The sequence below is a fragment of the uncultured Roseibium sp. genome (assembly GCF_963675095.2).
Taxonomy (GTDB): domain Bacteria; phylum Pseudomonadota; class Alphaproteobacteria; order Rhizobiales; family Stappiaceae; genus Roseibium.
Genome location: NZ_CAXXSJ010000019.1, coordinates 1 through 41,845, shown reverse-complemented (window position 1 = coordinate 41,845; position 41,845 = coordinate 1). Strand labels below are relative to the sequence as shown.

Sequence of the window (41,845 nt, the reverse complement as noted above, 5' to 3'; positions counted from 1 at the left end):
CACGTCTTATCCGGCAACGCATCTGGGAGCGACTGAAAGACGTCGCCAAGGCCGACACGCGCCTTCACCTGGAGTTTTCCGAAGTCATTCCGGATTTCGAAGCTTCCGATCAGGCGACCGACCGCATCGCCACGCAGGACGCTTTTCGGAACAGCAAGCTGGCCTTCGTCACGCCGGACAACTCCATGACCGGGCTGCGCCGGAAGATGATCGAGGTCGGCATTCCCTTCGTGATGTCGACCTACAACATCCGCCGCGGATTTCTGTACCTGGAACCGGGCGTGGTGCCGGAGGGGGCTGCGCTTTACGCCTCCTGGCTCGACGGCATGGAGCATTTCGCAAGACCGGTCAGCCTGGAAGAGATTGCCGCGCTCGGACGGTTCGACTTCGCAGCTACCGGCGCCTCGGCCGTCACCACCGACGGCATCCGCTTCGGCAAGGGCCACCTCTATTTCGACCTGGAATGGGGCATGTTCACCGATCTCGGGCTGATGGAGGAAACCACGCCTGTGGCTGCCATCGTTCACGACGTTCAGGTGGTCGACGAGAAGATCATGGTCAGCGAGACCGATATCGCCATCGACATGATCGCGACCCCGACAAGGCTCGTCCATGTCGAGCGCCAGTCCCGCCGCCCGCGCGGCATCCGCTGGGACCTGATCTCGAAAGACCTGATTTCCGAAATCCCCCCGCTGCAGGAGCTTGCCCGCATGCGGGGCATTGCATGACGCCTACCCGAACCACGGAGACTTCCAGATGAATATTGCCCTCGATAGACGCCGCTTCCTGTCCCTGATGGCCGCCACCACGGCCCTGCCCGCCATGAGCCGGTTTGCCGGCGCCGCGACCCCGTTCAATTTCCAGGCTTCCTGGATCAACGATGCCGAATTCACCGGCTATTTCATTGCCGCGGACAAGGGCTACTATTCGGACGCAGGCCTGGACCTGACCTATTTCTCCGGCGGCCCGGACGTCATTCCCGAAAGCACGCTGATCGCCGGCAAGGTGGACCTGACCCTGACCACGCCGGACACCACCATCAAGGCGATATCCGAACAGGGCGCACCCTTCAAGATCATCGGCGCGCAATACCAGAAGAACCCGATCGGCATCGTTTCGCTCGCCTCCAACCCGATCAAGACGCCTGAGGACCTGATCGGCAAGACCCTTGCCGTGCCGCCGGTCAACGTGATTTCCGTGGAAGCCATGCTGAAGATTTCCGGCGTCGACCGGTCGAAGGTCAACATCGTGCCTTACGCCTACGATCCGACGCCGCTGATCAAGGGCGAGATCGATGCCTCGCTCGACTTCACCACGAACGTTCCCTACACGATCGAGCAGGCCGGCGCCGAAGCAACCTCCTTCCTGCTTTACGATTTCGGCTTCACCATCTTCAACGACACGGTTGTCGTCACCGAGGAAACCCTGAAGACAAAACGCAAGGACCTCGTCGCCTTCCTCAAGGCCTCGCGCATGGGCTGGGACGAGAACTTCAAGGACACCACCGTCTATCCGCCGATGTTCGCCGACAGCTGGTTCAAGGGCACCGGCCGCTCGATCGACAACGAGATCTATTTCAACGGCGCGCAGAAGCCGCTGATGGAAGCCCCCGGCGGCATTTTCTCCATGAGCGAGGAAGCGATCGAGGCCAACATCAAGGCGCTCGCCGAGGTCGGAATTGCCGCCAAGCGGGAGTATTTCGACACCACCGTGCTGGAAGAGATCGGATGAGCGCGCAAGCGTCCATTGCCATTACTCACGTGTCGCGGTCCTTTGCGGGCCGCGGCGCTGTCGTCCAGGCGCTGGACGACGTTTCCCTCGACTGTCCCGCCGGATCGTTCACGGCCCTGATCGGGCCTTCGGGCTGCGGCAAATCCACCATGCTCAGGATCGCCCTCGGTCTCGACACGCCCAACGAAGGCGAAGTCCAGATCGGCGGCATGAAGCCATTCCAGGCGGCGAAGAGCGGCATGACCGGCGTCGCCTTCCAGGACGCCGCCCTGATGCCCTGGCGGACGGTGGAAGACAACATCATGCTGCCGCTCGACGTCCTGAACCGCAACCGGACAGAATTTCAGGAAAAGGTCACGCATCTCATCGAGCTGGTCGGTCTTGCCGGGTTTGAAAAGGCCCTCCCCGGCGAATTGTCCGGCGGCATGCGCCAGCGCGCCGCGATCGCCCGCTCGCTGGTCACGACACCGCAGGTCCTGTTTCTGGACGAGCCCTTCGGCGCGCTCGACCAGATCCTGCGCCGCCAGATGAACATCGAGCTGCAGCGCATCTGGATGGAAAGCCGGGCGACGACGCTGCTCGTGACCCACGGCATCGACGAGGCCATTTTCCTGGCCGACCGGGTCGTGGTCATGCAGAGCCGACCGGGCCGCATCGGGAAGATCATCGAGATTCCCTTTGACCGTCCACGCAGGCCGGAGCTTTTCTCCCTTCCCGAGTTTCACCAGCTGGAAAGGGAAATCGCGGAGGCCCTTGATGGCCACTGACGCCATGACCGGCCGCTCCACAAAAGCCGCACCAAATGCAACCGGCACCCGGTTCGCGCATCTCGCGACCCTGCGCAACTGGCTGATCCTGTTCGCCCTGTGGGAGATCATCGGACGCCTGAAACTGGTGGCCGACGGCGCCCTGCCCGCCCCTTCCAGCGTGCTTTCCCGCCTGTGGACCGACCGGGCGGACTATCCGGCCCATATTCTGGCGACGGTCGAGGCCGCCGGCGCCGGCTTTCTGATCGGCAACCTGCTGGCCGTTGCCGCCGGTGTCCTCTTCGCCCTTTATCCGGTCACGGCCCGGCTGGCGCGCGGCATCAATGTCGCTATCTTCGCCCTGCCGCCAATCGCCATTTCCCCGATCCTCGTCATCACCTTTTCCGGCATGGAGCCGCGCATCATCCTGGCGGCGGTCGGCTGTTATTTCGTCACCATGAGTGCCACCGTCACCGGGATCACCCAGACCGACGGCCGGGCGATCGACATCGTCAAGGCCTATGGCGGCGGGCGCTGGCAGATCCTGCGCTATGCCCAGTTCCGAAGCGCACTGCCGTCCATTCTCGCAGGCCTCAGGATCGCCGCGCCAAATGCGGTGCTCGGCGCCATCCTGGCCGAATTCGGCGGCGGCGGGCGCTATGGCCTGGGGGTTTACCTGATCGGCTCGCTCGGCCGCGGCGAACCGGACCGGCTGTGGGGCATCGGCCTTTCAGCCACCCTGATTGCCGGACTGGCCTATGCGCTCTTTTCCGTGCTCGCGGCACGTCTGACCGGCGCATCCAAGGCCGTCACCGTTCCGGCCAGTCCGCCGGCGGCGGTAAAGGACGCCAACCGGCTGCATGAGGCAGGTCTCGTCCTGGCCTCCGTCGCCCTGCCCTTCCTGCTGTGGTGGTTGCTGCTTTATGCCATGGGCACGCCGGCCATGATCGCCAAGACGCCGGCGGCCCTGTTCGACTACCTGTTCCTTGCGCCCAACAGCGCGGCAAGCCAGGCGAAGCTTCTCGCCGCCCTCGCCCAGACGCTGCCGATGACGATTGCCGGCATGGCGCTCGGCCTTGCTTTCGCCTTCGCGCTTGCCCTCGGGTCCGTGCTCTTTCCTGCGATCATACGCGGTTTCATGCCGGTTGCCCTGGTGACCCAGACCATGCCGCTGGTGGCGCTGACACCGCTGCTTGTGCTGATGCTCGGCCGCGGTCCGTCGGTGATCCTGTGGATCACGGTCTCGGTGACCTTCTTCCCCGCCTTCGTGACCATGGCGCAGGGGCTTTCCCTGGTGCCGCGCGCGGCCCTCGAGGTGCCCAAGGCCTATGGCGCCGGTCCTTTGAAGCAGCTGCGTTTCGTCTCGATACCGGCCTCGCTGCCCTATCTCTTTGCCGCGACACGGCTTGCCGTTCCGCGTGCGCTGCTCGGCGTCATGATCGCCGAATGGCTCGCCACCGGCACCGGGCTCGGCAACCTGTTGAACCAGTCACGCGGCTATCTGGACTACGGCATGATCTGGGCCGTCGCCGTCGTCTCCGTGCTGGTGTCCGTCCTCTTCTATCAATGCGTCATCGTCATCGAGCGGCGCGTCCTTTCCAGACGCGGCATGGCGCCCGCGCAATAAGCCAATCAGGGAGTTTCACCATGGATATTGTGGACCACAAGATCTCGGTTCGCGAACGCGTCTGGAGCGAGTTGCGCAAGGTCGCCGTGCCGGACAGCCGGTTTCACTTCGACTTCGGCGAATTCATCGCCGATTTCCAGGGCGGCGAAGCGGCCGTAGAACGGCTGGTCGACCACCCCTATTACCGCGATTCCAGTTACATCTTCATCACACCGGACAATTGCCTCGACCGCCTGCGCCTGCGCGCGCTGCAGGACGGCAAGACCGTGCTGATGACGACCTATTCCATCAAGCGCGGCTTCTGGCTGCTCGACCCGGCGGAAATCGACCCGGAGCTTTATCTCTATGCCTCCACGCTGGACGGCATGGAGCATGTGGGCAAACCGCTGACGCTCAAGGACATCGCCGCCATGCCGACGGTCGACTACATGGTCACCGGGACCGGGGCCATCAACACCAAGGGCATCCGCTTCGGCAAGGGCCATGGCTTCTTCGACGCAGAATGGGGCATGCTCTACCAGCTCGGCCGGGTCACCACCGATACCCCGTCGGCCGCGGTGGTGCATGACTGCCAGGTTCTGGAGGAAGACCTCACCCCGGATGTCTACGACACGGTCGTCGACGTCATCTTCACGCCCACCCGCACCCTGACCGTGGACTCCCCGCACAAACCCACCTGCGGCATCATCTGGGACCGGCTCGACCCGCACATGTACGAAACCATCCCGCCGCTGCAGGAACTGAAGGGGATGGGGCTGTAGGGGGCGATCGGCCACATCCACGGTACGAAGCGGCGAGCTGCCCTAACCGGTCCCACCGTCACGGCTAAACGGGGTGTTGGAATCCCAGAGATAAATCGTTCTGCCGGAAGACGTGGTCTTTTTGGTGGGCGAGAGCGTTTCGCCCACCAAAGGCGCCCGGCCGCTGGCCTGCGCCGTCGCGGTGACCCGCTCGCCGGTGTCCAGTTGCAGGAAAACCCAAATAACAGGAGACCCGGTTTCATCCAGGTTTCTTGACCACGAGAGCACCGTGCCTTCAGCCGCAGAATAATTTGCAGGACCAAATCCGCTGCGAAGCGAAAGAAGACCAATCCCGACCGCGATAAATCCTACAAGGACGACAGCGACGGGGCTGATCTGCGGGATCTTTTTGTGGAGATTGAGGTCGGTCAGTCGCCAGTTTCGAGACATGGCAAAAGACTATCCGCATAGGACAGAAGACACAATCAGGGAGTGTGCATTCAGGCTCCCCGCTCTCCAGCAACGCTCTATCCGAACCCCTTGATCCGCCTCGCCGTTTCCGGGTCCAGAAAGCCCTTCACCGTCGCTTCCGTTTCCAGCGCCATGGCCATTTCCAGGCTTGCGCCGCCGGGGCGGGTGAGGATGCGGCGGAGGTCCTGGACCGGGCCCTTTGGGAGGGCGGCGAGGCGTTTGGCGAGGGTGGTGGATTTTTCCAGGAGGTCTTCTTCAGGCACAACCTCCCGGATCATGCCCCACTCGTGGGCCTGCCTGGCATCGAAGCGCTCGCCGAACAGGATCATGTCGCGGGCGCGCTGGAGGCCGACGAGGCGGGGCAGGAGTTCGGTGACGCCGCCGGTGACGAAGAGGCCCCAGGAGATTTCAGGGAAGAAGAAGCGGGTGCCCTCAGCGGCAATGGCGAAGTCGCAGTTGATCACCCATTCCAGGCCGCCGCCGACGGCCCAGCCGCGGATGGCGCCGACCACGGGCGTGTTGCCAAGGAGCATGGCGCGGGTGACGTCCTGGATGCGTTCCACGTAGGCGGTCGTGCCTGCGTCGTCGGAAACCTGGTCTTCGAAGTCCTTCAGGTCGTCGCCGGAGCAGAACGCCCTTCCCTCGCCGGTCAGGACGATAGCGCCGACCTTGTCGTCCTTGTCGGTTTCGTTCAGCGCCTCCACCAGATCGTCCAGCAGCTCCGGCACGATGGCGTTGAGGCGCTCGGGCCGGTTGAGGGAAATCTTGCGGACGCCGTCGCCCAGGTCTTCGGTGAGAACGGTTCCGGTCATGCTTTGTCTGTCCTTATGATTCTTCTGGTTTTTCCATCGGTGCGCGGCAGGGTGTTGAAGGGCACGATGGTGACCTTCGCGGTGATGCCGATGTCGCGCTTGAGGCGGGTTTCCACCTCTGCGGCCAGGCCTTCGTCGCTCGCGGCTCCTGCGGCAAACTCGGCTTCCACCGGCAGGACGTCATAGGGGCCCGGACCGGGCAGCACGATGCGGTATTCGCCGGAGAGATCCTCGAACTGGTTGATGGTCGCCGCCACCTGGGTCGGGAAGGCGTTGATGCCGCGGATGACGACCATGTCGTCGGCCCGGCCGACCACGCGGAAACGCGGCGCGGTGCGGCCGCAGGGCGCCTTGCCCGTTCCGGTCAGCTCGATGATGTCGCCGGTGCGGAAGCGGACCAGCGGCTGGCAGTGGCGGCGCATGTGGGTCAGGACCAGTTCGCCCCGCTCGCCCTCCTGCCAGGGCAGGACGGCGGCCGTTTCCGGGTCGATCAGTTCGGGGTGGAGAACGTCGAGTGCCACGAAGTGCAGGTCGTTGCTCTCGTCCGTCTGGCCGGCGAAATTGCAGAAGACATCGGTGACGCCGTAATTGGCGTTGCGGACCTTGAAACCCCAGGTCTCCTCCATACGGCGGCGGAAATCGGCATTATCGAGCCCGGCCTCCCCGCCGAACAGCCCGAGCCTCAGGCCGAGGTCTCGTGGTTTCAGGCCGGGGAACTCCTCTTCGATCACCCGCTCCAGCACCGCCGGATAGGAGGGCGTGCAGGAGATCGCCGTTATGCCCAGTTCCTGGATGGTGCGGATCAAAAGTCGCGTATCGCCGACGCCGAAGGGCACGACCGCGGCCCCTGTCGCCTCCAGCGTCATGTGGTCGGTCAGCCCGCCCATCCACATGCGGTAGTTCAGGCAATGGACGACGCGATGTCCGGGGACAAGGCCGCTTGCGGCCTGCGCCCTGCCCCCGACGACGGCCGTCTCATGGGCGTCCTGCGTCGACAGGACCAGGTTCATGGCCGTTCCGGTCGTGCCGGAGGTCCGATGCACACGGGCGATGTCTGCCGGCTCTGCTGCCAGATAATCGCCGAAGGGCGGATGGTCGCGCTGGCTGGTGCGCAGCATCTCCTTGTCGACCAGCGGCAGGTCCGGCAGGGCCTCCAGCTTTTCCGGCGGACGATGGGTTCCCCACGCCCGGCGATGGAGATCGGACCGGGCGATGACATAGGCCCTTTGGGTCTCCCACAGGCGCTGCCGGTGGGCGGCCAATTCGGAAAGGTCTGCGAAATCGGCGCGGTGGTAGAGCATCACCGTCTCCAAAAATGATACTGATATCATTTTCATTTCCATAGTATCGGATTTGTGTCAATATCTTCCGACACAAGGAGACTAAGACGCTTGATCCGAGAACAGGCGTTGGACTCTCTGCTTGTCATCCCGGTTTGACGCTATAGCGGCAAGACCGGGATCTAGTACCCCGTGTGGTTGGCGATTGGAAAAGATTGGAAACTCAAGAGTTTACTGGATCCCAGCCTTCGCTGGGATTGTTTGTTTTGAGCGATGTTATGATGGGATTGGTCTCCCGGAGCGGAATTCCGGGAGACCAGTGACAGGCGACCGTGCTGGGATCGGGCTTTCACCCGTAGTCATCAAGGTTCCCTGTCGCTTCCTTTTCCCGCTTGGAGAGTTGATTGGGCCTCTGGCCTGAACCACGCCCGCAAACAATCCGAAGCATGCAGAGGATACCATCGTCATGGCGGTTTTGCAGCAAGCTCCTGTGCGTGTTGTTGGCTTCGATGTTGCCAAGGACACGATCACCGTGTTCGACAGTGCAGCCGGCAAGGTGAACACGGTCGACAACAACCGAAGCTCCTTGCGTAAACTGATTGCCCGCCTCGAGCCCGACAGCCTGGCGGTCTGTGAGCCGACCGGAGGTCACGAGGCCTGGCTTATCGACGCGCTGACGGCTGCCGGCATTGCCTGTCACCGGGCCGATACATTGAAAGTCAAAGCCTTTTCGCGCTCCTACGGCACGCTTGCCAAGACCGATGCCATCGATGCCAGGGCGCTGGCTCGCTACGGCCAGGAGCGGTGGGCATCGCTGCCCCTGTTCGCTCCCGTCCAGGCTGAGCAGAAAAGACTGACCGCCTTGGTGGCCAGGCGTCAGGATCTCATCGACCTCAAGGTGGCGGAGACCAACCGTCTCAAAGCCCCAGGAGAGGACGTGATCCAGGCCTCCTGCAGGGTCTTGTTGCGAAGCCTTGCCCGAGCTCTGGAACGTATCGATCAAGAGATCGACGCACTGATCGACTGCTGTCAGTCCCTCAAGCGGAGGGTCCAAATCTGTCTATCTTTGCCCGGTGTCGGGCCGCGCACGGCCGTGGCCCTGGCCGCAACCATGCCGGAGTTGGGAACCCTCACCCGCAGGCAGGCCGCCTCCCTGGCCGGTGTGGCCCCGCACCCAAGAGACAGCGGAACGCTCAAAGGCTACAGGAAAATGCGCGGCGGGCGGGCGAATGTCCGAACCGCCCTGTTCATGGCAGCCCTGGCCGCTAGCCGCGCTAAGGGACCTTTACGTCAGTTCTATCAACGCCTGGTCGAAAACGGTAAGAAACCGATCGTCGCCATATCCGCCGTCATGCGAAAGATCATCGTCATCCTAAATGCAAAACTCAGAGACGGACTCGCAAAACAGAGTTGATGACACCAAATTTGAGGAAAATCGGATTACCCAATCGCACACAGCTCATCCGGGCGGTTGTGGAGAAGAAGGAGGCACAGACACCATGCAGGCCAGGACTGCCAAAAACCCGCTGTCGGCCGAAAACGACCTTCGTTTTTCGGCCGTTCTGATGATCCGGGCACGGGAGGCAAAGCGGAAGACCGAGCGGACACGGAGCCGGCTGCTTGCCAGTCTCGCCGATCATCTGGCTGACGGCATCGACCGGCGCGAGCTGAAAGTCGCCGCCGTGACCGCTGCTGCGGATGTGGCCCATGGCACCTTTTACCGCTATTTCGACGATATCCGCGCGGCGACGGATGCCCTGATCGAGGAGTTTGCCCTTTATCTCAGGGCGACGCTCTCCACCCAGCGCGGAGGGGAACCGGGATCACGGGAACGGGTGTGGGGAACCAGCCTCGTCTATGCGCGGCTCTTCGCCTACAATGCCGCGCTGATGAAATGCCTGTTCGACATGGGCAGTGAGAGCACGGCCTTCGCGCGTTCCTATCAGGAATTGAACCGGTCCTGGTACGAGCGGACGGCCATGGCGATCGCGCGCCACATGTCAGACAACGGAGAAGCGACCAAGCCGGAAGAGGCCCTGCCCGTCGCCTATGCGCTCGGCGGTATGGTCGACGAGTTCCTGACCCAGATCCACCTGCGCAAGGCTCCGGCGCTGGCGCATTTCGCGGGCGATCCCGAAGCGGTCGCGGACTTCCTGACCGATCTCTGGCTGAAAGGCGCCTACGGGACCGTCAGTCCTTCTTGAAGATGACGCTGGCGAGCCAGCCGGTAAAAATCGCCAGGAAGACGGCCAGCAGGCCGTAGGCAATCGGCATCTTCTGCGCCAGATTGAAGGTCACCTGCTCGAAGCCTGTCTTCGCGACGTGCAATTGGGCTTCCGTTTTCGACAGCAGGCTTCCCTGATGCAGCAGGAAACTTTTGACCTTGTAGGTTCCCACTGGAATGTTTGCCGGCAGGGGGACATTGGTCCGGAACATGGTGCTGGTCAGGAACTCGATCTCTCCGGGTCGTTCGGAGAAGAGCCCCTGCTGCTGGCGTAGACGCAAGAAGGCCTGGCGGAAATCGTCGCGCTCCGAGAGAGGCACGGAAGATCTGCGGGCAATCGCGAGGTTCAGGTGATTGAGCCCGATCCGGTGTTTGTCCAGCAGCTCCCGCGATCCGAGCTCGCTCACCTTCACCGTGCTGACCAGCGCATAAAACGAAGGCACGTCTTCAAAGGTCTCGTAGTAGCGGTTGACCCAGACACCCAGGAAGCGACCCTTGCGCCGCGTGGTGACTTCCTGCGGCGGCCCCTCGACGATGATGACCAGATCGTAGTCCCCGCTCCGGCTGATACTGTTCACATCGCGCGCCACCTGCCCGAAAATGACGATGTCCGTCCCGGTAAAATTGGACTGGATGGACACCAGGTCCGAGGAGAGCGCGGTGACCAGTTCCTCCGCATGAAGCGCCTTACCGGAACCAAAGCCGGCAAGGAAGGCCGCGACCATGAGGGCAAGATAGCGGATCATGACCCTGCCCCCGTTATGATCGCGATGGAGTAGAGGTCTTTCGGCGTCAGCAGCAGATCGATGGCGAAGCGCAGTCCTACGCCGAGCACCAGCAGGGCCAGTAGCAGGCGCAGTTGGTCGCCGCGCAGGTTCTGCCCCATGCGGGCTCCGAACTGGGCGCCGATCACGCCGCCGATCATCAGTGTCAGGGCCAACACAATGTCCACGGTCTGGGTGCTGACGGCGTGCAGGACCGTGGCCGACGACATGGTGAACAGGATCTGGAACAGGGACGTGCCGATAACCACCGAGGTCGGCACGCGCAAGAGGTAGATCAGCGCCGGCACCATCATGAAGCCGCCGCCGATGCCGAGAACCGTACCCAGGAAGCCGATAATGCCGCCGAGGCCCAGAACCGGGATCACGCTGACATAGAGCTTGGACTGGCGGAACCGCATCTTGAACGGCAGGCCGTGGATCCAGTTGTGCTGGCCCGGACGGCGCGCCGTGACCTTCGCCCCGGTCTTGCGCCGGCGGATGGCGCGGATCGATTCAAACAGCATCAGGCCGCCGATGGTGCCCAGGAAGGTCACATAGGACAGCGAGATCACGAGATCGAGCTGGCCGAGGGACTGCAGCAGGTCGAACAGCATGACGCCGAGGGACGATCCGGTGACACCGCCGATCAGAAGCATGATCGCCAGTTTGAAATCGATGGCCTTGCGCCGCCAATAGCTGATGACCGCGGAGGCGGAGGAGGCGACGACCTGGGTCGTGACAGTTGCGACCGACACGGCCGGGGGGATGCCGGAAAAGATCAGCAACGGCGTCAGCAGAAACCCGCCGCCGATCCCGAACAGGCCCGACAGGAAACCCACGGCGCCGCCCATGCCGAATATGACAAAGATATTGACCGGTATTTCGGCGATGGGCAGATAAAGTTGCACGATAGGCTGCCGGAGTTCATCGCAGCGCAACGGCTTGCGCTACTGGTGATTTCACACCCGGTTTAAGACCGTCCCCTGAAGATCTGTCAACCGGTGAAACTTGTTCATCGCCGATTTGACTTAACTAAATCGACTGGCTGTCCAGTTCCTTGATCAAATCCGCGTCAATGACCCCGGTTTCCTTGAGCCCGAGGCTTCGCTGGAAGGCCTTTACCGCACTGCGGGTTCTCGGCCCCATCTCGCCATCGGGCGTGCCCGTATCGAAGCCGAGCTGGTTGAGCTGGGTCTGCGCCTTACGCACCATCGCGGTGTAATCAATACGATCCGAACCGCCGACCGATGCGTTGGTCGCCCCGATGCCTGCATCCGCCCATTCCGGATCGGTCACGACCTTGTTGGCCGCAGGCTCCGGCGTCTTGAGCTTGAAGTTCTCGACCGCCAGCCGGGCTTTCGCCAGGCCTTCCTGATCTAGGGAATTGGCGACACCGTCGCGTTTCTTGGCCGCATCCTGATCGCCCTGCTCGGCTGCAATCGCGAACCACTTGTAGCTCTGGGTCAGATCCTTCTCCACCCCGAGACCACGGGCATAGAGGATCCCGAGATTGAACAAGCTGTCCTTGATCCCGTAAATGGCGGCGCTCTCGAACCACTTTGCGGCCTGGGTAAAGTCCGGCGCGCCGTCGGCGCCTTCCGCATAAAGCACGGCGAGATTGTGCATGGCCTTGGCGTTGCCGGCTTCCGCCGCCTTCAGATACCAGTCCTTCGCCTTCTGGAGGTCCTTCGTAACGCCGCGGCCTTTCTCGTAAAGGCTCGCCAGACGATACTGGGCCGGAGCCAGCCCCTGAACGGCTGCCTTCTGATACCATTTCGCCGCTTCGGCCAGATCAGCGGGGATGCCGTCGCCCTCGGTGTATTTCACACCGACCAGGAATTCGGCTGCCGCGTTTCCGCTTGCCGCCGCGCTGCGCAGGGCCATGGGGCCGACCGCTTCCGGGGGCAGGCTGGCCACCAGGCTCGCCTGATGGGTCTCGGCCTTGGTGCCGGCCTTACCCGGTTCGAACGTCGTTTCCGGCTGGACCTTTTCGCCGCCGAAGCTGCTGTTCACACCTGCCGGCGGCGCAAAGGCCAGTTCCTGTCCGCCTTCGGCGGGGGTCGTCGTCGGGGCGGCTGCGAGCGCGGAGGCCGCCTGTGTCGGTGTTTGCGGCGCATCGGTCGCAGCCCGGACAGGCGCGGGCTTGTCGTCTGCGGGACCGTCAGCCATCGCTTCCATATTATCCGCACCGGACTTCGGCATCCCAGCCGCTCCAGCAGCCGCGTCGGCCCCGGCCATGCGTGGCGGCGCCTCGACATTCTTGTCCGGCATTCCGGCGGTTTTCGCGGACGCGGGTGTCGGTGCGTCGGCCTCTTGAGACTTGACCCCGGGTGTCTTGACCTCAGGCGCCTTGGCTGCCGTCACCTGCGGTGCGGGCGCTTCGGTCGTCGCGGCAACCTGTTTGTCGCCGGCCCCGGGAGCCATCGCCATCTTGAACACCTGCAGGGTGCCGATTGCCAGAACAACGGCGGCGGCTGCAAACAGCAGGGCGCGGCGTCGGCCGCCGCTGGACGGCTGCGGTTCTTCCGGCGCCGGACGATCACCCGGCAATACGTGTCCCGGATCGTCGCTCGGCTGAGCGGATTTGGCGGTTTCTTCCGCTTTCTCGGCAACAGCTGCAACTTCTTCCGCGGGATCCTGCTTCTTCCGGCCGCGCTTGAGGGCGCCTTTCAGCCAACCGACCCGCGCCTCGCTGCGATCCTCGTCCTTCTCCACGGACGGCGCAGCCATCGCGCTTTCCGCCTTCAGCTGCGCGGCTTCTTCCGATGCCGCATGAGCGGCCCGGCGGGCTGCGGCGATGAAATCCGCCTTGCGGTCGCGGACGCGGTCTGACGGACGCTCTTTGGAGGCATCCACGGTGGTGCGAGTGCTCGTGTCTTCGGCAGCAGCACGGCCGGCCTTTGAGGCCAGGAACGAGCCAGGCGACCGGCCGGTTGCATCCCCGGAGCGTTCCAGGCTTTCCAGGCGCTCGGTCAGGGAGCTGAGGACAGCCTGAACCCCGTCGAAGGTGTTGCGGGTACGCTCGTCGGAGCCTTCAGCGGCATCCAGAAGCCGCTTCAGATCGCCTTGGAGACCCTCGATCGCATCGTCATAATCGGCAGACCGGGCCGCGGGCGCGCCGGTGACGGCTTCGCGGGCCGCCTTTTGCGCGATGTCGACGACATCGCGCCGGGTTTCCTGAAGACCGCTTTCGATCCGTGCCAGCGCGGTAGCCACATCCGACATGTCGCTGTTGCGGTTCGACGAGGTTTCCAGCTGTTCGGCAAGGGCCGCAACCTTCGCACCCAGCTGTTCCAGACGGCTCTCGTCGAGAGCGGTGCTGCCCTGCTGGATCGCCTGCGCCAGATCGTTGATGCGTTGTTCCAAGGCTTCGGAGGAAGCGGGGGCGGCAACGCTCTCCCGCATCGCGCCGATTTCCGCGCGCAATTTGTCCAGATCCGAGGTCGTAACGGTTTCCCTCGGCTGTTCCAGCTGCTCGGACAGAATGTTCAGCCGCGCCTGCAATTGCGACAGGACTTGCGTGTCGATACTGCTGCCGCCGGACGCGGACGCATCAAGCACCGGGGCCGGATTGCTGGCCTTTTGCTCGATCGCCTCGATCTTGCCGGTGATGGTATCGAGCCGGTCGGCAATGGCGGAATAGGCGCCGTCATCCGCCGGTGCCGGACCGGCCTGTTCCATCCGCTCCAGGCGACCGACGATTTCATCGAGCCGGTTGTCGACCCGGTCGATGTCGATGCTGGCATCGCTCATAGCCCGGTCGTCGGAGATCATGCCGACGATTTCCTCAAGCCGGCCCTGCAGGCGGCTCAGGGTTTCAGGTGCCGGCATGCGCTCTTCCATGGCGCTCAGGCGATTGTCCAGCCCCATTTGTTCGCGCGCGAGCTGCTCCAGGTCGTCCAGGCGATTGGAGACGAAGCGCATGCGGTCGTCGATGCCTTCGACCAGGCCCTTGATGTCGATCTGCTCGATGAACTGGCGAACTTCCAGCAACTCGGTGCGCAGGGGGTTCGATATCCGCATGGTTCTTGCGCTGAAGCAGCACTTCCATGCGTTCGGAAATGTCGCCGATCCGGTCCTGAAGTACGAGGATATGTTCGCTGCGCGGCAGGGCGGCGAAAGCATCCTCGATTTCGTTCAGCCGGGAAGCCAGAGTGCGCAGGGCGCGCGGGTCTACCGTCGCGCGGGACAATTCGTCAAGGCGCTGCAGAATATGGGCATAGCCATGCTCGAGCGTCTGCAGGGAACCTTCCACGTTCGTCCGGGACACCATGGCCTTCAGATCGGCAATTTCCTTGCGGATGTCCTTCGCCAGAAGGTCGTCGTCACGGTCGACGCGCAGACGCTCCACCATGTCGGCCAGACGGCGCAGTTCGGCATTCTGCTTGCCGACCCGCTCATGGGTGCCGCGGGAATAGCCGCCGAGCGCATCCTTCAGGGAGCCCAGTTCCTCACGGACCCGGCCATAGGCCTCTTCCTGCGGCTGGCGCAGGGCTTCGATCCGGCGGCCGAGGTCCCGGTAGATATGGATCGCCGGATCAGGAGACCGGCGGCGGGACCGTCTGCGTGGCTGGCGGCGCGGACGCTCGTCATAGTCTTCCGGTTCCATGTCATCGAAATCGTCCGGCTCATAGGCAGCCTGACGGGCGCCCTGATAACGCTCCTCGATATCGCGCTCGTAACCGTCGTCATAGCCGTCTTCATGGTCGGCATCGCCGGCCAGACCCTGAACCTGCCGATCCAGGCGTTCCAGCGCTCCCAGCACATCGTCCAGACGGTGGACCGGTTGGGCAGTCTGATGTGCACTCGGGCGCGCCTTGGTGCGGGGCGCTTCGGCCCGGCGGCTGCGGCGAGGTTCCGGCCGCTCTTCCGGCCGTTCACGCCGGTGTTCCAGGCCCGCGGATTTTTCGCGCCCGCCGCGCTCACGCGTGTTCAGCAGCCGGTCGAGCTCGTCCGCGACCGCTTCCAGTTCGTCCTCACCGTCGGAATAGTCCATACGACCCGACCCGAGCGCGGTTGCGGTTCTGGTCAGTCGCTCGATCCTGTCAAGCTCCGCACGGCGGGATCGTCTCGAGGCGGAACCTTCGAAGTCATCGTCTAGCGGTCGCCCGCGCCGATCCTGTGTTTCGAAACGTTCATGCCCGCGGCGTCCTGCATCGCGGTTTTTCCAACCCGGCATGTCTTGACCCTGAACTGACGGTCTTCTGACCGCTGAAAAAGACGCGCTGCGTTGCGCCGAAACAAGGTACAAGAGGCATTGCAGCAATTGGTGAATCTTTGTCCTGTCAGGGTAAACAGGGCGTTAATCAGAATAGCCAAATGCGAAAACTGTCACAGTCCCCCTCCGCAAAATGCAGTAAAAGCCTGACCTCACGTGAGTTCGGCCGTTAACGTAACCAAACGGTTATCGGCCTGCCCACTGGACGGTTACGTGTGCGTAAGCTAAACATAACCGTAACGGAAGCAGCCGCCTTTCAGCCACATCGCGGAGCGAGACCGGCCCTGCGCGGCTTCCGAAGCGATCATTCTCAGACATTACGCGATCAATACGGCCGGTCAGGCCGCAATAAGAAACAACATGAACACAGGCGAATACCCGATGAGCGAAGCCCTCTCCATCCTGAGCGACAATGAACTGGTCGATGTCGTCGCTGCACGAGACGAAAGCACCAAGAAGACCCAATTCACAATCGGCGACCTCGCCAAGGAATTCGGCACCACCCTACGCACCTTGCGGTTTTACGAGGACAAGGGCCTGCTTAATCCGAAACGCGACGGCATGAACCGGATCTACAACCGGCGCGACCGGGCGCGGCTGAAGCTGGTCCTGATGGGCAAGCGGGTTGGTTTCTCGCTGACCGAAATCCGCGACATGCTCGATCTCTACGACCTGCGTGACGGCCAGGGTGACGCAACTGCGTGTCGCGCTTTCGCGTTTCAACGAGCAGATCGCCATTCTGGAAGTTCAGCGCAAGGACATCGAACAGGCGATCGAGGAAACTGTCGCGGACGGTCGAAATCGTCTCCGGCATGCTGAAGCAGAAGGAAGCCGAAGGCGAGGAATAAGCCTCCCCCTTCCCGTTTTTACGCCGCGAGCTGGCAGCCGTCCGGCAGAATGTCTGCCAGGGTTTCGCACAACACCGATGCCAGATATTCCGCGGTCGGGCTCAAGGTCTTTCCGCCGCGGTGAAGCATCAACCCGAGTGACGGCAACTCGGGGGAGATTGTGCGCGGCACGGCGCCAGAATTCTGGTCCCCTTCGGCAGGCCAACCGGTGTGCGCACGGAGATCCCGAGCCCAGCGGGAAACAGCGGCGCCAAGACCGGCAAGACCCGGGCTCACGAAACGCCATACGCCCATGACCTGCCCCTGCCGGTCCAGGCCGGTCGCAGGCGACCGACCTGAACAGGCACGGTGCATCGAGGGCGGCCAATGCGACGGGCCCGTCGCGATCCGTGCGCCAGTCCGCATCCAGGTCCGCCGCCCCCAGCCAGCACAGGGGCACCTCGGCAATGCGCCGGGCAAAGGGCACCGTCTCTCCGCCGTCCCAGGCAATGGCCAGATCGAGATCGCCCGACGTCACCCTTTCGATCAACTCGCTGTTGCGGGCGATGCGTCCTTCGATGCTGACCCTGGGATGGGAGCGGGCAAACCGTCCCAGTACTTGCGGCAGCAGGGCGTCACCGAAGTCCTCCTGCAGCCCCAGACGCACCCAGCCATCCAGATCCACGCCTTTTACCGCAGCAACCGCTTCGTCGTTCAGATCCAGGATCCGGCGTCCATAAGACAGAAGCTGTTCGCCACTTGCCGTTGGCACCAGCCCCCTCCCCGACTTACGCACGAGGGACACGCCGGCCTGCTCCTCGAGCTTCTTGAGTTGCGCGCTTATCGCAGAAGTGGAGCGGCCGAGACGGTCGGCCGCGCGCGCGAACGACCCCAGCTCCATGCCGGTGACGAAGCTGCGCAGGGCATCCATGTCGAGATTGGTGACGCGCATTCAACCATCCATATTTTCAGGATTAAATGTCAATTATTTCCTGATTTTCCGGATAATACTGCTGCTCTAGGGTGTTCGTGTCAATCGACGACCGCGTTATCCGGAGAGGAACCCATGAGCGCTGAATTTGAAATGAACGATGCCTGTCCACTCGAAATGATGATCGTTCCGGAGGCCGGACAATGATGGCGATGCAATACAGCTTTGTGCTGCCGGCCGACTATGACATGGAGATCATCACCCGGCGTATCCGCGACAAGGGTCATTTGCTCAACGGGTTTCCCCACCTGCGTTTCAAGGCTTACCTCTTCGCCGACCGCAAGGACGGCGACATCGGAGCCCAAGACAATCTCTATGCTCCGTTCTATCTCTGGGACGCGCCGGAAGGGGCCGATCAGTTTCTGACCGGACCCGGTTTCGAAGCCGTGTCGCGGGATTTCGGCCGGCCGAGCGTAGAGACCTGGATCGGCTGGCATGCGGAACTGGACAGGGACCTCTCCCAGGCGCGCTATGCCAGCCGGGAGATCCGGCCGATTGCCCCTGACTGCGACCTGCAGGCCTTGCGCGCCCGGTCGGCCGAGGGCGCACGAAACGCGCTCAAGGACAATGACGCCATAGCCTGCCTGACCGCTTTCGATCCGACGAGCTGGAATACCTTGCGGTTCTGCCTTTGGCAGTCACCACCAGAGCGCGGTTCCGAAGATACCCAACTCTACCGGGTCGGCTACGTCGCCCTGCCCTAGCAAAGGGCAATGCGCCCCGCCGATCCTTTCACCAAATTGAAACCGGGGAGAAATCTCCGGTTTTCCATTTCCGGCAGCAGTTCCTGTTCTATTATTCAAAAAAAGAGAACAGGTTGCCGTTGGGACAGCGCTTGTTTAGCCATCCATAACCGCGTATCTGTCTCGCAAGGTTTACGTTTACGCAAACGTAATGCGGCAAATCTGCGGAGATGCTCAGGGAGGATTACATGCCGAGTTACAGTGCCCCCGTCGATGACACGCTCTTCCTGCTCAATGACGTCCTCGGCTTCGAACGTCACAGCAACCTTCCCGGGTTTGAAGACGCCACGCCGGATCTGGTCGAAGCAATCCTGCGGGAAGGCGCGAAATTCTGCGAGGACATCCTTCAGCCGCTGAACCGCACGGGCGATCTGGAAGGCTGCAAACGAGCCGACGACGGTATCATTACGACCCCGGGCGGGTTCAAGGACGCATATTCGGCCTTTTGCGAAGCCGGCTGGGGCAGCCTTTCGGCCTCCGCCGATTTTGGCGGACAGGGCCTGCCGCATACGCTCGCGGTGATCATGAACGAGTACCTGTCCTCCGCCAACATGGCCTTTGCCATGTACCCCGGCCTGACGGCCGGCGCCATCGCCGCCCTTACCCTGCATGGCACCGAAGAGCAGAAAGCGAAATATCTTCCCAACATGATCGCCGGGACCTGGACCGGTACCATGAACCTGACCGAGCCCCATTGCGGCACGGATCTTGGCCTGATCCGGACCAAGGCTGTTCCCCAGGCGGACGGCAGCTACCGGATTACCGGCACCAAGATCTTCATTTCGGCCGGCGATCATGATTTGTCGGAAAACATCATCCATCTGGTGCTCGCCCGCATCGAAGGCGCGCCGGAAGGCACCAAGGGGATTTCCCTGTTCGTGGTGCCGAAGAAGCTGATCGGCGAAGACAGAACACCGGGAGCGGCCAATGGCGTTTCCTGCGGCGCGCTGGAACACAAGATGGGCATTCATGGCAATGCCACTTGCGTCATGAACTACGACGAGGCGACCGGCTGGCTCGCGGGCGAGGAAAACAAGGGTCTGCGCGCCATGTTCACCATGATGAACGAAGCGCGCCTCGGTGTGGCGGTCCAGGGCCTGGCCCAATCGGAAGTCGCCTACCAGAATGCCGTCACCTATACCAAGGAGCGCCTGCAGGGCCGCGCCCTGTCGGGACCCAAGGATCCGGACAAGGCCGCCGATCCGATCATCGTTCATCCGGACGTGCGCCGGGTGCTGATGGGGATCCGCTCCTTCAACGAAGCCGCCCGCGCGCTGGTGTTGTGGACCGCGCTCAACGGCGACATTTCCCATCGGTCCGAAGACGAGAAGGCCCGGCAGTCCGCCGACGACATGATGGGCCTGATGACGCCGGTGCTGAAGGGCGTTCTGACCGACACGGGTTTTGCCAACGCGGTCAATGCCCAGCAGATGTTCGGCGGTCACGGCTATATCGCCGAATGGGGCATGGAACAGTTCGTGCGCGATGCCCGCATCGCCATGATCTACGAAGGCGCGAACGGCATCCAGGCGCTCGATCTGGTCGGCCGCAAGCTGCCCGCCAACGGCGGCCGCGCGGTGATGGCTTTCTTCAACGAGGTCGGCACCTTCCTGCAGGAGAACGGAGAAAATGCGGAGCTTGCCGCCTTTACCGGTCCACTGAAAGCCGGCCTGGAAGACCTGCAGAAGGCGACCATGTGGTTCATGAACAACGCCTTGACCAAACCCGACAACGCCGGCGCCGGGTCGACCGACTACATGCATCTCTTCGGCCTCATGGCGCTTGGCTACATGTGGGCCAGGATCGCGAAGACGGTTCAGGAGAAGCTCAAGGAAGGCTCAGACCCCAAGGAAGACTGGCTTAGAGCCAAACTGACCTTCGGGACGTTCTTCATGGAGAGGCTGATGCCGGAGACGGCGGCGCATCTCGCCCGGATTTCGACCGGCGCCGACACGATGATGGCGCTTCCGGCGGAGGCCTTCTAGTTTCAATCGCGGGCAGGAGGAGAAGGTTGCCCGTGAAAAAGAAAAACGAGAATTTTGGGAGAAGCATATATGGGTGTTCTGGACGTTCCGGCACCGTCCTATCAGGATGAGGAAATCAATCTTCTGGACGAAGCGTTCGCACGCTTTCTGGAACAGGAAATCGCGCCGGACTACGAGGACTTCGTTGCCGCGGGCAGCGTCAGCCGGGAAGCATGGAAGAAGACCGGAGACGGCGGCTTCCTGTGCCCGGCCATCCCCGAGGCCTATGGCGGCCCGGGCGGCACATTCGCCCATGAGGCTGCGATCATCCACCGCCTGGGGGTCGATGGTTTCGATCATTTCGGCATCGCGCTGCACTCGGCGATCGTCGCACCTTATATCCTGCACTACGGCTCGGAAGACCAGAAGAAGCGCTGGCTGCCCGGTCTCGTCTCGGGCGACCTCGTTGGCGCCATTGCCATGACCGAACCGGGTGCCGGGTCGGACCTTCAGGGCGTGAAGACGACGGCGAAAAAGGACGGCAATCATTACGTCATCAACGGCAGCAAGACCTTCATCACCAACGGCCAGCTTGCCAACCTGATCATCGTCGTCGCCAAGACCGATCCCGCACAAGGGGCCAAGGGCATCTCCCTGTTCGTGGTTGAGACCGACCAGGTCGAGGGCTTCAAGCGCGGCCGCAACCTGGACAAGCTGGGGCTCAAGGGCAACGACACGTCGGAGCTCTTTTTCGAGGACGTACGCGTTCCCGCCGACGCGCTGATCGGGGCGGAGGAAGGCCGGGGCTTCTACCAGCTGATGGAGCAACTGCCGCAGGAGCGGCTGCTGGTCGCCTGTCAGGCGATGGCGGCGATCGAACGGGCGCTCGCGGTCACGATCGATTACGTGAAGGAGCGCAAGGCCTTCGGCAAATCCATCCTGGACTTCCAGAACACCCAGTTCAAGCTGGCGGAGGTCAAGACTGAAGCCACCATCGGGCGGGTGTTCGTCAACGATTGCATTCAGCGCCACATCGAAGGCAAGCTCGACAGCGTCACCGCCTCCATGGCCAAGTACTGGACAACCGATCTTCAATGCAAAGTGATGGACGAGTGCCTCCAGCTTCATGGCGGATACGGTTACATGAATGAATATCCGATCGCCCGGCTCTACGCGGATGCCCGCGTGCAGCGCATCTACGCCGGGACGAATGAAATCATGAAGGTGCTGATCGCCCGCAGCCTCTAACCCGAGAGTTTTCCATGGCCGAATACGTACTGCATTGCTTCGCCCAATCCGGCAACGCCTACAAGGCAGCCCTGATGCTGGAACTGTCCGGCGCCGACTGGGAGCCGAAGTGGAACGACTTTTTCAATGGCGGATCGCGGGCACCGGAGTTCCGGGAAAGCTATAACGAAATGGGCGAGATCCCGGTCCTGGAGCACGAAAGACTGAAACTGACCCAGTCCGGCGTGATCCTGGATTATCTGGTCGAAAAACTCGGCACCTTCGGCTGGGCGGACGATACGGAGCGGCGCGAGGTCCTGCGCTGGATCCTGTTCGATAACCACAAGGTGACCAGCTACACCGCGACGCTCCGGTTTCTCAGGGTCTTCGCCAAGACCGGTGAAACCGAGGTGGTGAAGTGGCTCGAAGGCCGGGCGATCGGTGCCTACAAGGTTCTGGAGCACCATCTGAACGGCCGCGATTTCGTCGTCGGCACCAAGCCGACCATCGCCGACCTGTCGCTGTGCTCTTATCTCTACTGGCCTGACGAGATCGGCGTCGACTTCACGCCGTTCAAGAACATCAACCGCTGGCTGGGGAACATCAGCGCCCTGCCCGGCTGGAAAGCCCCCTACGACCTGATGCCCGGGCATCCGCTGCCTGCATAGGCTGCGACCGAACCATTTCAGGAGGAAACCATGGCGGAAGCCTATATTTACGATCACGTTCGCACGCCGCGCGGGCGCGGCAAGAAGGACGGCGCCCTGCACGAGGTCCCGAGTGTACGCCTTGCGGCGACCGCGCTCGAGGCGATGCGTGACCGCAACGGCCTGGATACCCGAAAACTGGACGATGTCATCCTCGGCTGCGTCGATCCGATCGGAGAAGCGGGCGGCGATATCGCCCGCGCGGCGGTCTTTGCCGCCGGTTACGACAAAACGGTGCCCGGCATGCAGATCAACCGGTTCTGCGCCTCGGGCCTCGATGCGGTCAATACGGCCTCGGCACAGGTCATGGCCGGCCAGCATCAGCTTGTGATCGCCGGCGGCGTGGAAAGCATGAGCCGCGTGGGGATCGGCGCCTCCGGCGGTGCCTGGGTGGTCGAACCGCAAGTGGCCCTGCCCGGATACTTCGTGCCACAGGGCGTATCCGCCGACCTGATCGCCACCAAATACGGCTTTTCCCGCGACGACTGCGATGCCTATGCGGTCGAAAGCCAGAAGCGGGCGGCCAAGTCCTGGAAGGAAGGCCGGTTCGCCAAGTCCGTGGTTCCGGTGAAGGACATCAACGGGATCACCATCCTCGACCGGGACGAGCACATGCGGCCTGAAACCGACATGCAGTCGCTCGCATCGCTCAATCCCTCCTTTGAACTGATGGGCAGCATGGGCGGCTTCGACGCGGTTGGCATCCAGGCCCATCCGGAAGTGGAGAAGATCACCCATGTCCACCATGCGGGCAATTCCTCCGGCATCGTCGATGGCGCGGCGGCCGTTCTGATCGGCTCCAAAAGGGCCGGCAAATCTGCAAACCTGAAGCCGCGCGCGCGGATCCGGGCCTTCACCAACATCGGCTCGGAACCGGCCATCATGCTGACCGGACCGGTGGATGTGACGGAAAAGCTCCTGCGCAATACGAAGATGACGCTGAAGGACATCGATCTGTTCGAGATCAACGAGGCCTTCGCCTCCGTCGTTCTGCGCTACCAGCAGGCCTTCGACCTCGATCCGGAGATCGTCAACGTCAATGGCGGCGCCATCGCCATGGGCCACCCGCTGGGGGCCACCGGCGCCATGATCCTCGGCACGGTGCTCGACGAACTGGAACGGCGCGATCTGAACACCGCTCTCGTCACCCTGTGCATCGGCGCAGGCATGGGAACGGCAACGATCATCGAACGTGTGTGAGGAGACAAGATGCCCAAGATCGATATCGGATCCGTTCCGGCCCTCTCGAGAACCATCTATCCCGAACCTTATGCGAGTGCGACCGAAGGCCGGGAGAAACAGGCGCTCGGTGACGCGGCAGGCCTGACCCAGTTCGGGGTCAACCTGACCCGGCTGAAACCCGGCGCAGGTTCTGCCCTGAAACACTGGCATGAAAACGAGGACGAGTTCGTCTTCATCGTTGAGGGCGAGGCCGTCCTGGAGGAAGGCGACAGCGCCGAAATCCTCAAGGCGGGAGAAGCGGCCGGCTTCAAGGCGGGCGCCGGCGTCGGACACCGTCTGCTCAACAAAACCGATCGGGACCTCGTCTATCTGGAGATCGGCACGCGCGCCGCCGCCGAGATCGTCCGCTACACGGATGCCGACCTGCAATTCGAACGGATCAACCAGTCGAAGCGGCTGCTGCACAAAGATGGAACGCCCTACTGAGGCGAAGGGAGGCATGAACGCATGACCTACACCAATTTCACACTGGAAACGGACACTGACGGTATTGCGCTGATCACCTGGGACATGGCCGGCCGCTCGATGAACGTGATCGACATGACGGTCATGGACGAACTCGATGCGCTGGTCGACGAGATCGCCGGCACCGAGGCAATCAAGGGCGCCGTCATCACGTCGGGCAAGTCCACCTTCACCGGCGGTGCCGACCTGACCATGCTGGAAAGTCTGCTGCAGGACTTCCACGCCAAACGTCGGGCCGACCCGGAAGGCGCGGCAAAGGTCCTGTTCGAGGGCTCGCGCCGCCTGTCGCTGATCTACCGGAAGCTGGAAACCTGCGGCAAGCCGTTCGTCGCCGCGGTTGCCGGAACCTGCATGGGCGGCGGAACGGAGTTGGCGCTCGCCTGTCACGCCCGGGTCGTTGCCGATGACGACGACTTCAAGATGGGACTGCCCGAGGTCAAGGTCGGACTCTTCCCCGGTGCTGGCGGTACCCAGCGCGTCATGCGCATGACCGACGGCCAGCAGGGGATGCAGTTCCTGCTTCAGGGCAAGACGCTCCGGACCAAGCAAGCGCTCGCCATGAAGCTCGTTGACGGCGCGGCCCCGGCCGGAGAGCTGGTGGAAGCAGCGAAAAAGCTGCTCAAGGACGGTGTCGATCCGGTCAAGCCCTGGGACAAAAAGGGCTTCAAGCTGCCTAACGGTCCGATTTACTCACCGCAGGGTTTCCAATTCTGGCCGGCGGCCAACGCGATCTACCGGCGCGAAACCTACGACAACTATCCCGGCCCGCGCTATCTGCTGCACTCGGTGGTGGAGGGTCTGCAGCTGCCGATGGATCTCGCGCTGCAGGTAGAAAGCCGCTACTTCGCCAAGGTGCTGCAGACGCCGGAAGCGGCCAACATGATCCGCTCCCTGTTCGTCTCCATGCAGGAACTGAACAAGGGCGCGCGCCGGCCTGAAGGCGAACAGCCGAACAAGATCAAGAAGATCGGTATTCTCGGCGCCGGCTTCATGGGCGCCGGCATTGCCTATGTCACCGCCCAGGCAGGCATCGATGTCGTGCTGATCGATCGGGACCAGGAAAGCGCGGACAAGGGCAAGGCCCATTCGGATGCGCTGATGACCAAGGCGATCCAGCGCGGCCGGGCGACGCAGGAGCAGAAGGAAAAGCTGCTGTCGAAAATCCTGGCCACGGCCGATTATGACGAACTTGCCGAATGCGATCTGGTGATCGAAGCGGTCTTCGAGGACCGGGAGATCAAGCGGGAGGTGACGGAAAAGGCGGAAGCGGTGATGAAGACCGCCGCGATTTTCGCTTCCAACACCTCGACCCTGCCGATCACCTCGCTCGCCCAGGCCTCCAAGCGCCCGAAGAACTTCATCGGCATTCACTTCTTCTCGCCGGTCGACAAGATGATGCTGGTGGAAGTGATCCTGGGCAAGAAGACGTCCGACCGGGCGCTCGCCATGGCGCTCGACTACATCAAGGCCATCAAGAAGACGCCGATCGTGGTCAACGACAGCCGCGGTTTCTATACGTCCCGCGTGGTGATGACCTATATCCGCGAAGGCCTGATGATGCTGGCCGACGGCGTTCCGGCCGCCATGATCGAAAACGCCGGACGGATGGCCGGCATGCCGGTCGGCCCGCTATCGCTCGGTGACGAGGTCGCGCTGGATCTTGCCTGGAAGATCGTTTCCGCAACCCGAAAGGATCTCGGTGACAAATATGTCGAGAGCCCGCTGGACACCATTCTGGGAGACATGGTGGTCAAGCGCGAACGCTTCGGCCGCAAGAACGGCAAGGGCTTCTACGACTACCAGGGCCGGGACAAACAGCTCTGGCCGGGAATTCCGGAGGTTGTCGGCACGCCGAAGCCGGCCGAGCAGTTCGACATCGAGGAACTGAAGCAACGGCTCCTGGTGATGCAGGCCCTGGAGACCGCGCGCATCTTCGAGGAAAAATGCCTGACCGATGTCCGCGAGGCGGATGTGGGTTCGATCCTCGGCTTCGGCTTCGCGCCTTATTCCGGCGGCACGCTGTCCTACATCGACACGATGGGAACGGCCCGCCTTCGTCAAGCTTTGCCAGCAGTTCACCCGGAAATGGGGGCCGCGTTTCAAGCCGAACCGGCTGCTGCGTGAGATGGCGAAGACCAACGAAACCTTTTATGGAAAATTCCCGCCGAAAGAACCGGCAAAGGCCGCTCAAGCGGCCTGACAAGCAATCGACTGGAGGGGTGGGAAATCATTCCTTTCCCTCCAGTTGAAAGGAAACCGCTTCCGAAAGCCGGGGGAATTTTCTCTGGAAAATTCACTCCGGCGAAAATAATTTCCCTCGTCTGTGCTGCCGTGTGCATTAATACACTAACGTTACGTTCGATACGCGGCCCCGATCGAGAGGATCATGTTTCAGCCGGCAAACAGTGCGTGGGTCCAGGGAAGCCCGATTGCCCGTCTGGGCGTGCTGGCCAAGGCGCGAGGGCTGGATTGGGCGGCCATCCTGAAATCCTACGACATCGACGCATCGGGAATTGACGACCCGGACAGAACGGTCGACATGGCGACTGCGCTCAATCTGTTTGGTCAGGTCGCAGGGGCCCTCGGCGACGATGCCCAAATCCTCGATCACTTCTACGAAACACCCGTCGGATTCACTGAAGGGTACGACTATGTCGGACTTTGTGCCGAGACCGTGAGGAACGGACTGAAGAACTGGGCCCGGGTCACACTTCTGCGGAGCAATTGCGCCAGGACGATCTATTCGGAAACCTCGGAAGCCGCGAAGCTGGAATGGACCATTCCCAGCCTTTACCGCGACTACACCCAGTTTTCCCTGGCCTTTCTCGGCTGGGCCATCAGACGAACCGAAATGCTCCTGGACGGTGCCTATGAGGATGTGACGATCCACGTCTCGTCGCCGGCACCGGCTTCCCGCTCCCGTGTGCTGCAAAAATACGGACACCGGGTAAAGTTCAGTCAACCTGATCACGGTGTCATCGTGCCGGTGGCGCTGCTGGACCTTCGTCCTCCGACCGCGGATCCTGTTTTGCTGCAAATCATCGAGCAGCATGTCGAAAGGATCATCAAGGAACACAGCACGGAGGCTTCGCCGCTCAACAAGATCGTTGAAGCAATGTGCACCATACTGAAGTCCGGCGACTGTACGGCCGAGGCCGTGGCCCGAGAGCTCGGCATGTCGCGCCGCAGTCTTCAAAGGACACTTGGTGACCAGGGAACGACCTACAGAAACCTGCTGACGGATGTCCGACGCTCAATGGCGGAAAAGTATCTGGTCAACACGGAACTGCCGATGAAGGAAATCGCGTTCCTTTTGGGTTTCTCGGAGATCAGCACCTTTTCCCGCGCGGTTAAGAGCTGGTACGGCGTCTCGCCGAAATCCGTCCGGCAACGGGTGCATGAGCTACCGTCGGCGCGCGCTTCCCTGCTCCGCCAGCATTAAGGTCAGAAGGTCCAGTTTTCAACAGGTACACCCTCTAACCACATGCAATATATCGCCAACTCCTTAGTAATTTAGACAGTATATTTTTCCGTTTCTTCCAATTTCCCGTTCCCTACCTCCAACAATGCTTGACACCGAGGGCTCTTGCGCTACGTCATAGCTCTACGTGATTTTACATATATACCTTAGTTGAACCCGAAGGCCTTTCCTTGTCTGAAACCGTCAAGCCCAACCAGTTGGCGCCGGCCATTTTTCCGGAAGCCTCCGTTGGCAAGATCGAGGCGTCGGAATGGATCGTCGCCAGACCGCTTACGGTATTAGCCAGGATCGCCAGATCCAGAGGGCTCGGACTGGGTTCGCATGAAGGCGGCATACGGCCTTGTCCCCGGCGACCTGGAAGACCAGGACCGCAAGTTGAATGTGCACGACGTGATCTGTCTCTTTGAGGACGTCGCCTGGGCGATCGGAGATTGATGCCGCGATACTGAATGAATTCAGCATGCTTCCGCAAGGCTATGCCTTTACCTTCGATTATGTCGGCCTGCTCGCACCTACCCTTCGCGGACGGGTTGAGAAACTGGCAGCGTTTCTATCCCCTGCACAGCAATTCAGTCGTGTTGCAGTATTCAGAAGACAAACGATTGTGGGGTGCTGCAGTGCCAACTGCCCAACGGCAACGGCACCTCTTTTCAAGCAACATACGGGTTTGTTGCCTGGATTGCCGGGCGTATCGAGTTGGTTCTGGATACAGTTGTGGAACAAATCCGCTTGGAATTCGCGGCACCGGCACCGAAACAAAGCTGCAGGTTCCTGGAAAAATACGCCGGACGGGCTCATTTCGGCCGGACGGCCAACCGCATTCCTCATACCAGCCTCCCTTCTGGACAGCCCACCTCCCAAGGCCGATTCCGGTCTTTTGAAGATCATTGTAAACGCCGCCGAACGGGATATGCAGGACCGATTGCGGGAGGTGTCCCCACTCCCGGAATTAAACGCGGCCGTCGACACATTGCTTGAGGTCCGGGGACTTTTCGATGGGAAACGTGGCATCCACCATGGGGCTGACCCAGAAGGCTCTGCAAAGAGCGCTTGGGCGGCAGGGAACATGTTTCCGGCACGTTCTGGAAGATGCCCGCAGTTCCATGGCCGCGCACTATCTCACCCGCACGAATCTGCCGATGAAGGAAATCGCCTATCTGCTCGGGTTTTCGGAAACCAGCGCATTTTCCAGAGCCGTCAAGAGATGGTTTGGCCAGCCGCCGCGCGCTATCCGCGAACAGGGCGACGGCTAGCCATCAGGTTCGTGATCGGAATTTTCCTGAACGGATCCTCGCCTAATCGACCAGCTCTGGAAGGCACCTGTCCGGCTTATTTTGTGATGGGGCCACATGCCGGTATTGAATAATGCCTTCCGACGTTCAGGAAAGGGTCTGTCGAACCGTTCCCGCACGATCTGAATGAGTTAACCAGCTGATTTCATTTCCATTTCCTCAGCTGATTCCATCAAACAGTCTTTGTACGGGATAATACGTAACTTTTCCATATTTTGCAACTTCTTTTGCAAACTGCGGCAACCGTCTGAAACCATTATCCAAATCCAAACAATCCACCTCATTCCACAGCGGACCGATCACTTCCATTCTTCGAAGTTGGCGTGTTCGTAGTCTCCGGGCTGCAAAACTTGGCCGAATGACCCGTAAATTAGACAAAACGCGCCAGAAGAGGTACATTCTGCAATCGCACGCGCCTCCGTGCACCTCCGCAGAGGGGGATTTCCATGCCAGCCAAATCCGAATGGATGCGTTCCGATGCATTCAGGGCCCTGAAGTACTATTCCCCGGCCGCCGAGCTGGATTGGAAGGTAATTGCCGAGATTCACAAATTCGATCCTGCCGGTCATTGACGATCCGGAAGGTACCGTACCGATAACCACATGGTTCGACGTGTTCGAGCATGTGGCGCGGGAACTTGGCAGTGATGCCGTCATGTTCGACATTTTCAACACGATGGATGTCGGCGCCTTTTCCGTATTCGATTATCTTTTCATTTGCGCTCCGACGCTCAGGGACGCCTGCAAGGCCTGGAAAGCGCTTCATGCCGATGCGCACCAACGCCTATGAACTCCAGTATCAATGAGGATGAGCTCTTCGGCACGCTCGAGTGGCCGATTCTGGAAGGGCGCGGCATCTGGTATCAGAGTATGTACGCCCGTGTTGGCTGGGCGGCCAGACGTTTCGAAATCGTACTTGAAACCGACCATCCGCCGATCGACATCGAACTGGCGGCCCCGGAACCAAAAGATCCTTCGGACTTTCTGGAGCGCTACGGCAGGAAGATCCAATTCAACCGCCTTCGCAACAGCATTTCAATTCCCGCGTACCTGCTGTCGAAACGCCTGCCGCAGAATGAGGACAATCTTTATACGATCATCCAGACGTCCGCGTTTCGGGAACTGGGTCTGTTCCAAAACCGGAATTCACCGATGTCCCGGGTTGCGAACGAGATCGCGGACACCCTGAAGAACGGCACCTGCAACCTGGCGCAGGTCGCCCAGAATCTCGGCATGTCCCAACGCTCCGTCCAGCGTGTCCTGGAACAGGAAGGAACCACGTTCCGCAAACTGACCGAAAACATTCGAAAGACGGCCGCAGAGCGCTACCTGCAAAGCACCAACCTGCCGTTCAAGGAGATCGCCTTTCTTCTCGGTTTTTCGGAGTTGAGCACGTTCTCCCGAGCCGTGAAAACCTGGTACGGCGTTCCTCCGAGGAAAATTCGAGAGGGCGGCGAGAGGTCGGTCAATTAGTTAAAAATACCAATGAATCGAACTATATTAATCAAGCTTTCGCCGCTTACACTGGTGTGCCCGATGTTTCATCGGTAGCAGGACCTGAAGGGAGGAATGACGGCTTGGCTGCCAGAAAACTGCAGTCCGAAGAATGGGGACAGGCCGAACAGATTGGCTATCTGGAGCCGCTCCTGGTCTCGAAGGGGAAGAGTTGGAAAGGCCTTGTCCAGCGGTTCCCGCTGCCGAGACATGCCTCGGATCTGAAAGGCCGGAAAGTGGAGATGTCACTCATGCTCGAAGTTTTCGAGTATGCGGCGGAACTCATCGGCGACGATGCCGCCATGCTGGACTACTATTCCGATCTGCCGCACGGCGCCATTCCAACCTTCGATTACGTCGCCCTTTGCGCGCCTTCGCTCCGTGCCGCCCTGCAAAACTGGCAGCGGTTCATTGCGCTGCGCACCAACTGTTATCACATGATATTCACCGAGGAGACGGGTTTCGGCATCCTCACGTGGGACATTCCGGACCGGCTCGGCACGCGGACCCAGAACATGTTCGCCAAAATCGCCTGGGCATCGAGCCGCATTGAGCACATCGTTCAGGATCCGGATTTGCACCTGACGATCGAGCTAACCGTTCCGCCTCCCAGATGCACATCCCGTTTCCAGGAAAGATACGGCAACCGTCTTTTATTCTCACAGGCTCGGGACAGGATCCTGATCCCCTACCGGTATCTCGCTGCCATTCCCCCGAAAAACGAGGAAAACCTCTACGGACTGGTCGAGGCAACCGCCATGGCCGAGGTCGAGAAGATCCTGTCGCTTCATGATCCGATTAACCGGATCAAAGCGGCCGTCAACGAACATTTCAAGTCCGGCGACTGCAAGCTTGGAACGGTTGCCAAAAGCCTAGGCATGTCCCAGCGCAGCCTGCAGCGTCACCTGGAAACGGAAGGAACCTCCTTCCGGGAATTGACCGATACGATTCGCCGGACGCTGGCATCCGGATATCTGCGCGAGACGAACCTGACTCTGCAGGAAATCGCCTTTCTCCTGGGCTTTTCCGAACTGAGTTCCTTTTCCCGAGCGGTCAAAACCTGGTTCGGCCTTTCGCCGAGCCAATATCGCCGCAACCGCTAGAGCAAGCCCCATGACATGAAAAACGGGTCCCGTACGCCGTGTACGGGACCCGTCTGTAATTATCCGGCCTTTGCTGCGCGGCCCAGGACTGTCTTATCGACAACCTCTCGGCCATATCGGCACCCGCATCCGCCACATGCGGCACCGAAGCTCATAGGTTTACCGGACCGGATCAGCCTTGTCTTTTTTTTACCGCCGCTTTCAAACCGTAACCAAAACTGCCGCAGCCAGATGGGGCCATGTGCGTAGTCAGGTGCCTCGTCACGATTCGTCTTCCAGCGCGATGGCTGAACCGCGTCTGCCTGATCCGAGGTTTCATGGGAGGTACAAAACCGCGTTTCCGCTACGACGCAGCTTGGTGAATACCTCAAAAATCCATGCGGGTAATTGGCAGAACTGGTTTCATATTTACCCAAATATGCCAAATGTCATTGAAGTGTCACAAATGGTATAAATACAAATGACATTCTTTCGACTTTTTCCTGCAAATACTGATGAAATTTCCCGAGGCATTGCGGTTATCCCTCGCCCGACTTAAGTATTAAAAATCACGTCAGATCAAAAGTTATCTGACCGAATCCCTACCCCGCTCTAATGACAGGAACGAAAATGTCCGACAGCAGCCTCACCAAATTCATGGGCGGTTCTCCCGGTCAGGTGATCCTCCGGCTCCTGTTCCTGTCGTTCGTAGTCGGCGTCATTTTGTCCGCGCTCGATCTCAATCCGCTGCAGATCTTCGACTACGCCGTGCAATTCGTCCAGCGACTGTGGAACATGGGATTTGCCGCGATCGAAAACCTCCTGCGCTACTTCGCGGTCGGCGCAGTGATCGTCGTGCCCATCTGGCTGGTCGTAAGGCTGCTCAAGTCGGTCGGTCGATAACCGCTTCAGCCGTCTCGACCGGACGGCTGGCCTCGCTCAGACGCAAGGCTTCGCGGTGCAGGGTGACGTGCCTGTCGGCCAGTTCATCAATGTCATCGGAATAGCCGCCGCCCAGGACGCCAGCGACCGGCAATCCCACGGCACGCAGGGTTTCAAGGACATACCTGTCGCGCCGGATCAGGCCGTCCCTGCTCAGTCCGAGGCGGCCGAGCCTGTCGCCGAGAAACGGATCGACGCCGGCATTGAAAAAAACAATATCCGCTTGCGCACGGTCGATTGCCCTGGGAAGCGCCTCCATCAGGCTTTCCAGATAAGCTTCATCGCCCGTGCCGTCCGGCAAGGCGACATCCAGACCTGAGGGGACTTTCCTCACCGGATAATTCTTCTCGCTGTGCATGGAGAAGGTGAAGACGCTGGCATCTCCGGTAAAGATATCGGCAGTGCCGTCGCCCTGGTGCACGTCCAGATCAACGACCAGCGCTTTTTCGATTGCGCCATCGGCCTGCATCACCCGGATAGCGACCGCCACGTCGTTGAAGACGCAGAAACCGGCGCCATGGGCCAGCCTGGCATGATGGCTGCCGCCCGCGGTGTTGCAGGCCAAGCCGTGTTCGAGGGCGAGATAGCCGGTCAGAACGGTGCCGCCGGTCGCGCACCGGGCGCGCCGCGCAATCCCCTCGTTCATCGGAAAACCGATTTCCCGGGCGATTTCAGCCGGAACACGGGCGCCGAACACCTGATCGACATAGCGCCGGTCATGGGCCAGTGCGACCCATTCGGCCGGCGCGGGCCGCGGCCTGACGAATTTTCCGCCGGATAACAGCCCTTCGGCAACAATCCGTTCCGCCACCGCGCGGAACTTGTCCATGGGAAACCGGTGGTTTGTCGGCAGGTCGGCGCAGTAGTCGGGATGATGTACGATCGGCAGCGTCATATTGGCAGACTACAGCCCGAAAAGCCCTGGAACCACCGGTGATTTACGCGCGGACAGCATGTGGCAATCCTCTGCGCCCCCGCGGAACCCCGAGGCTGCCATGTCCGCTTGACGGCACAAGGCAAATGCCGAAGAGTGCACCATCACCTTCCGGACTTTCCATGACCACCCAGTCTTCCGATATCAGGCCTGAAAAAGCGTTTGACGTGACCCATCGCAGTGTCCTTGCGATCGCGGTGCCAATGACGCTGGCGTTCCTGTCGACACCGCTTCTGGGTGTCGTGGACACGGCGGTGATCGGCAGGCTCGGGGATGCGGCTTTGGTGGGTGGGATCGCCATCGGCGGGGTGATCTTCGACCTCGTGTTCACCACCTTCAATTTCCTGCGCTCAGGCACCACGGGGCTGACGGCCCAGGCCTATGGCGCCGACGACCAGGTCGAGATCAAGGCGACGTTTTTGCGTGCCCTGGTCATCGCGGCCGTCGCCGGGCTCGCCGTTATTCTCCTGCAGATGCCGTTTCTGGAAATCGGCCTGACCTTCATGGGCGGCAGCGCGGATGTGCAGTCGGCCACACGCAGATATTTCGAGATCCGGGTGTACAGCGCCCCGTTTCTGCTCGCCAATTACGCAATTCTTGGCTGGTTTTTAGGACTGAGCCGCGCCGGCACCGGCCTTTTCCTGCAGCTGTTCCTGAACGGCCTCAACATCGCCCTGAGCCTCTGGTTCGTCATGGGCCTCGGCTGGAGTATCGAGGGTGTTGCCGCAGCAACCGTTCTGAGCGAGGCGGCCACCTGTCTGGCCGGGTTTCTTCTGGTACTGCGTGCGGTCCGGGGAAGCGTCTGGCCCGCCCGGGCCGTCATCTTCGACCGCCGGCTGATCCTGCGCATGATGGCCATCAACCGCGATATCATGATCCGCTCGTTCAGCCTTCTGTTCGCCTTTGCCTTCTTCACGGCCCGGTCCGCCGATCAGGGCGATGTCGTCCTCGCCGCAAACGCGATCCTGGAAAAACTCTTTCTGGTTGGCTCCTATTTCCTCGACGGGCTGGCAACGGCGGTCGAGCAACTGGCGGGCCGGGCGGTCGGAGCCAGATACCGGCCGGCCTTCGACCGGGCGGTGAAGCTCACGGTCCTGTGGAGCTTCACCCTCGCCCTTGGTCTCGCCCTAATTTATTTCGCCGCCGGTCCCTTCCTGATCGACCTCATGACCGTCTCACCCGGCGTCAGGGAAACCGGGAGGACCTATCTGTACTGGGCAGCGCTGACGCCTCTTTTCGCCGTGCTTGCCTTTCAGATGGACGGGGTTTTCATCGGGGCAACCTGGTCGCGCGACATGCGCAACATGATGCTTCTGTCGCTCGCGATCTATATCGCGGCCTACTACACCCTGTTCCCGCTGATGGGAAACCACGGCCTGTGGCTGTCCCTTGAGATCTTCTTAGGCGCACGTGGCATCAGCCTGGCCGTCATGTGTCGGCACCGCGCCAACGAGACATTCCAGCCGGCCTGAACAGTAAAGGGTCAGAGATCCAGACCGGCCCAGGCATCCAGATTGGCGTCACGGGCTTCGGAGATGCTTTTGAGCCCATGCCGGTCGAGTCTCTCCGACAGGCCTGTCAGGATCTCTGCGACAAGACCGATGCCGTGATAGGTCAGCGACGAATAGAGCTGCACGAGATCGGCGCCCGCGGTGATTTTCGTCCAGGCGCTTTCCGCGCTGTCGATGCCGCCGACACCGATGATCGGCAGATCCGGACCGGCCAGCCGGCGCGCCTTGGCAAGGGCAATGGTGGACTTGCGGAACAGGGGCCGGCCGGACAGTCCGCCGGTTTCCTTGGCGGTCACCGTGTCGGTCAGGCCGTCGCGCGTAATGGTCGTGTTGGACACGATCAGCCCATCGACGCATTTGGCCTGCACTTCCTCGATGATGTCCTCCAGCGTGGCCTCGTCCACGTCCGGTGCGATCTTCAACAGCACCGGCACATGGCGGCCGACGACCCGGGTGCGTTCATCCCGTGCCGTAATGACGCCGGTCAGAAGCTCGGCAAGGGCTTCGCGTGCCTGCAGGTCGCGCAGGCCCGGGGTGTTCGGCGAGGACACGTTGACGGTGAAATAGGAGGCGAGATCGGCGAAGGCGTGAATGCCCGTCACATAGTCGGCGACACGGTCCGTGGCATCCTTGTTGGCGCCGACATTGACGCCGACGATCCCGGTCTGGCGCCTGCGCCCGTCCAGGCGCCAGCGCAGCGCCTCATGGCCCTCGTTGTTGAAGCCGTATCGGTTGATCACGCCTTGGTCGGCAGGCAGGCGGAACACGCGCGGCTTCGGATTTCCCGGCTGGGGCCTCGGCGTGACGGAGCCGACCTCGGTGAAGCCGAAGCCAAGTTTCAACAGCGCGTCCGGAACCTCGCCGTTCTTGTCGAAGCCCGCCGCCATGCCCACCGGATTGGGAAAACGCAGGTCCCAGAGCTTTACTTCCAGGCGCGGATCGGCGGCGACCGGACACTTCGGCATGAAGCCCGTCTTCAGCGCCTTGATGGTCAGGCCATGGGCGGTTTCCGCATCCAGAAGGTGCAGCCCGGTGAGCGCCAGTTTTTCAAACGGAGACACGGTCATTGTCCGAGGTCCGGAAAGACATGTGCGCCATTGGGCCCAAGCGGCAGCGGCCTAACCCAGACGGCAAGCGATACCGGCAATTCGGCATAAAGATGCGGGAACAGGTCCCCTCCCCGTGACGGTTCCCATTTCAGGTCCGTGCCGAGTCCGTCCGCATCGAAGGCCGCAAGCAACAGGCCGTCCTGACCGGCAAAATGTTTCGCCGCCGTTTCGCGCGCCTGATCCACGGTGGAGAAATGAATGTAGCCGTCGGCCAGATCCACCGGCGCGCCCTTGAAGACACCGAGCCGCTCGGCTTCCTGCCAAAGGTCATGGGGCACAATCTTGAAAATCAATCGCATGCGGATCTCGTCCTGGAAGTCGGTATGGGGCGCCCGGCACAGCCACCGGACCCGGGCGGCGCGGACCCTATCGCCTGGCGCGCGGCAGAACAAGCGTGGGTAATGGTATTGTCCGCTTTGACAGGGATTTCCACCCTGAACATAATCATGAAAAGGTATATTCCTGTCGCACTAATACCCGCAATGAACAAGCCAACGGAGACCGGATTGGGATTGCCTAAAAAGCTCCGCCCGGTCCTGACACCGGTCCTTGTCCTAGGTGCCGGGGCGAGCCTGCTCGCCTGGCTGCTTCTGGCCGATCCACCGGCGCCGCCGCCTCTTCAAAAGAGCGCCTCTGCGAACGCCAGGCCTCAAGCTGCCTCTCCTTCCCCCAGCCGCGATACGGTTGCTCCGCAAACGACACCGACAAACCAAGCCACCGAATCGCCACCGCCGTTACCGAGCGATATCCGCGATGTCTCTCCTGCAGGGATCAGCCCGCCAGAAGTCACCGGGACGCTGACCCGTGTCAAACCATCGCAACGCTTGCTCGACCTGATCAATCCGCCGGCGGAACCGGTGCCCGACGGCGAATTCGAGCTGCGGCGGCCCAAGGTGATCGATGCCGGCACCCTCGGGATTGACGGGCTCCTTGTGCACATAGCCCATATCAAGGCCCTGGAGCCCGACGAAACCTGCGTTTCCCGCGTGGGCGGCACCTGGCCCTGCGGCGCCCGCGCCCGAACCGCGCTACGCGGCCTGATCCGCATGTTCACCATCGTCTGCCAAAAGACTACAGATCTCGGTCCACGTCAGATCGCCGCCACCTGCATCCGGCGCAAGACCGACATCGGCGAATGGCTGGTGCGCTACGGCTGGGCGGATCCGGCGGAAGATGCGCCGGAGACTTACCTGGAGCTCGCGGCGGAGGCGAAAAAGAACAAGCGGGGCAAGTGGCAAGCGGAGTGGCTGAAGGATCTGCCGGAACCGGTTACCGACCTCTCCCTGCCTGAACTTTCCTCCGGCCTGCCCGACGCATTGCCGGATGACGGCAACAATATCCTGGTCAGCCCCCAGGACTCGCCGTTGCCTGCCCTTGATCTGCGGGAGACGCTGCCGCCAAACGGCTGACGGATACCCGGAACGCGAAAAGCCGCGCGAACCGCGCGGCTTTTGCCATTGTAAGCAGTCTACGGACTTGGCTTACGCCGTCAGTTCGCCCTTCAACGCCTTTTCGATCAGCACCCGTGTTTCGTCGATGCCGTAAAGGGCGACGAACGATCCGAAACGCGGACCGCGTTCCTGGCCGAGCAGGACCTGATAGAGTGCCTGGAACCAGGCCACCGACACGCCGGGGCCGCCGTCCGGGCTCTTCTTGTTGTGATCCTGATAGCGCTCGATGGCACGGGCCACATCGAGGGCCGCGTCCTGGATCACCGCGCCATCCGCATCGGCGGGAAGGGCTGCCAGTTGCGCGTCCAGTTGTTCCAAGGCCACCCGCTCGACATCGTCCGGAGTGCGGAACGACTTGGTCGGTTTGACGAAATCGTCGAAGTAGCGGATCGCGTAGCCGACCAGCGCATCCAGCTCGGGGTGATTTTCCGGCGTCACACCCGGGGCGTAGCGGGAGATGAAGGCCCACAGCACGTCCTTGTTCTCGGCGTTGGAGGCCGAGACCAGGTTGAGCAGCATGGAGAACGGCACCGGCAGGTCGATCGTCGGCACCTTGCCGGAATGAATATGCCAGGCCGGGTTACCGAGCTGCTGTTCGATCGGCATCGACGGGTACTTCTGGGCGAAGGTGTAATACTCGTCGACCGCCTTCGGGATCACGTCGAAGTAGAGCTTCTTCGCCGTGCGCGGCTTCTGGAACATGTAGAGCGACAGGCTCTCCGTCGGCGCATAGGTCAGCCATTCGTCGATGGTCAGACCGTTGCCCTTGGACTTGGAGATCTTCTCACCGTTCTCGTCCAGGAACAGTTCGTAAACATAGTGCTCCGGCGGCTGGCCGCCGAGCACCTGACAGATACGGTCGTAGACGGTCATGTTCGGACCGTGGTCCTTGCCGAACATTTCGAAGTCGACGTCGAGGGCCGCCCAGCGCGCGCCGAAGTCCGGCTTCCACTGCAGCTTCACCTTGCCGCCGGTGACCGGCAGGGTGATATCGGTGCCGTCTTCGTCGGCGAAGGTGATCGTGCCGTTCTTGGCGTCCACATCCTTCATCGGCACATAGAGCACGCGGCCGGAGGTCGGCGAGATCGGCAGGAACGGGCTGTAGGTCGCCTGGCGCTCGGCGCCGAGCGTCGGCAACATGACATCCATGATCGCCTGGTACTTCTCGGCGGCCTTTAGCAGGATCTCATCGAACTTGCCGGACTTGTAATACTCGGTCGCGCTGGCGAATTCGTAGTCGAAGCCGAACGTGTCCAGGAACCGGCGCAGCATGGCGTTGTTGTGCGCGGCAAAGCTGTCGTAGTCGCCGCCGAACGGGTTCGGCACGGAGGTCAGCGGCTTGTGCAGATGCGGCTCCAGCATCGCCCGGTCTGGCACGTTTTCCGGGATCTTGCGCATGCCGTCCATGTCATCGGAGAAGCAGAGCAGCCGGGTAGGGATCTTGTCCTCGGTGATCAGCCGGAAGGCGGTGCGCACCATGGTGGTGCGGGCGACCTCGCCGAAGGTGCCGATGTGGGGCAGGCCCGAGGGGCCGTAACCGGTCTCGAACAGAACCGGCCGGTCCGGATCCCGCTTCTCGATCCGTTTGACCAGTTTTCGCGCTTCTTCGAAGGGCCAGGCTTTGGAAACCCGGGCCGCCTCGACAAGATCTTGCGAGAGGTCAAGCGGTGGCAGGGATTGGTCGGTCATAATGTGTTTATCAGTTCTGTTGAGGTGGAGAATTCCGAGCTGCGTGGCATCAGCAAAAGCCCGCAAACCGCGGCGACAGACGCGTAGAGCATAGCCGACGCACTGGTCAAGTGTCTTTTAGCCGCCGACGAACGGCCGAATGCACTCGTTAAGGCTGGAGAACAGGTGGCTCCCGGTCACTCGATTGTCGACCGCGTGTGACTTGAAGTGCGGTGCAGGAGCGGTTACCAAACGCAAAACCTCAAGCTGGCGACAAGGCAATAGTTTAAATGAGCGACACAATCAGCATTCAGGAAGCTCTGATTTACGTCATGGTGATTACATCGGCGTCCGACGCCAGCATGACCGACAGCGAATTGGCAACCATCGGCGAGGTCGCCAAGACCCTTCCCGTGTTCCGTGATTATGATGCGGCGAACGTGCTGCCGGCGGCCCAGCGTTGCGGCGAGAGACTGCAGGCTGAAGACGGCCTGACTGACGTGCTGCGCCTGGTGGCCGACACCTTGCCGGTCCATCTGTTCGACACCGCCTATGCGCTGGCGGTCGAAGTCGCCGCGGCCGATCTCGGTGTTTCCAAGGAAGAACTGCGCATCCTTCAGCTGCTACGCGACCGCTTCAACCTCGACAAGCTGACGGTGGCCGCCATCGAACGGGGCGCGATCGCGCGGCACCGGACGGTCTAAGCGATCAATTCATACTCCGGATCGCATCCGGAAGATCAAGCGAGAAGGCGGGGATGGTCACGTCGAAGGTCGTCCCATCCTGGCGCTCCATGCCGTAGCTGCCCTGCATGAAGCCGGAATCGGTCGAAAGCGGGCATCCGGAGGAATATTCGAAGGTTTCGCCCGGGCTGATCACCGGCTGTTCGCCGACGACACCCGCGCCGCGCACTTCCTCCACGCGGCCGAGCGCATCCATAATTTTCCAGTACCGGGTCTTGAGCTGAACCGGCTCGTCGCCATCGTTGCGGATTTCCACCGCATAGGCCCAGATATACTCGTTTTCCTCCGGATTGGATTCGTCATCGAGATAATAAGGCTCGACGGAAACCTCAATTCGGTTGGTGACCGCGCGATACATTCCAAAACTCCAGTCGTCTCGTGCAGTTTGTCTCCCTGCCCTTCATGCGCTTATAGGGCCGATGACGCATCCGTGAAAGGGATCGGGTGTTCAAAGTCTCGATATTACGCAATGAGATTAAAAGAAAGCCGGTCCTGGAATGAGAGAGCCATGTTCGATAGCCGTCTGCGCCCCCTGATCGATCCGCCGCTGAATGCGGCAGCCAAGCGCCTCGCCCGGACGGGGATCAGTGCCAACGCGGTTACGGTGTCGGGTTTCGTCTTCGGCATGGCGGCCGCCGTGCTGATCGCCCTTGGTGCTCCGCTTGCAGGCCTCTTGTTCGTGCTCCTGAACCGGCTCGCCGACGGGCTGGATGGCGCGGTCGCCCGGGTCAACGGCAAGACAGACCTCGGCGGCTATCTCGACATCACCCTCGACTTCTTTTTCTACGGCGCGGTGCCCTTTGCCTTCGCGGTCCTCGATCCGTCAAAGAACGCACTAGCCGCCGCGGCCCTGCTCCTGAGCTTCTACGCCAATGGCGCGTCGTTCCTGGCCTTCGCCATCATGGCGGAAAAGCACGGGCTCGAAACCGACCGGCAGGGATCGAAATCGCTCTACTATCTGGGAGGGCTGGCAGAGGGCGCGGAAACCATCGCCCTCTTTATCCTCATGTGCCTGTGGCCCGCAGGCTTCCCAATTCTCGCCTGGGCCTTCGCCGCCGTCTGCATCGTCTCCGCCTGCGCCCGGGTCCTGATCGGGGTCCGGACGCTCAGGCGGATACCGACTATTTGATCGCGTCCAGCGCGCCCTGGATGTCTTCCAGAAGGTCTTCCGGATCCTCCAGGCCGATGGACAGCCGGAGCAGGCCATCGGAGATGTCGAGTTCCGCCCGCGCCTCCTCGCCGATCGATTGGTGGGTCGTGGTCGCCGGATGGGTGATCAGGCTTTTCGCGTCACCGAGATTGTTGGAAATCTTCACGATCTCCAGCGCGTTGGTGAAACGGAAAGCCGCCTCCTTGCCGCCGTCGATCTCGAAAGCAAGCATGGTCGAGCCGCCGCGCATCTGCCGCTTTGCGACTTCCGCCTGCGGGTGATCGTCCCGGCCGGGATAGATCAGCCGTGAAACCGCGGACTGCCCGGCAAGGAAGTCGGCGATCCGGCCAGCGGTGGCGGTTTGCCGCTCGACCCGAAGCGGCAAGGTTTCCAGCCCCTTCAGCAGCACCCAGGCGTTGAACGGGCTCATGTGCGGCCCGGTATGCTTGACGAAAGGCATCACCTCGTCGGCGATCCATTCCTGATCGGACAGCACGACGCCGCCAAGACAGCGTCCCTGGCCGTCGATGTGCTTGGTCGCCGAATAGACGACCACATCCGCGCCCAGGGCGAGTGGCGACTGAAACATCGGGGTCGCAAAGACGTTGTCGACGATCAGCCGCGCGCCGACGGAATGAGCGATCTCGGCGACGGCCGCGATATCGATCACCTCCAGCGTCGGATTGGTCGGGCTTTCCAGGAACAGGGCCGCCGTATTCGGTTTCACCGCCGCCTTCCACTGATCCAGATCGGTGCCGTCGACCAGGGTCGATTCCACGCCGTAACGCGGCAGCAGCGTTTCGACGATATAACGGCAGGAGCCGAACAGGGCCTTGGCGGCCACCACGTGATCGCCCGCCTTGACCGAAGCCATGAGCGCCAGATTGACCGCGGCCATGCCGCTGGCGGTCGCCCGTGCGGCTTCCGCGCCTTCCAGCGCCTTGATCCGGTCCTCGAACATGGCCGTCGTCGGATTGGCGTAACGGGAATAGACGAAGCCCGGATCCTCGCCGTTGAACCGGGCTTCCGCCGCTTCGGCGCCCGCATAGATGAAGCCCTGCGTCAGAAAAAGCGCTTCGGACGTCTCGCCGTATTGAGACCGGGAGGTTCCGCCGTGAACCAGTTCCGTCGCCGGACGCCAGGTCTTCTTCGCTTTCGTGTCGTTGGTCGTCATGAAACTTTACCCCAAAATGCAAAAACCCCGGCCTGG

General features: G+C 61.6%; 36 protein-coding genes and 3 pseudogenes. 25 read left to right on the top strand and 14 right to left on the bottom strand.

The window, feature by feature from the left end; genetic code table 11:
- From ABIN98_RS07785 to ABIN98_RS07765, 5 genes are all read left to right on the top strand, one after another.
- Positions 1 to 728, top strand: a 728-nt coding sequence (locus ABIN98_RS07785) for a 5-formyltetrahydrofolate cyclo-ligase (protein ID WP_346908912.1), incomplete at its 5' end; no start/stop codon positions are given.
- 28 nt (positions 729 to 756) lie between these two features.
- Positions 757 to 1,731: an ABC transporter substrate-binding protein gene (locus tag ABIN98_RS07780; RefSeq protein WP_346908910.1), complete on the top strand. Its 975-nt coding sequence runs from the start codon at positions 757 to 759 to the stop codon at positions 1,729 to 1,731.
- On the top strand, positions 1,728 to 2,498 hold the full coding sequence (locus ABIN98_RS07775) for an ABC transporter ATP-binding protein (protein WP_346908908.1): 771 nt from the start codon (positions 1,728 to 1,730) through the stop codon (positions 2,496 to 2,498). The genes ABIN98_RS07780 and ABIN98_RS07775 overlap by 4 nt, the downstream gene beginning before the upstream one ends.
- Entirely contained in the window at positions 2,488 to 4,104 is a 1,617-nt protein-coding gene (locus tag ABIN98_RS07770) for an ABC transporter permease subunit (protein WP_346908906.1), read from the top strand. The genes ABIN98_RS07775 and ABIN98_RS07770 overlap by 11 nt, the downstream gene beginning before the upstream one ends.
- Positions 4,105 to 4,124: 20 nt before the next feature.
- The gene (locus ABIN98_RS07765) at positions 4,125 to 4,865 is read left to right on the top strand and encodes a 5-formyltetrahydrofolate cyclo-ligase (RefSeq protein ID WP_346908904.1); all 741 of its coding nucleotides are present in this window, start codon (positions 4,125 to 4,127) and stop codon (positions 4,863 to 4,865) included.
- Positions 4,866 to 4,907: 42 nt separating this feature from the next.
- On the opposite strand, the gene ABIN98_RS07760 is transcribed toward ABIN98_RS07765, so the two are convergent.
- The 3 genes from ABIN98_RS07760 to ABIN98_RS07750 all read right to left on the bottom strand — a co-directional run bounded on the left by ABIN98_RS07760 (position 4,908) and on the right by ABIN98_RS07750 (position 7,428).
- Positions 4,908 to 5,294 carry a hypothetical protein gene (locus ABIN98_RS07760; RefSeq protein ID WP_346908902.1) on the bottom strand — a complete coding sequence of 129 codons (387 nt, stop codon included), beginning with the start codon at positions 5,292 to 5,294 and terminating at the stop codon, positions 4,908 to 4,910.
- A 77-nt stretch (positions 5,295 to 5,371) separates the two neighbouring features.
- The gene (locus ABIN98_RS07755; RefSeq protein ID WP_346908900.1) at positions 5,372 to 6,127 is read right to left on the bottom strand and encodes an enoyl-CoA hydratase/isomerase family protein; all 756 of its coding nucleotides are present in this window, start codon (positions 6,125 to 6,127) and stop codon (positions 5,372 to 5,374) included.
- Positions 6,124 to 7,428 (bottom strand): AMP-binding protein, encoded by a 1,305-nt coding sequence (locus ABIN98_RS07750; protein ID WP_346908898.1) that lies wholly within the window; start codon positions 7,426 to 7,428, stop codon positions 6,124 to 6,126. Before ABIN98_RS07750 ends, ABIN98_RS07755 begins: the two co-directional genes overlap by 4 nt.
- A gap of 445 nt (positions 7,429 to 7,873) precedes the next feature.
- Here ABIN98_RS07750 and ABIN98_RS07745 point away from each other — a divergent pair, with 445 nt between their 5' ends.
- Both ABIN98_RS07745 and ABIN98_RS07740 read left to right on the top strand, forming a co-directional pair.
- Entirely contained in the window at positions 7,874 to 8,821 is a 948-nt protein-coding gene (locus ABIN98_RS07745) for an IS110 family transposase (protein ID WP_346908896.1), read from the top strand.
- An 85-nt stretch (positions 8,822 to 8,906) separates the two neighbouring features.
- Positions 8,907 to 9,611 carry a hypothetical protein gene (locus ABIN98_RS07740; protein WP_346908894.1) on the top strand — a complete coding sequence of 235 codons (705 nt, stop codon included), beginning with the start codon at positions 8,907 to 8,909 and terminating at the stop codon, positions 9,609 to 9,611.
- Here ABIN98_RS07740 and ABIN98_RS07735 read toward each other — a convergent pair.
- The 4 genes from ABIN98_RS07735 to ABIN98_RS07720 all read right to left on the bottom strand — a co-directional run bounded on the left by ABIN98_RS07735 (position 9,598) and on the right by ABIN98_RS07720 (position 15,391).
- Positions 9,598 to 10,377, bottom strand: coding sequence for a TIGR02186 family protein (locus tag ABIN98_RS07735; protein WP_346908893.1), 780 nt, complete (start codon positions 10,375 to 10,377; stop codon positions 9,598 to 9,600). The two genes, ABIN98_RS07740 and ABIN98_RS07735, sit on opposite strands and share 14 nt — an antisense overlap.
- A complete protein-coding gene (locus tag ABIN98_RS07730; protein ID WP_346908892.1) occupies positions 10,374 to 11,303 on the bottom strand; it encodes a sulfite exporter TauE/SafE family protein in 930 nt (309 codons plus the stop codon). The genes ABIN98_RS07735 and ABIN98_RS07730 overlap by 4 nt, the downstream gene beginning before the upstream one ends.
- A gap of 124 nt (positions 11,304 to 11,427) precedes the next feature.
- Positions 11,428 to 12,279 carry an SEL1-like repeat protein gene (locus ABIN98_RS07725; protein ID WP_346908914.1) on the bottom strand — a complete coding sequence of 284 codons (852 nt, stop codon included), beginning with the start codon at positions 12,277 to 12,279 and terminating at the stop codon, positions 11,428 to 11,430.
- A gap of 1,933 nt (positions 12,280 to 14,212) precedes the next feature.
- Positions 14,213 to 15,391: a hypothetical protein gene (locus ABIN98_RS07720; protein ID WP_346908890.1), complete on the bottom strand. Its 1,179-nt coding sequence runs from the start codon at positions 15,389 to 15,391 to the stop codon at positions 14,213 to 14,215.
- Positions 15,392 to 15,994: 603 nt separating this feature from the next.
- Here ABIN98_RS07720 and ABIN98_RS07715 point away from each other — a divergent pair.
- Positions 15,995 to 16,461 (top strand): annotated as a pseudogene (locus tag ABIN98_RS07715) (MerR family DNA-binding transcriptional regulator).
- 18 nt (positions 16,462 to 16,479) lie between these two features.
- Here the strand turns inward: ABIN98_RS07715 and ABIN98_RS07710 are convergent.
- Positions 16,480 to 17,392 (bottom strand): annotated as a pseudogene (locus ABIN98_RS07710) (LysR family transcriptional regulator).
- Between the two features lie 182 nt (positions 17,393 to 17,574).
- Between ABIN98_RS07710 and ABIN98_RS07705 the strand changes: the two are divergent.
- The 13 genes and pseudogenes from ABIN98_RS07705 to ABIN98_RS07645 all read left to right on the top strand — a co-directional run bounded on the left by ABIN98_RS07705 (position 17,575) and on the right by ABIN98_RS07645 (position 32,030).
- Positions 17,575 to 18,135, top strand: a complete 561-nt coding sequence (locus ABIN98_RS07705) for a DUF4865 family protein (protein ID WP_346908888.1) — start codon at positions 17,575 to 17,577, stop codon at positions 18,133 to 18,135.
- Positions 18,136 to 18,362: 227 nt separating this feature from the next.
- Positions 18,363 to 20,159 carry an acyl-CoA dehydrogenase C-terminal domain-containing protein gene (locus ABIN98_RS07700; protein ID WP_346908886.1) on the top strand — a complete coding sequence of 599 codons (1,797 nt, stop codon included), beginning with the start codon at positions 18,363 to 18,365 and terminating at the stop codon, positions 20,157 to 20,159.
- Positions 20,160 to 20,228: 69 nt separating this feature from the next.
- Positions 20,229 to 21,386: an acyl-CoA dehydrogenase family protein gene (locus tag ABIN98_RS07695; RefSeq protein WP_346908884.1), complete on the top strand. Its 1,158-nt coding sequence runs from the start codon at positions 20,229 to 20,231 to the stop codon at positions 21,384 to 21,386.
- A gap of 14 nt (positions 21,387 to 21,400) precedes the next feature.
- Positions 21,401 to 22,033 carry a glutathione S-transferase family protein gene (locus tag ABIN98_RS07690; RefSeq protein WP_346908882.1) on the top strand — a complete coding sequence of 211 codons (633 nt, stop codon included), beginning with the start codon at positions 21,401 to 21,403 and terminating at the stop codon, positions 22,031 to 22,033.
- 30 nt (positions 22,034 to 22,063) lie between these two features.
- On the top strand, positions 22,064 to 23,272 hold the full coding sequence (locus ABIN98_RS07685; protein ID WP_346908880.1) for an acetyl-CoA C-acetyltransferase: 1,209 nt from the start codon (positions 22,064 to 22,066) through the stop codon (positions 23,270 to 23,272).
- Positions 23,273 to 23,281: 9 nt separating this feature from the next.
- Positions 23,282 to 23,740 carry a cupin domain-containing protein gene (locus ABIN98_RS07680; RefSeq protein ID WP_346908878.1) on the top strand — a complete coding sequence of 153 codons (459 nt, stop codon included), beginning with the start codon at positions 23,282 to 23,284 and terminating at the stop codon, positions 23,738 to 23,740.
- Positions 23,741 to 23,761: 21 nt separating this feature from the next.
- A pseudogene (locus tag ABIN98_RS07675) lies at positions 23,762 to 25,979 on the top strand (3-hydroxyacyl-CoA dehydrogenase NAD-binding domain-containing protein).
- Positions 25,980 to 26,165: 186 nt separating this feature from the next.
- Positions 26,166 to 27,221 (top strand): helix-turn-helix domain-containing protein, encoded by a 1,056-nt coding sequence (locus ABIN98_RS07670; protein WP_346908876.1) that lies wholly within the window; start codon positions 26,166 to 26,168, stop codon positions 27,219 to 27,221.
- A gap of 1,034 nt (positions 27,222 to 28,255) precedes the next feature.
- Complete coding sequence (locus tag ABIN98_RS07665; protein ID WP_346908874.1) at positions 28,256 to 28,513, top strand: helix-turn-helix transcriptional regulator; 258 nt, start codon at positions 28,256 to 28,258, stop codon at positions 28,511 to 28,513.
- A 573-nt stretch (positions 28,514 to 29,086) separates the two neighbouring features.
- Positions 29,087 to 29,341: an AraC family transcriptional regulator ligand-binding domain-containing protein gene (locus tag ABIN98_RS07660; protein ID WP_346908872.1), complete on the top strand. Its 255-nt coding sequence runs from the start codon at positions 29,087 to 29,089 to the stop codon at positions 29,339 to 29,341.
- Positions 29,338 to 30,024, top strand: a complete 687-nt coding sequence (locus ABIN98_RS07655; RefSeq protein ID WP_346908870.1) for a helix-turn-helix transcriptional regulator — start codon at positions 29,338 to 29,340, stop codon at positions 30,022 to 30,024. The genes ABIN98_RS07660 and ABIN98_RS07655 overlap by 4 nt, the downstream gene beginning before the upstream one ends.
- A 104-nt stretch (positions 30,025 to 30,128) precedes the next feature.
- A complete protein-coding gene (locus ABIN98_RS07650) occupies positions 30,129 to 31,148 on the top strand; it encodes a helix-turn-helix domain-containing protein (protein WP_346908868.1) in 1,020 nt (339 codons plus the stop codon).
- A 609-nt stretch (positions 31,149 to 31,757) separates the two neighbouring features.
- Positions 31,758 to 32,030 carry a DUF6460 domain-containing protein gene (locus ABIN98_RS07645; protein ID WP_346908866.1) on the top strand — a complete coding sequence of 91 codons (273 nt, stop codon included), beginning with the start codon at positions 31,758 to 31,760 and terminating at the stop codon, positions 32,028 to 32,030.
- Here ABIN98_RS07645 and ABIN98_RS07640 read toward each other — a convergent pair.
- Positions 32,011 to 32,964, bottom strand: coding sequence for a histone deacetylase (locus ABIN98_RS07640; RefSeq protein ID WP_346908864.1), 954 nt, complete (start codon positions 32,962 to 32,964; stop codon positions 32,011 to 32,013). The two genes, ABIN98_RS07645 and ABIN98_RS07640, sit on opposite strands and share 20 nt — an antisense overlap.
- A 161-nt stretch (positions 32,965 to 33,125) precedes the next feature.
- On the opposite strand from ABIN98_RS07640, the gene ABIN98_RS07635 reads away from it, so the two are divergent.
- Positions 33,126 to 34,475 (top strand): MATE family efflux transporter, encoded by a 1,350-nt coding sequence (locus ABIN98_RS07635; RefSeq protein WP_346908862.1) that lies wholly within the window; start codon positions 33,126 to 33,128, stop codon positions 34,473 to 34,475.
- Between the two features lie 11 nt (positions 34,476 to 34,486).
- Here the strand turns inward: ABIN98_RS07635 and ABIN98_RS07630 are convergent, their stop codons facing one another.
- Positions 34,487 to 35,581 (bottom strand): quinone-dependent dihydroorotate dehydrogenase, encoded by a 1,095-nt coding sequence (locus ABIN98_RS07630; RefSeq protein WP_346908860.1) that lies wholly within the window; start codon positions 35,579 to 35,581, stop codon positions 34,487 to 34,489.
- The gene (locus ABIN98_RS07625) at positions 35,578 to 35,922 is read right to left on the bottom strand and encodes a DUF952 domain-containing protein (RefSeq protein ID WP_346908858.1); all 345 of its coding nucleotides are present in this window, start codon (positions 35,920 to 35,922) and stop codon (positions 35,578 to 35,580) included. The genes ABIN98_RS07630 and ABIN98_RS07625 overlap by 4 nt, the downstream gene beginning before the upstream one ends.
- A gap of 207 nt (positions 35,923 to 36,129) precedes the next feature.
- Between ABIN98_RS07625 and ABIN98_RS07620 the strand changes: the two genes are divergently transcribed.
- On the top strand, positions 36,130 to 37,032 hold the full coding sequence (locus ABIN98_RS07620) for a hypothetical protein (RefSeq protein ID WP_346908856.1): 903 nt from the start codon (positions 36,130 to 36,132) through the stop codon (positions 37,030 to 37,032).
- Positions 37,033 to 37,104: 72 nt separating this feature from the next.
- Here ABIN98_RS07620 and ABIN98_RS07615 read toward each other — a convergent pair whose 3' ends face one another.
- Positions 37,105 to 38,763 (bottom strand): lysine--tRNA ligase, encoded by a 1,659-nt coding sequence (locus tag ABIN98_RS07615; RefSeq protein ID WP_346908854.1) that lies wholly within the window; start codon positions 38,761 to 38,763, stop codon positions 37,105 to 37,107.
- A gap of 269 nt (positions 38,764 to 39,032) precedes the next feature.
- Here ABIN98_RS07615 and ABIN98_RS07610 point away from each other — a divergent pair, with 269 nt between their 5' ends.
- Entirely contained in the window at positions 39,033 to 39,446 is a 414-nt protein-coding gene (locus tag ABIN98_RS07610) for a tellurite resistance TerB family protein (RefSeq protein WP_346908852.1), read from the top strand.
- Between the two features lie 4 nt (positions 39,447 to 39,450).
- Here ABIN98_RS07610 and apaG read toward each other — a convergent pair whose 3' ends face one another.
- A complete protein-coding gene (gene apaG / locus ABIN98_RS07605; protein WP_346908850.1) occupies positions 39,451 to 39,843 on the bottom strand; it encodes a Co2+/Mg2+ efflux protein ApaG in 393 nt (130 codons plus the stop codon).
- A gap of 150 nt (positions 39,844 to 39,993) precedes the next feature.
- On the opposite strand from apaG, the gene ABIN98_RS07600 reads away from it, so the two are divergent.
- Complete coding sequence (locus ABIN98_RS07600; RefSeq protein ID WP_346908849.1) at positions 39,994 to 40,614, top strand: CDP-alcohol phosphatidyltransferase family protein; 621 nt, start codon at positions 39,994 to 39,996, stop codon at positions 40,612 to 40,614.
- On the opposite strand, the gene ABIN98_RS07595 is transcribed toward ABIN98_RS07600, so the two are convergent.
- On the bottom strand, positions 40,607 to 41,809 hold the full coding sequence (locus tag ABIN98_RS07595; RefSeq protein WP_346908847.1) for an O-succinylhomoserine sulfhydrylase: 1,203 nt from the start codon (positions 41,807 to 41,809) through the stop codon (positions 40,607 to 40,609). The two genes, ABIN98_RS07600 and ABIN98_RS07595, sit on opposite strands and share 8 nt — an antisense overlap.
- Positions 41,810 to 41,845 lie beyond the last annotated feature (36 nt).

Coding starts and splice junctions, on each gene's coding strand:
- ABIN98_RS07680 (WP_346908878.1), top strand. CDS start 23,282: ATGCCCAAGATCGATATCGGATCCGTTCCGGCCCTCTCGAGAACCATC.
- ABIN98_RS07685 (WP_346908880.1), top strand. CDS start 22,064: ATGGCGGAAGCCTATATTTACGATCACGTTCGCACGCCGCGCGGGCGC.
- ABIN98_RS07735 (WP_346908893.1), bottom strand. CDS start 10,377: ATGATCCGCTATCTTGCCCTCATGGTCGCGGCCTTCCTTGCCGGCTTT.
- ABIN98_RS07655 (WP_346908870.1), top strand. CDS start 29,338: ATGAACTCCAGTATCAATGAGGATGAGCTCTTCGGCACGCTCGAGTGG.
- ABIN98_RS07700 (WP_346908886.1), top strand. CDS start 18,363: ATGCCGAGTTACAGTGCCCCCGTCGATGACACGCTCTTCCTGCTCAAT.
- ABIN98_RS07645 (WP_346908866.1), top strand. CDS start 31,758: ATGTCCGACAGCAGCCTCACCAAATTCATGGGCGGTTCTCCCGGTCAG.
- ABIN98_RS07600 (WP_346908849.1), top strand. CDS start 39,994: ATGTTCGATAGCCGTCTGCGCCCCCTGATCGATCCGCCGCTGAATGCG.
- ABIN98_RS07740 (WP_346908894.1), top strand. CDS start 8,907: ATGCAGGCCAGGACTGCCAAAAACCCGCTGTCGGCCGAAAACGACCTT.
- ABIN98_RS07630 (WP_346908860.1), bottom strand. CDS start 35,581: ATGACCGTGTCTCCGTTTGAAAAACTGGCGCTCACCGGGCTGCACCTT.
- ABIN98_RS07720 (WP_346908890.1), bottom strand. CDS start 15,391: ATGGACTATTCCGACGGTGAGGACGAACTGGAAGCGGTCGCGGACGAG.
- ABIN98_RS07670 (WP_346908876.1), top strand. CDS start 26,166: ATGTTTCAGCCGGCAAACAGTGCGTGGGTCCAGGGAAGCCCGATTGCC.
- ABIN98_RS07770 (WP_346908906.1), top strand. CDS start 2,488: ATGGCCACTGACGCCATGACCGGCCGCTCCACAAAAGCCGCACCAAAT.
- ABIN98_RS07765 (WP_346908904.1), top strand. CDS start 4,125: ATGGATATTGTGGACCACAAGATCTCGGTTCGCGAACGCGTCTGGAGC.
- apaG (WP_346908850.1), bottom strand. CDS start 39,843: ATGTATCGCGCGGTCACCAACCGAATTGAGGTTTCCGTCGAGCCTTAT.
- ABIN98_RS07780 (WP_346908910.1), top strand. CDS start 757: ATGAATATTGCCCTCGATAGACGCCGCTTCCTGTCCCTGATGGCCGCC.
- ABIN98_RS07755 (WP_346908900.1), bottom strand. CDS start 6,127: ATGACCGGAACCGTTCTCACCGAAGACCTGGGCGACGGCGTCCGCAAG.
- ABIN98_RS07750 (WP_346908898.1), bottom strand. CDS start 7,428: ATGCTCTACCACCGCGCCGATTTCGCAGACCTTTCCGAATTGGCCGCC.
- ABIN98_RS07595 (WP_346908847.1), bottom strand. CDS start 41,809: ATGACGACCAACGACACGAAAGCGAAGAAGACCTGGCGTCCGGCGACG.
- ABIN98_RS07775 (WP_346908908.1), top strand. CDS start 1,728: ATGAGCGCGCAAGCGTCCATTGCCATTACTCACGTGTCGCGGTCCTTT.
- ABIN98_RS07705 (WP_346908888.1), top strand. CDS start 17,575: ATGATGGCGATGCAATACAGCTTTGTGCTGCCGGCCGACTATGACATG.
- ABIN98_RS07625 (WP_346908858.1), bottom strand. CDS start 35,922: ATGCGATTGATTTTCAAGATTGTGCCCCATGACCTTTGGCAGGAAGCC.
- ABIN98_RS07635 (WP_346908862.1), top strand. CDS start 33,126: ATGACCACCCAGTCTTCCGATATCAGGCCTGAAAAAGCGTTTGACGTG.
- ABIN98_RS07665 (WP_346908874.1), top strand. CDS start 28,256: ATGGGAAACGTGGCATCCACCATGGGGCTGACCCAGAAGGCTCTGCAA.
- ABIN98_RS07640 (WP_346908864.1), bottom strand. CDS start 32,964: ATGACGCTGCCGATCGTACATCATCCCGACTACTGCGCCGACCTGCCG.
- ABIN98_RS07695 (WP_346908884.1), top strand. CDS start 20,229: ATGGGTGTTCTGGACGTTCCGGCACCGTCCTATCAGGATGAGGAAATC.
- ABIN98_RS07725 (WP_346908914.1), bottom strand. CDS start 12,279: ATGGCCCTGCGCAGCGCGGCGGCAAGCGGAAACGCGGCAGCCGAATTC.
- ABIN98_RS07610 (WP_346908852.1), top strand. CDS start 39,033: ATGAGCGACACAATCAGCATTCAGGAAGCTCTGATTTACGTCATGGTG.
- ABIN98_RS07690 (WP_346908882.1), top strand. CDS start 21,401: ATGGCCGAATACGTACTGCATTGCTTCGCCCAATCCGGCAACGCCTAC.
- ABIN98_RS07615 (WP_346908854.1), bottom strand. CDS start 38,763: ATGACCGACCAATCCCTGCCACCGCTTGACCTCTCGCAAGATCTTGTC.
- ABIN98_RS07745 (WP_346908896.1), top strand. CDS start 7,874: ATGGCGGTTTTGCAGCAAGCTCCTGTGCGTGTTGTTGGCTTCGATGTT.
- ABIN98_RS07760 (WP_346908902.1), bottom strand. CDS start 5,294: ATGTCTCGAAACTGGCGACTGACCGACCTCAATCTCCACAAAAAGATC.